The sequence below is a fragment of the Kineothrix sp. MB12-C1 genome (assembly GCF_030863805.1).
Classification (GTDB): domain Bacteria; phylum Bacillota; class Clostridia; order Lachnospirales; family Lachnospiraceae; genus Kineothrix.
Genome location: NZ_CP132957.1, coordinates 2,768,230 through 2,825,900 on the forward strand (window position 1 = coordinate 2,768,230; position 57,671 = coordinate 2,825,900).

Consider the following 57,671-nt stretch of genomic DNA (forward strand, 5'->3'; position numbering starts at 1 on the left):
TGACACCGGAACCGGTGGCACGGGCATATTTCGGCGCAGGGATATTCTTGATGGTCGGCTGTATTCAGGGGATTTCAGATGTATCGGATAAGGATTTGTACTTGAAGGCTCTAAAAATCAGTACGACTGCTATTTTCGCCCTTTCCTTTTTCTTCACTTACATGGAGAGCGGGGCGAATCTAATGAGAATTTATCGGGAAAGTAGTGAGAGATTTGCTTATATAGAAGAACAGAAAGCAGCAGGAATTATGGATATTACGGTTCCTCTCTTACGCCCGGCATTTGAGACGAAATACAGCGATGCCTATAATTCAGAGTTGAGTGAAGACAGCGCATATTGGGTGAATGTAGCATATGCTACTTATTATGAGGTGGATAGTATTACAGCAATACCTCGGACAGAATGGGAAGAAGAAATCTTAACTATCCCATAACTATCCAGTAGGTCTGTGCACTGGCTGTGCCCTCTCAGGGTGTGAACAGTGAGCGATAAAGTTGGTAGAGAGAAGTAAAGAATACCGGGGCATCGGGCAGAAGTGTAGCTTGAAACTTACTTAATGATGCAAGCCAGAGGCCGGTAATTAAGAAGAAATAGGGATGTTTGCGGAAACAGTCTTGCAGTTTGGCAAGTGCTGTTAATACCGCAACATCCTTTTTTGCTGCCAAAATAATGATTTGCAAAGCCTGAACCGTTAGAAAAGCCCCAAACCAGCGTCCCCAGTCAATGGTAAGCAAGAATGCAGGAAGAAAGCTGAGTTGACTAAGTAAAATCAATACATACTTTCCCTTCTGACTGCCGGATATCTTTATAATATTCCGCCAAAGACCGCCATAAATAAGGCTGAGGGGAGATAGAAGAAGCAGGGTGATAATACCGTATCGCAGCTTTTCTGAAAGCAGGGTGAGCATAAGATCACTAAAGGCAGTCTCTATATTAGAAAAATATTCGTAAGAAAGTGCTGTTTCATTCACTAATAAATCAGTGCGTCCCGATAAGAAGGCAACGAGCTCCTCTAAGGAACCTACCCTTAAGTGAGAGAAAAATTGGAAATATATAAATGCAGAGCATAAAAGAAGCATACCAAGAGTACCCAACAGGAAAGGAATCACTCTTTTGTTCTCTGTCATGGTATCTAAGAACATGACGAAGAGTAAGGGAAAGAAGATAAATATAAATACCTGATGAATAGCAATGGCTATTAACCCGATGAGGGTAAAGGAAATTAGTCGAATGTTGGGGGAGGATATGTGGAAATAAAATAAAGCAGCAAGAACAGTCAATAAAATAAGGTAAAGGTCGAAACGCCCCATATTCTCTGTAGCCCAAAGATAAGAAGGGGAGCCAGGGCTTATCAGATAGAAAACGACCAAAAGAAGCAACCCTGTTCCGGCAGGGTGAGACTCCGTTTGGCGCAAAGCGTATCCGAATACGAGTGATAAGAGCAGTAGAAATAAGAGGGTGGAAAAGAAAACAAAACGGTAAGCACTCTCAGCGGGTAAGTATTGTGGATAGAACAGACTGAGCAAGGAGCCGATGAATAATCTGGAATCGAAGCCGAGGGAATAGTTCATCGCATACCAGCTGCTGTTCCAATCGTGAAGGGATGCAGGCACCTGATGGAGAAAGGAGAAGAAAAGGAGGCAGAAAATGCCGGCTTCCCTTCGAAACTTATAGATAATATTTTCTTTTTTTATTAAATCGCTTCTCATATAACACCTCTGATATGTAAAATTTGAGACCCTACATCAAATTTACTGTAACATATATTCTTTTGTTTTACAATTTTAAATGCTTTGACTTTAAAGGCGGGATATATTAATATGTTACTGTTCACAGGCAAGCCTGGAAATAGTAACTTCGCCTGCCCATCTTAAGTCGCCTTCGCTGAGGGCAGGCTTTTGGCTGTTTCAGTGTACTGGCTCATGACCTATCAGCGAAGTGATAGGCCATGGTGTGAACAGTAACCTTAATATTACTAGACGGCGGTCAATTCGCCGTCTGCACCGAGCACGGCGGCTTTGTAATATAATACCACTTCGTGCGATAAGAAAATAGGCAAGGGGAAACGGAAATGAAAGAAAAAATAGATGGTATTAAAAAAAGTATTTTAACATATAAGACCATTTGGATTTGTGCCTTATCTGGAGCACTTATCTTCCTTTGGATCTATGGAGTACATATATTAAATCCGACCTATACGGATTGGCTTTTGACGAGCGAAGACGGGGATTTAACACAGCATTATCTGGGCTGGAAGTTTTTCAGGCATGCGCCGTGGCGTTTTCCCCTCGGTTTAATAGATACGATAGCTTATCCGAATGCGACTTCCATAATTTTTACGGATTCTATTCCATTATTTGCACTGTTTTTTAAGGTTCTTCGCTTTTTACTTCCAACTGAATTCCAATATTTCGGATGGTTCGGATTGCTGTGCTTTATGCTGCAAGGAGGGTTTGGAGCGCTTCTTGTGAAGAAATATGTAAAGAGTGATCTTTTGACATTTATTGGCGGAATCTTTTTCGTGTTAAGTCCTGTATTTATCGACAGGATGTATTGGATGACTTCTTTGGCCGCCCACTTTCTTTGCCTAATGGCGCTTTTGTTTCTCGTATATTATGAAGAAGTGTTTAGGAAGACGAAATATGCAGTGATTGGCTGGGGGATTCTCGGCGCTTTATGCGGCAGTATTCATATTTATTTTCTTCCCATGTGCGGTGTTGTTCTGCTCGGCTTCTTATTAGTGGACGCAGTTAAAGGGGAAAAAGGGATGAAGGTATTCCTACCCCTTCTTTCTTTTGTCGGTGCGGCGGCAACGGCTATTTTCCTCCTAGGTGGTTTTGGTTCCGGGATGAAGGCTGGAAACGATGGCGTTGGTTATTATAGTTTTAATCTAAATGGATTCTATAATCCCCATGGATGGTCGGACTATATTAAGGATATGCCGTATACAGATAGCCAATATGAAGGCTTTGGTTATTTGGGGCTGGGGGTTTTGCTGCTGCTTATAGTAGCGGTTCCAGCTTGGTTGGGAAATATTCGTTGGAGTAAGCTATCGCTGCCTGAGTGGGGAAGGAAACATATTAAGGAGATTTCCTATGTATTTATTATTGTCGTCACCCTTATTATATCAGCTTCCAATATCGTAATGTATAGCGATAAGGTCTTATGTGAGGTGCCGTTGCCGGGAATGATTTATAGGCTCTGGAGTGTGTTTCGTGCCACAGGGCGTCTCATTTGGCCGATGGTCTATCTTCTCGTGTTGGGTGCCATCTGTATGGATGCAGAAGTAATAGGCAGGCGCGTGAAAGGAATGCTGTTAGCTTTTTGTCTTTTGTTACAGTTTACCGATATTAAGGGAGCGCTTGTACAGAAGAATCAGATATATGATCGTAAGGAGAACTATCAGACACTGCTTCCATCAGAAGAATGGGGAAGAATTGCCAGGGAGACGCAGGTCCGTCATATTTGTTTCGTATCGGATATGGTAAGTAATAGAAAGTTATTATTTTCTTTCGGAGACTATGCCTCTGATTATGGGCTGACTTTGAGCAATTTTTACTTTGCACGTTCTTTGGGAGACAAGGAAATTGTAGCGAGAGATAGGGCGTTAGAGGCACTGTCGCCGGATACGGCTTTCGTCTTTTTTAAGAATGAGTCACAGAAATGTCTGGATTATTCGATGAACTATTATGAGATAGACGGATTGCTTGTAGGCTGCAGTGCACCTTTTAGTGATTTGAATCCACTCACGGAGGAGGAACTTACTACATATCGTTATGATCTTGCAGCCGGGCAGTTCATGAATAATGGAGAGATAGTGGATGGAAAGTGGCAAATCCATCCTTATGGAAATACATACGGCCCTTATCTGAGTGCGCAGCCGGGCCGGTATAAGGTGACAGTGACCGGAAGTGGTTTCAGTGCTGTAGATATTAAATGTTACTATCATGGAGGTGATGTTAATCTAGAGCCGCTAAACGCAGTCATAGAAGAAAGCCGGGTAGTGTATGAGGTGGAGCTTGCAGAATATGCTTCGGGTTTGGAATTTGCTCTATGGAATATCGGCGGCGGTGATATGATAATTTCCGACATTATTATTGAGAAGCAGTAACTGTGAGGTGCAGAACAAGTTACGTGAAGCAATAAAAGTTATGGGCAGCTAAAATGGCGGTTCCCAATTAGGATCTCCATTGTGAATAGGTGCATTGTTTTGAAGGAATTCCCGGTATTCGGGGATTTCTTCTTTTATTATATCCATAAATACAATGGAACCTTCTGTATTCAGATGGTCTGCATCGGAGAAATATTCCAAATTCTCGCAGAAGCGTTCATCCTTCGAATAATCGTAATAGGAGGTGCCTGTTTCTTCTGAAATCTTAGCGATGGTATCGTAAAACTGAGCCTTAAATTCTTCGGAAACCATGTCGCTATAAAGGGAAGTATATGGCGTAGTAATTAAGACAGGCGTGATATTGTTGTCCGCACAGAAGTCCAGAATCCCATAAAGATTCTCGATGCGCTCCGGCATAAAATACTCCTCTTTATTTTGTATATGTCTCTCATAACGCCTTTGCGCTTTTTCATAGAATTCTTCAGGAGAAGGGATGGTGCCTTCTGCTGCTAATACTTTTAATGAGAAAGACGGAATTATTTTCACAATGTCCTCTCCTGCCGATAGAATGGGAAGAATATGGGTTACCAAATCCACATAGGGATCGTATCCGGGGACATATTTCGGAGAAAGGAAGGTGTAATATTTCGCACTTAAGGATTGCCGTTCTGCCTCATTTACTACTTCATTGTTGAAGGAAAAATAAGAGATGGGAATAAATAGGAGGCTGTCATCGGCGAAATGGTCGCGATACATAGAGAGGATAGCCAGATCATAATTGTAAGTCTGGCTTGCCATAGCCAAATTAAAGCATTCATAACCATCTTGCTTCGTTAGTCCCTCATAATAAAAAGCATATTCTCCATGAGAACTTCCAACATTGGCAATTTGAATATTGTTATAGATGGAATCCATAAAGTCGAATTTATGGGTATCTGCGTAGGGGTCTTCCATCACCTTCTGATAGCGGGAATTCAGAAAAAATAAAAGAAGAAGAGAAATACTTCCTACAATAATAAATTTCATAATAAATTTTAGATAAGATTTCATATTTTGCTCCTATCAGAACTGAAAGTAATAAAATTCAGTCGATACCCCTTTCTCTGAAAATAATAGGATAAATAATAAAAATAAAATATAGACCGGATAGCGCACCCAGATTTTCTGTGAGGATAGATAAGCGATGACATCCACCTTCAAAGAAGCGTAGTCGTAAAGAGCGAGTAAAATTACAGGAATACAGAGATAAATCATATGCGTATAGCTCATATCCAGGCAGATGACGGCAGTCTTTAAATATTCGGTGGGGTTGCCTATTTGATGGAAGCTTAAACTGATCATCCGCCACGCATCCTCTAAGCTGTTCGCCCGGAAGAAAACCCAGGCAAAACATACGAGAAAGAAGGTGAAGATGATTGATAGAAAGCTAAAAAATCCCTTAGTTGCCTTAGTTCTCTTGGGGGTGAAAATCTGGTAAAATCCATGAAGTCCGCCCCAAATAAGGTAATTCAGTCCGGCACCATGCCAGAGACCGCTAATGAGGAAGGTAATCATTAGATTAAGCGCATGACGAAAACGACCGACTCTATTGCCGCCAAGAGGGATATATAAGTAGTCCCTGAACCAAGTGGAAAGAGAGATATGCCAACGGCTCCAGAATTCTTTTATGTTGCGCGAATAATAAGGACTTTTGAAATTCTGTGTAAGTTCAATACCAAATAACATGGCAGTCCCTATGGCGATATCCGTATAACCGGAAAAGTCGCAGTAAATCTGAATGGCGAACATCAAGGTCACGATAATATAAACCAGGCCTATATAACTGTTTACATTATCATAGACGGAATCCACGTTGGAAATGAGCAGGTTGGCAACGACCAACTTCTTAAAATAGCCCACCGCCATAAGCTTCAAGCCATAAGAGGCCTTATCCGGATGAAAGACTTTCTCTTCCTTGAACTGAGGAATTAGAGAATCCCCCCTACCGATAGGGCCGGATAGCAACTGAGGAAAAAAGGAAACGAACAGGCTGTAGTAACCGAAATGCTTTTCTGCCGGATATTTTCCTTTATAGACGTCAATAAGATAGCCGAGAGTCTGGAATGTATAGAATGAAATTCCCACGGGCAGCATAAACTTTAAGGTAGGAGCCTGTATCGAAATGGCAAAGTTCTGTGTGAGAAGATTAATGGTTTGGAAGAAAAAATCGAGATATTTAAATAGAAAAAGGACACCGATCAACAAAATAATACCTGAGCAAAGTCCGAATCGCTTAGCGGCCGGATTTTGAGCAAAGTGAAAGAATCTGGCCAGTCCATAAGAAAGTACAGTGGTAAATAATAAAAGGAAAATATATTTTACATCCAGGCTCATGTAGAAATAATAGCTGGCCGCCAGCAAAAAAAGATAGCGGTACTTGACCGGGCATATCCAATATAATAAAAAAACGATAGGTAAAAAAATAGCAAAGCTTATGGAATTAAATAACATAAATTACCTCGAGACTTTCGGTGAATGGTGATAGTAATGTATTATAGATTATTTTCCAAAATATATCAAATTCTATTAAAGCAAATAATTATTAAGTTTTCTTTAAGTCTGTGGAAATATTTCCTTAATTATGCAAAGAGTAAGTTTACAGAAGAAAAAACATGCTATAATTTTATTAATCTATAAAGGGATTAGGAAGGAGTATTTGAAAATGAGGAGAAATATGAAAAAGTATATTGCGATAGTTTGTTCGTTCTTGATATTCGCGCTGTTAGCGATGGGCTGCGCAGGTGCAGCGAATTCGTCTAAGGATGCAGTCGTGGCACAGGAGATACCGAGGGCTACGGAAGAAATGCAGAAAGAAAATGAAATGGCACAGGAGGAATTGCCTATCGAGGAAAATGAGGTGGTGGTTCCGCCGGAGGAATTGAGCGAGCCTGAAATAGAAGAACAGCCTATCACCGAGGAAGTACCAGAGAATACCGATGAGAATCGGCTGCAGATTGTATTTTTGGGTGACAGCATTTTAGATGGATATCGCAACGAATCGGGAATTGCTTACCTGACTGGGCAGATTTGCGACGCGGACGTATATAACTTAGCAATGGGCGGAACGACGGCAGCGTTATCGACTTATGAAAGTGCCATATATGAAGAGTGGACCTCCCGTTCATTGCAGGGGGTCGTGCATGCGATCAGCGGTAATATCGATGCAGGGATTTTGGATGGGTATCGGGCAGGAGAAGTGTTCGCCACCTGTGATTTCAGCAAGACAGATTACTTCGTGATCGGATATGGTATGAATGATTTTCTCAGCGCTATTCCTATGAACAATGATTCCAGTGTAAATCAGGAATATACGTATGTAGGTGCGCTAAGAATTGCGATCAGTACTCTTCGCAGTAATTTTCCTGAAGCGGAAATCGTATTGTGCTCCCCTAACTATGCGCAATTCTGGGGTAAGGACGGTTCTTATCTGGGCGATGGTAATATGGTAAATAATGGTGGAGGCACGTTGGTATCTTATTATCGCGTTTGCGGCAATGTTTCAGCCGACGAGAACACCTTATTTCTGGATACCTATAATGGAATTGGTTTAGATGCCTATACGGCGGATGAATATTTAGAAGACGGTATTCACTTGTCGGAAAAAGGAAGAAGGAAATATGCAGATAAGCTTTCCAAGATTATTCTTGAATTCGAGGCCACAAGAAATAATTAATAACGTAACAGTTCAGATACCTTCACTGTTACATGCAAAAATCCATGAGAATCGCCTACGGCGATGGGATTTTTGCCAGCAGCATTTACGTTTTCTTACGGTCAGCGCAGCAAATGCGCAGACCTGTCTGAACTGTTACTTAATAACATTACCCCCGGAATCCTGTGTCTATTTCCGGTTGGACAACTGATGGAAAATAATGTATAATATCTTAACAATATTGTACTGCGCCGAGCAAAGCGAGTGTGCAAAAAGCATACCGCGGCCGCTTGCGGCTAAGGTATAATTCTCCGGTAACTATTCAGCAGGTCTACGCATTTACTGCACTGACCGTAAGAATACGTGGAAAGATAAGTGAAGATTTAAAAGTTGTTATAAGATCGCTGTTGCTGTTCACGGCGAAGCTGTGAATAGTAATCAGGTGGGGGAAATTATGTCTGAGAAATACGACAAGATTATTATAGGAGCCGGATTGTATGGCCTGTATGCTGCCAGATACAGCAGCAACAAGGGGGAACGGGTTCTTGTGCTGGAATACGATAATGCGCCCTTTGCAAGAGCGACCTATATTAATCAGGCAAGGGTACATATGGGGTATCATTATCCGAGAAGTTTGACGACAGCGATTAAGTCAGCCGGATATTTCAGGCGTTTTGAAGAGGATTTTGGTTTTTGTATCCATGATAGATTTCAGCAAGTGTATGCCACTTCAGACCGTTTTTCCTGGACGAATGCAGCTCAGTTTATGGAATTTTGTAAGGCGGCGGATATTCGTTGTGATGAAGTAGCGGTTTCCCGGTATTTTAAGCCGGGTATGTGCGATGGCGCTTTTCTGACAGAGGAATATACTTATGATGCTCAGGTTCTGAAGCGATACTATGAGGAAAGGCTGGAAGGGAATCCTCTTGTTACGATACAATACGGAGTTAGAATAGAAAAGATAATAAAAAGGGAAAGCCTGTTTGAGATATTCCTGTCGGATGGAAGTCTTTTAGAGGCTCCCTTTGTTTTGAATTCTACCTATGCTTCCGTCAATCAGATAATTGATAAAGTGGAGGGGATAGAGAAGGAGTTCTTCAAGATTAAATATGAACTATGTGAGCTTATTTTGTGCAAGCCTTCTCAGGCGTTGGAAGAAATAGGGATTACAGTGATGGATGGTCCCTTCTTCTCCATTATGCCCTTTGGAAAAACAGGGCTTCATTCCCTTACTTCAGTAACCTTTACACCACATGTGACTTCCCATAATATCATGCCCGCTTTCCAATGTCAGGAAGGAATGGACTGCAGCGAAAGAAATCTTGGGAATTGCAATGACTGCCCTCATAAGCCGGAATCGGCCTGGACCTACATGTCACATCTGGCGGACAAGTATATGAAGGAAGAGTATGCTTATTCCTATGTGGAATCCCTATATTCTATGAAGCCAATATTGAAATCCTCTGAGGTAGACGATTCAAGGCCTACATCAATTCGGGTCTTAAGTGAGCATCCAACTTTCATCAGTGTACTGTCCGGTAAAATTAATACGGTTTATGATTTGGATGAATATTTGTAACTATTAATCCGGGAAAGGTATAATATTTTAGCAGTATTATACTGCGCCGAGCAAAGCGAGTGTGCAAAAAGCATACTGTGGCCGCTTGCGGGCAAAGTATAATATGTTAGCAATATTATACTGCGCCGAGCAAAGCGAGTGTGCAAAAAATATATTTTGGCCGCTTGCGGACAAGGTATTATTATGCATAACAGTGGGAAAGAAAAGAAGTTTATATCTTTGGTAGTTTATCTTCATAATGTGGAGGAATATGTGGTACGTTTTTTGGATACTGTCCTTCCTTTATGCGAAGAGCGGTTTGAGGCGTTTGAAATTGTTTGTGTGAATGATGGCTGTCAGGATGGCACGATAGAACGTCTAAAAGAATATTTGGAACAAAAGCAGATACGCTCTATGGTCAATATTATTCATATGAGCTTTTTCCAGGGATTGGAAAGTGCCATGAATGCGGGCAGAGATATTGCTATCGGGGATTTCGTTTATGAATTTGATGATATCTTTGTGGATTATAAGCCGGAAATGCTCTTTCAAGTTTATGAAAAGTTGTTAGAGGGTAATGATATTGTGGCAGCAAGCAGCAAAGGAAAAATGCATCTGACGTCCCGGTTATTTTATTCGTTGTATAATAAGACAAGCAGAAGTAAAGGAAAAATTGGCCCGGAAACCTTCCGGATTGTTTCCAGAAGGGCGATTAATAGAATTAAATCCATGGGGCAATATATACCATATCGTAAGGCTGTATATATGAACTGCGGACTGCAGACGGAGACAATCCATTATGAAAGTGCGGATGCGGATGCAAGAATCCGAAATAAGAAAGTAGCTTCGGAAAGGACATCTCTGGCGCTCGATTCCTTTATTTATTTTACCAATGTGTTAGAGCGAGTATCCGCTATTATCAGTGGCATCTTCCTGTTTCTTACTGTTGGTATGGGAATTTACATTATATTTGACATTTTGAATGCGCATCAGACAGCAGAGGGATGGTTATCCACGATGAGTTTTCTAGCCTTTGGCTTTTTTGGAGTATTCACATTGCTTACAATCATATTGAAGTATTTATCGGTTATTTTGAATCTGATTTTCAGACAGCAAAGATATCTTGTAACAGATATAGAAAAGGTGGTAAAACGGTGAGTAATGAGACAATAAGCATTCATATTTTGTTTCCCGTATTGAATGAGCGGCTGCGGCTGCGAGGTGGGATTGAGAAGACGATGGAATATTTGAAGGAAAATGTATCCATACCATACCGTTTGACGATTCTGGATAACGGTTCCCAGGACGAGACACCGCAGATTGGCAAGGAGCTTGCGAAAAAGTACCCGGAAGTATCTTACGTGCGCGTGGGAGAACGGGGAGTAGGCGTTGCCTTTCGAAAGGGAATTGAAATAAATCAAAGTGAAATTGTAGGATATATGGACATTGATCTGTCCACAGATATTAGATATCTCGGAGAAACAATCGCATTATTTCATAAGGATCCGACACTGCAATATGTAAATGGCACGAGATTCAGTAAGGAATCGGAGACAAGCGGCAGGAAGTGGTATCGTAAAATCACATCCAAAGGATTGGTCATTCTATTAAAAACTATTTTTCATATGAAAGCTACAGATGCAGTTTGTGGTTTTACCTTTTTGCGAAAGGAAGCGGCAGAAAAGCTGGTGGCCGAAAGCAGTAAGGAAAATGGTTGGTTCTATACGATAGAGCTTCTGCTTCGTGCGGAGAAGGCGGGTATGAACATCTGCGATATGCCGGTGGAGTGGCAAGAGGATTACAATACTACGGTCAAGATTTTTCCGACGATACGCAATTACCTCGTGCAGATATACAAGCTGCACAAGGCCTTTATGGAGGAGAGGAAGGGGAAGCAGAATGCTAAAGCGAATTGATTTGACACGAGACTATCAGAAGCATAAAAAGGAATATTTAGAGGCAATAGAAGCTGTTTGTGAGGAAACGGCTTTTTCGGGCGGTAAATATGCGGACCGGTTCGATGGAGAATTTGCGGCTTATTGTAACGTGCCTTATGCGGCAGGTGTTAATAACGGCACCTCAGCTTTACACTGTGCCATGGTAGCCCTTGGAATCGGAGCAGGAGATGAAGTGATCGTTCCGGCCAATACCTTCATCGCTACGGCATGGGGAGTGACCTATACAGGTGCGACGCCAATATTCGTAGACTGTACGTGCGATACGTGGGAAATTGATCCGGATAAAATAGAAGAGAAAATAACCGAGAGGACAAAGGCGATTCTCGGTGTACATTTATACGGGCAGCCCTTCGATTTTGACAAGGTAAAGGAAATTGCGGATAAATATCAGTTATTCGTCGTGGAAGATTGTGCGCAGGCTCACGGAGCTGAGTATAAGGGTAAGCTGGTCGGCAGCCTGGGAGAGATGGGGTGCTTTAGCTTTTATCCGGGTAAGAATTTATATGCCTTCGGAGAGGGTGGTAGTGTAACCTGCAGTAAAAAAGAATACTTCGATACCATTACCACGATGAAGAATCAAGGCAGTCAAGTGCGTTATTATCACAATATGGTGGGTTATAATTATAGGTTGGAAGGAATTCAGGGAGCCGTTCTCAGTGTCAGCTTAAAGTATTTGCCTTTTTGGACGGAGCAGCGAAGGGAAATAGGGGCCCGTTACCTTAGCGAAATTACGAATTCGCTTATTACGATGCAGGCGCACCCGGAAGATACCCATCCGGTCTTTCATTTATTTGTGATCACAGTGGATGAACCGGATGATTTTATCGCTTATATGGAGAAAAAAGAAATAGAATGCAATAAGCATTATCCGGTACCTTGCCACTTGCAGAAAGCATACGAAAATCTTGGTTATCAGGAAGGGGATTGCCCGAATGCGGAATATCTGGCATCTCATTGTGTTACCCTTCCGTTGTTTCCGGAAATGGCGGAAGAAGAGGTGGATATGGTAATCGGTGCATGTAATGATTATCCGGGATAAAGTATTGGGGAAAGGCATAAGGTGTTTACTAATTATGAGAAAGACATGGTTGTTACATATGAAAAAGCTGGAAGAGATTTTGCAGAAAGCAGTTACGCCTAAAACTGCCGCCGTTTTGCTGACGGTAGTGTATGTGGCCAGTTTAATTCCTCTTTTTCTAATAGCCAAGTATAATTATCCGAGTGCGGATGACTATGGAATCAGCTCAACCTGCAGGCAGGTGTGGGTGGACACCCATTCCCTGTTTTTAGTAATCGGGCAGGCTGCCTTGATGGCATGGCACGATTATATTAATTGGATGGGATATTTTACATCTATATTTTTAATGGCGCTTCATCCGGGAGTATTCGGAGAACAGTTCTATTTTCTAACGACATGGATTATGACAGGTATTGTAAGCTTCGCTACGATATATCTTTTTCGGGCAATTCTGGTGAAGGGATTTGGTGCGGATAAATATATAAGCCACTGTATATCTATCATCGTGCTATTCGTTTCGATTCAGTGTATGGTCGGAAGGGTTGAAGCTCTTTATTGGTATTGCGGGGCAGTCAATTATATCGTATTACACGGTATGTCCTTGTTTTTTTTCGGAACGCTTATTTCCTCTGTTTATGACAAGGGGAAGAAACGGGTGTGGGACCTGACGCTCGCTTCTGTGCTCGGCTTTCTGACAGGGGGAGGCAATCAGATGACGGCGCTGAATGTGGCGGTCGTATTGGCAGCAGCAATTATTCTAATCACTTATCGAAGGGGATGGAAGGCGAAGAAAGCGATTTCAATACCGATGGGCTTATTTTTCTTGGGCTTTCTTTTGAATATAGCGGCTCCCGGGAATTGGGTGCGGGCAGGAGGCATAGCGGGTATGAACCCGGTAAAAGCGGTGTTCGTTTCCTTTTATTACTGCCTTGATTATGCGATGGGGGAATGGACGGGATGGCCTGTTATTTTAATGATTCTTATGCTGATTCCTCTCTTCTGGCATATGGCAGGAAGGGTAGTGTTTACATTTCCTTATCCGGCGGCAGCGGTACTATTCGGGTTTTGCCTTGTGTCGGCGATCATAACGCCGCCCCTATTCGCTGTTGGCAATATAGAAGCCGGGAGGCTGCAGGCGCTGATGTATCTGATGTATGTTCTTGTCCTTTCCTTGTCGGTAGGGTATGTTACGGGATGGGCGAGGAAACATATAGGTAAGATGGGAGAGAAAGCGGAGGCAGAAGTTTCCGACAGCAGGTTTTCGTTAACCTCCATATGGTGTCTGTTAAGCTGTCTTTTCTTTTTTGCATTTGCATCGGTATTAACGGTTATACCGGAGCCTCACTATTTTACCTTTACTTCAGCAATAACAGACCTTTCCAATGGCAGTGCGAAAGCGTATGGGGAAGTGCTTAGGGAGAGGACAGAAATATACAACAACGGCAGCCGAGGTATTTTGGAAGTGGAGCCGTTACCGGCACAGCCCAAGCTATTGTATTTCGATGATATTACGGAAGATGCCCAGGATTGGAAGAACAGGGGACTTGCCAGATATTATGAAATAGAAGGAGTTATTGTGAAGACAAACGTAAATTAAACCGCATATTATTATGGGAAGAGGAAGATGGTGCATTATCATAGGTAATGGATGATACACTGGATTGCGGCAAATAATAAAGTGTGTTAAAATACAAGGCGGATACCGGTGTGTCCGCCTTGAAATAAATGTAGAAATGTCAGGAGAGTCGGAATTTGAGAGAGTTGGAATATCCCTTTGACAGTGATTATATTTTGAAAAAGTCAAAAAAACTGAAGCGTATGTTGTTAGAGAGCGATACGCCGCGCCTTAAGAAGAAGATAGCGGTGCTCGGCGGAAGCACGACTCATGATATCATCCGTGTATTAGAACTTTTTCTCTTGGATAGCGGAATCGAAGTGGAAGTGTATGAATCGGAGTATGGGCAGTATTTTCAAGAAGCAATGTTTGAAAATGAAGCTCTTTTAACTTTTGCTCCGGATATTATTTTCATTCATACGAGCAATCGAAATATTGCGGCATATCCGCAGCTGGGAGATAGTAAGGAGCAGGTAGAAGAACTGCTTTTTTCCCAGTATGAGCATTTCTCAGCTATGTGGGACAGACTTTCTACTGCTTATCACTGTCCTATAATACAGAATAATTTTGAATATCCCTTTTATCGCCTGCTCGGCAATAAGGATGCCAGCGATATACATGGCAGAATTCGATTTATTACCCGCTTAAACGAGCTTTTCTACGGTTATGCGGAAAGTCATGAGAATTTTTATATTAACGATATCAACTATATGGCAGCCGCTTATGGACTGGATGAGTGGGCAGACCCTTTCTATTGGCATATGTATAAATATTGCATGTGCATGAAGGCGATTCCTGAGTTTTCTTTTAATCTTTCACATATGATGAAAGCGATTTTCGGGAAGAATAAGAAGGCGCTTGTACTCGATCTGGACAATACGTTATGGGGCGGCATTGTTGGGGATGATGGTGCAGAAAACTTGGAAATTGGACAAGAAACATCCCTCGGACAAGTATACACAGAATTCCAAAGTTATATAAAGGCTCAGAAGGAAATTGGGGTTATGCTTAATGTCAGTTCCAAAAATGAGGAAGAAAACGCACTTGCAGGCCTCAATCACCCGGAGGGCATACTGAAGCCGGATGATTTCATTCTGATTAAGGCCAATTGGGAACCGAAGAGTATGAATATCGATCATATTGCTTCCCAGTTGAATATCCTGCCGGACAGCCTGGTATTCGTAGATGATAATCCGGCAGAGCGGGAGATTGTAAGGGCTCAGGTACCTGGCGTGGCGGTGCCGGAGATTGGAAGGCCGGAACAATATATACACATTTTAGATCGCTCCGGTTTCTTCGAGGTGACGGGACTTTCGGAGGATGATAGGAAGAGGAACGATATGTATAAGGCTAATCTGCTCCGCGAGAGTCAGCAGGCAGAATTTGCAGATTATGCGGAATACCTGCGTTCTCTTAGGATGAGCGGAACGATAAAGCCCTTTGAAAAGATGTATTTATCGAGGATCGCACAGCTTACAAATAAGAGTAATCAGTTCAATGTAACGACGAAACGGTATACCCAAAGCGAAATTGAACGAGTAGCCGGAACGCCGGAATATATTACCCTCTATGGAAAACTTGAGGATAAATTTGGGGATAACGGAATTGTTTCCGTTATCATCGGGCATAGAAAAGAGAAATCTTTGCATATCGATCTATGGCTTATGAGCTGTCGTGTATTAAAGAGAGATATGGAATATGCGATGATGGATTGTTTGGTGGAGGAATGCCGCAAGGAAGGAATTCCTGTGATTAAGGGCTATTATTATCCGACAGCGAAAAATAAGATGGTAAAGAACTTCTACGAATTGCAGGGGTTTATGAAGATAGAAGAGGATCAGGAAGGAAATACCGTGTGGGAATACATGATTCCCGAACAGTATGAAAATAAAAATAAAGTAATTGAGATAAGATAAGGTAATTAAGTAGGTAATTGCGAAACGATTAAGCAGTGAAAATTTCATACACAATAAGTGTAATTTATGAAGAAAGGAAAAAGTTATGACGAGAGAAGAAGTTTTTATTACATTAAATGAAGTATTTCGCGATGTGTTCGATGATGAGGAAATTACAGTAAACGAGGCGACAACTTCCGAGGATATCGAGGATTGGGATTCTTTGGAGCATATTAACCTTATCGCCGCTGTAGAGCAGGAGTTTGGAATGAAGTTCTCCATGGGACAGGTTGTCACCATGAAGAATGTAGGAGAGATGGCGGATATCATTCTAAGCCAAATATAATGATACCAGGGTCAAAAGGTCATATGTTTTAGGATTGCGAGAGCACAAAGTGCGTAGCAATCCGTAGGTATGGTCAAAATACCTTATGGATTTATTTCCAGCAGCTCAATCATGCCGAGACTGGCATTCATTAAGAAAGCGACTCGCTTGCCGGAAAGAGCAGGGGCTGGGGTAGGCATATCGATTGCGGTATAGCCATTTTGTGCAAGGGTAGACAGATCGTTCTCAAAATCGAAAGATTCGTAACAAAGATGGTAAGGACAGTTTTTATACTTTTTCAATAAGCCGGCAACGACGGAATCGGAATCGGTCGGTGAGACGAGTTCCACAAGGTAGCCGTCTTTTTCCATGAAACAAATGTTGATTTTGCGGTAGTCATCGTAGACGATGTCCTGTTGGATCGTATATCCCAGACGCTCGAATTCCGTTACTGCCGCATTTATTTTTTTGACTAAATATCCGATATGGTGTACTTTTAAATGAACCATTATAACTTTGAAGGCCTCCTTTTGAATATTACTGGCATTTAGCATGTACAAAACCGCTCGATAAGGAAACGCCGAGAAAGGATTTCGTTCTATGGGAGCAACATTTACATCCTTTTACTTTTTATGTTTTTATACAGCTATATTACTTATATATTATCTGATTCCGAAAAAAACGCAATGGATATTTTTACTTTTATCGAGTATTTTATATTATTTGCTTTCGGGAAACGGAATACTGATTCTATATCCGCTCCTCGCATGCCTGATCGCTTATGGAGGCATCCGGCTCATAAGTGGGACGGAAAGTGTAGGCCGTAAACGGATAGCGCTTTTCTCGGTCATTTTGTTTCTCGTGGGAGCTTTATTCATATTAAAATATGTGAATTTCGGTATTCATACGGTGAATGGAGTTGCAGGATTATTCGGAGCAGGGCGTGAAGTATTAACGGGATTTAAGTTCCTGGTGCCGTTGGGAATTTCTTTCTATACCTTTTCGATTCTGGGCTATGTGATCGATGTTTATAACGGAATTGCAATGCCGCAACGTAATCTCTTGAAGTTAACATTGTATGGAATGTATTTTCCTTCGATTTTATCGGGCCCTATTTTGAGGTACCGGGAAGATGGAGAACAGTTTTTCGCCCCGCATCCATTTTCTTATAAAGAAGTGACCTTCGGTCTGCAGAGGATGATATGGGGATTCTTTAAGACGATTGTCATTTCGGAGCGGATGCGGTTAATTGTGGATACGGTCTATGGAAATTACACAGACTATGCGGGTGCTTATATTTGGCTGGCAACGGTGTGCTATGCCTTCCAGCTCTATACGAACTTCTCCGGCTGTATGGATATCGTACTCGGTATGTCGCAGACCTTTGGATTGAAGCTTCCTGAGAATTTTGATACACCTTTCCTGTCCCAAAATATCTCGGAGTATTGGAGAAGATGGCATATTACCTTAGGTGTATGGATGAAAGAATATGTTTTTTATCCGCTTTTGCGAACAGAGACCTTTTCCAGGCTTTCCAAGCGTATGAGGGAGAAATTTGGCAAGAAAAGAGGGAAACAGCTCACGACCTTTATTGCGATGTTCGTGCTTTGGTTTACCGTAGGGATTTGGCATGGAGGTAACTGGAAGTATGTAATTGGTTCCGGTTTGCTTCATTGGCTTTACATTGTGTCAGGCGAGTTGTTATCTCCGTTTTTCGATAAATGCATGAAGAGACTTTCCATAGACCCGAAGAAGGGATGGGTGGATGCCTTTCGTGTACTTCGAACCTTTTTCCTCGTCAATATCGGCTTCGTCTTTTTTCGTGCGGATAGTACGAAGGATGCTTTTTATATGATAAAGGGTGCGGTCAGTGTATGGAACCCCGGCATATTCTTCGATGGTTCTATTTTCGGGCTTGGCTTGGATTTTATAGAGTTTACGATTGGAATTGTATCCTTACTTTTGCTTCTTATGGTATCCCTTTTGCAGCAAAAGGGAAGTGTCAGAGAGCGAATTGCAGGAAAGAGGCTTCCGGTAAGATGGGTAATCTGGTATGCGCTTTTATTCTATACGATATTGCTTGGATATTATGGACCGGGATATAGCGCGGCTGAGTTCATCTATCAGGGATTCTAGGTGCATGTTACTGTTCACACCTATGGTGTTCACAGCAACAATATCACACAAATTGCATAAAGAACATGCAATTTGGCGACCGAAGCACTCGCAAAATCGCATAGAAAGCGATTTTGACTTCGCGGAATAGTGGCTGTGAACAGTAACAGGTGCATTCTGCTGCTGTGAATAGTTACACTATTTTAATGGACGGTCAGGAGATATTCTGATAAAATGATACCAGGGTCAAAAGGTTATATGTTTCATGCTTGCATGAAAAAATATAACTTTGGGACCCGCAAAACATGAGAAAGTAGCCCAAGTAGGGCGGATTTCGAAGGTTTTAGGATTGTGAGAGCACAAAGTGCGTAGCAATCCGTAGGTATCATAGGGGGAAAATACCTTTTGACCCTAGAGACATAAAATGAGATGGAGAAATCAAGATGGATAAGATTGCAGTTTTGGTCCCATGTTATAATGAGGAGAAGACGATTGCCAAGGTAGTGGCCGATGCGAAAAAGGCGTTACCGGAGGCGGTGATTTATGTATATGATAACAATTCTACAGATCGTACGGTGGAACTTGCTGCGGAGGCAGGGGCCGTGGTGCGGCATGAATATATGCAAGGCAAGGGGAATGTAATTCGCAGAATGTTTCGTGAAATCCATGCACAGTGCTATGTGATGGTGGATGGAGATGACACTTATCCCATGGAATATGCCCCTGAAATGGTGGAAAAGGTGTTGGAACATCATGCGGATATGGTAGTGGGAGACCGCCTTTCTTCCACATATTTTACCGAGAACAAAAGACCTTTTCACAACATGGGAAATAGTCTGGTAAGAGGATCGATCAATCATTTGTTCGGATGCGAGATTAAAGATATTATGACAGGGTTCCGTGCATTTAGTTATGGGTTCGTGAAGACCTTTCCTGTGCTTTCCAAGGGCTTTGAGATAGAGACAGAAATGACGATCCATGCAGTTTCCAACAATATGCAGATTGAAAATGTGATTGTCGATTACCGTGACAGACCTGAGGGCAGCGAATCCAAGTTAAATACTTACTCGGACGGTATGCGTGTGCTTGGAACAATCGGGCGGCTATATAAAGATTATAAGCCTTTTGGCTTTTTCTCTTTATTATCATTTGGACTGGCTATTATCGCTATTGTTTTCTTTATTCCAATACTGATTGACTTTATCAGGACGGGGGTAGTGGAACGCTTTCCTACGTTATTTGTCTGTTGCTTTGTTATGCTGGCAGCAGTTCAGGCTTTTTTCGCAGGTATGATTCTGTCCAATATGGCATTGAAGAATAGAAGAGATTTTGAATTCCGATTGAATATGATTCAGGGGAAAATGAATGATGATGTGGATTGATAAGACAAAAAAATACAGGATAACCTTGGATAAATGGGAGATAGGCCTTGCGATCATATGCTTGGGCTTCTATCTCTTTTTTCCGTTTTATGACGGACCGGTATGGTGTGCGGATTCTCCCAGCTATGCGACGATGAATATTACAAGAGAGCCTCTGTATCCTACGTTCTTATGGATATTCCGAAGCCTGTTCGGCGAAGATAGATATCTTATGCCTGTAGTCTTGGCACAGAGTCTGTTGGCGGCATATGCAACGTGGAAGCTATCGGTTACTGTGAAAAGGTATAAGGATAACAGTAGGTCATTGGCCCTTTTGGCGGTGATTTTTCAGTTTGGGGTAACGATTCTTTGCCGGTTCGTGGCGATTCGCGGCTCCTCTTATATCGATAGCATTATGACGGAAGGATTAGGGCTATCTCTCTATGTGCTCTTTATCGTCCAGCTTTATCGGTATATGATGGAAGGAAAGAAGCGTAATCTGGCGGCGGTGGCATGCTATGCTCTTCTTCTGGTAAATCTGCGCAAACAGATGCTCATTACATTGGCTTTAATGGCGGCTGTCTTTTTCTTATACTATATTTTAAAAAAGAGGAGGATAAAAAAGATTCTGTTGTTGCTCGGGCTGACGGTATCTTTGTTTCTTGCCAGTAAGCTGACCGATCGTATTTATAATGCCTTTGTTCGTGGTGCATGGATTGAGCATTCCGGCAATTCCATGGGTATGCTATGCACTTTGATTTATACTTCGGGGAATAATGATATTTCTTTATTTGCAGAATCAACAGAGGAAGATGTGGTGCGTATATTATATGAAGAAATCTTATCTCAGGCGAAAGCTCAGGAACTTCATGTGACATATGCGCCGCGAGGTTGGGTGGACTTATCCACACATTATGCGGATAGTTACGATGCCATTGGTTATGGAATTATTAATCCCGTAATACAAGGATATATTGCGGAACATTTCGATTATTCAGAGATAGAAGCAGTAATGAAATATGATGAATATTGTAACCGAATGACAAAGGTTCTTCTTTTGCAGGATAAAGGAGATTTGACTTCTGTTCTTACCGCCAATATATGGAAGGGCTTTATCAATTCCATTGCAAGAGTGAATCCTTATCTGAATATTTATGTACTTTTGGCTTATGGATTTTATCTTTTTCTCTATATTATTTCGGCCTTCGGCCGCACAGGAAGGCAGCGGAAGCGGTGGGAAGATCCTGACAATACACTTACTTTTGCGGAGATTGTGTTAGGAGGAATTATTGTGAATAGCTTCGTGGTAGGAGTGATGATATTTACGCAGCCTCGTTATATGATTTATAACATGGGACTATTTTACTTGGCACTTTCTATGCTTATATATGATTTGATTTCTAGGAAAATAAGGAAATGGTGATGGGTTATGGCTGCGATAAAGAAAGTATTTAGCTATTGGTATCTTATACTTATTGCGATGTTTTTCTTATGTACATCGGCACTTTACCTATGGGTCGGCGAAGGAAGCTATATCGCGGTTCACGATAATCTGGATTTGTTCGTAGCTCAGTTCCAAATGATGAAAAATACAGGCAGTTTTTTCGCCCATGGGGTGGATGTGCCATTTCTTGGCGGAATCAGCAGAGATACCCTCCCTTCGGAATTCTCCCTTTATTCAGTACTGTATATGGTACTTCCTTCCTTCGCGGCATACATAATGGGGTATTTTTTGAAGATAGTAATTGCGATAGCATCCGTATGGCTGCTCGCAAGTGATTGGTACGGGGCGCAGATGAAGAAGTACCGGCCGCTGGTGATGTTGCTCGGATTCGCTTATGGAATCTTAAATGTTTTTCCAGCCTTTGGAATTCCTTTTGCATCCATTCCGCTGGTAGTTTATTTACTTCGCAAAATCTATAAAGAAGCATCTGTTCGCTGGTATCTTGCTCTTTTTTGTTATCCTTTTTTATCTTATTTTTCTTATTTCGGCTTCTTTATTCTGGCTTATCTTGTGGTGGGAATGATATGGCTGAGTATTCGGGATAAAAAAGTATCTCTTTCTTTACTGCTTGGTCTTATTGTGCTTTCTGCCGGTTACGTAGTATTTGAATATCGTTTATTTGGAATGATGTTGTTGGGCGGTGAGGAAACAATCCGATCAACAATAGTGGAGGCGGACTTGTCTGCGAAAGAAGTGGCGGAGCAGATTGTGGATGTGTGGAAAAAAGGTATGTTCCATGCGGAAAGTATGCATACAAAGCTGGTGCTGCCTATTTGTACCCTTTATTTCTTCTATTTGAACGGACGATATATAGTAAAAAGAAATATAAAAGGCGTCTTCCATGATATATATAATCTAGTGATGCTTATCCTTTTATTTAACAGCATTATATATGGGATTTATAATTGGGGTGATTTTCGGAGACTTGTGGAAACCCTTTTGCCGCCGCTTAAAGGATTTCAGTTTAACCGGACTATATTTTTCAGTCCGTTCTTGTGGTATGCCGCTTTCTTTCTTATTCTGCAAAGGGTCTATGATATCCCCGTTTCGCTTACAAAGAAAGTGGGATATCAAAGGGCTTTGTCCTGGTTAGCCAATGGGTTGGCTCTCGCGGCCGTTGCTGTGATTCTTTTCACCCCAAGTAAGTATAACGATTGGCGTGCTACGTGCAAAAATACGGCGCTGGAGCTTCTGAAAGGCAAAGTGAGCGATAGTATGTCCTATGGTGAATTCTACTCTGTGGAGTTATTTGAGGAAATAAAAAAAGACATTAACTATCAGGAGGAATGGTCGGTGGCATATGGTATTCATCCGGCTGTGCTTGAGTATAATGGCATTGCGACTTTGGATGGCTATCTTGGCTTTTATTCCAGTGAGTATAAGGCGGATTTCCGTAAGATGATTGCCCCCGCCTTGGAAAGGGTGGAGGCGAGTCGTATTTATTATGATGATTGGGGAGCCAGGGCATATCTGTATCCGGGAACAGATTTATCAGTGGTAAGCGCTACTTGGTCGATGGCGGTAACGGATTATGATTTGTATATGGATACGGAGGCTTTCCGGGCGTTGGGCGGCAAGTATATCTTTTCCCGTATTGAACTTGGAAATGCTCAGGAACTGGGGCTTACGTCAGTAGGAAGCTATGCGCGTCCCGGTTCACCCTATGTCATTTATTTATATGAATGATACCAGGGTCAAAAGGTCAGGTGTTTCATGCTAGCGAGAGCACAAAGTGTGTAGTGACCGCAGGTATCATGGGGCCAAAATACCCTTTGCCCTCAACAGCATCTGAATGTAACGCTCAGTAGGTCAGAGTATTTACTGTGCTGAACAGTTGCAAGAAAAGAGGTTTGGATGGAAGAAATAAAGAATACGATGGAGAGGAAGAGATGGGAGAAGACGGCGGAGGTTGTCTTTTATATCCTCGTGTTTGCTGCAATCAGTTGTTTTGCCATGCTTCAGGTATATGGAGATCCTCCCGATGAAATTAACCGATTTAAGATAGTCAGTTACATCTGGAATTATGGATATTTGCCAAAAGGAGGAGATCCGGAGGTGATTCTGGCAGGATATGGCGCCTCTTATGCGTTTCAGCCGATCCTGACCTATATCATACAGGGATACTTGCTTCGTTTTCTCGGAATGTTTACGAAAGATGGATATGTGCTGCTTCTGGCCGCACGCATGGTGAATGTTTGCTTCGGTGTTCTTATGGCATACTATGTACGGTGCATTGCAAAGGAAGCGTGGAAGAATCCCTATGTGCAATGGACATTTACGCTTTTGGTCGTATTCCTGCCTCAGAATATTTTCATTCATTCTTATGTGAATACGGATTCTATGGCGATGCTCTCTGTGGCGATTATTTTCTATGTGCTGCTTCGGGCAATGAGAACCGGCTATAGCAGAAAAGATTGCGTTTTGCTTTCGATAGGAATCATATTGTGTGCGATGTCTTATTATAATGCTTATGGCATTATAGTGGCAGCAATTCTTGTATTTATTATGAACTTCGTACATAGGCAGGAGGGGAAAACAAAGAAAGTAACGATAGAGTGGAGGGAAATGCTGAGAAAGGGCGGATTGATATCCGCAATTGTACTACTCGGCATCGGTTGGTGGTTTGTCCGCAATGCGGTGCTTTATGATGGTGATATCATAGCGATGAATGCCAGGCTGCAATGCGCCATAGAGACGGCTACACCGGACTATAATCCTTTGACGCGATTCACTTATCAGAAGGAAGGGATTCCTCTAAGGGAGATGTTATTTGATACGGGGTATGTGACCTTGCTTCGCGATAGCTTTATCGCAATGTTCGGACCGATGGCAATACCGACTCATGGGTTGATTTATATCTTTTATAAATACTTATGGATTATAACGTGTGCGGCGGCAGTTCTTCCGATGAAAACGTGGATAGATAAAGGTTGCTCTCAGGAAGCCTCTCCGTGGAAGTCAGAGGATGTGGGCGATTGGAAGAAAAAGGCGGTATTTTATGGCGGCATGTTATTGTTTTGCTTCATAACCATTGGGCTTAGTATTTATTATTCCTATACATGGGAATTCCAGCCTCAGGGAAGGTATATTCTACCGGTACTCGTCCCCTTTATGTATTTGGTAACGTTAGGAATTCAGAAGCTTTGCATTTTGGCAGAACATTTTCGTATAACAAGAGCTGTTAAATGTGCCAGGTTGCTTTGTATCGGTATTATGTCTTATGTTATGCTGGCATTTGCCTATAGTTTATTCGATCGCTTTATTCCGTATTATTTACAAGGAGAAAACATGTTCTCTATGTACGGGAAGATATTTATACCTTAGCCGCAAGCGGCCACGGTATGTTTTTTTGCACACTCGCTTTGCTCGGCGCAGTATAATATTGTTAAATATTATACTTTAGCCGCAAGCGGCCGCGGTATGTTTTTGCACACTCGCTTTGCTCGGCGCAGTACAATATTGTTAAATATTATACTTTAGCCGCAAGCGGCCGCGGTATGTTTTTGCACACTCGCTTTGCTCGGCGCAGTACAATATTGTTAAATATTATACCTTAGCCGCAAGCGGCCACGGTATGTTTTTGCACACTCGCTTTGCTCGGCGCAGTATAATATTGTTAAATATTATACCTTAGCCGCAAGCGGCCACGGTATGTTTTTGCACACTCGCTTTGCTCGGCGCAGTATAATATTGTTTAAATATTATACCTTGATGGCTTGTCTTGACCGTAGATGGAATAAAGTGGTATGATAAATAGCATTGCTTACAGAAGATATGGTGTAGTTATTCAGCAGGTCTGTGCACTAGCTGCGCTGACCGTAAGAATATGTGAAGGTGCTGAACAGTTACGATATAGGAAGTGTTTGCGATAAAGGAGATAAGGATATGGCAGTAAGGGTACATAATTTTCTGGGAAGATTGGGATGGAATGCGAGGAAATATTTTCCTATGCTTGCCAGTGAAAGTTATTTAAAGCTTCAATTTATTACGAGAAGGAAGTTGCAGAAGAATTATATCGAGCATTTTATGGGGAAGGAAGAAGTTCCTATGCCGCTCGTTGTCAATCTGGAGACGATTAACCGTTGCAATAGTACATGTGAGTTCTGTACTGCGAATAAAAATGCGGAAAAACGTCCTTATAAACGCATGGAGGACGAGTTGTTCTATAGTATTATCGATCAGCTGGCAGATTGGGGATATAAAGGCCATTTGACGATGTATGGCAATAATGAACCATGGCTGGATACCCGTATTGTAGAATTCCATAAATATGCGAGAGAGAAGTTACCGGAAGCATTTATTTTCATGTCCACCAATGGACTTTTGCTCGATGTGGATAAGGTGAAGTCGATTGTGCCATATGTGGATCAGCTTATTGTCAACAACTATGGACTTGATATGAAGCTGCACGATAATATTCAGGTAGTCTATGAATATATTAAGGCGCATCCCCAGGAATTCGAAGGTGTGGATATCCTTATTCAGATGCGTTACTTAAAAGAAGTGCTCACGAACCGTGCAGGAAGTGCGCCGAATAAAAAGGCTACGGAGAAGGTAATTACAGAGACTTGCCTCATGCCTTATACGGATATGTGGATTATGCCGAATGGAAGATTAGGCATATGCTGCTGCGATAATTTAGAGGTAACAAACCTGGCTGATTTACATGAGATGCCGTTAAAAGAAGCGTGGAACAGCAAGAAATATCAGGAGCTTCGTGAAGCGATTAAGACAGGCAGACAGAACTATGGCTTCTGCAAGCATTGTGACTTTATCGATGCAGGGCTGCGGATGGATGCGGTAGATGATGTGCTGAAAGATAATGAAACGATGCATGGAGCGAGACAGTCCATATTTAAGAATAAATAAATGAAGAGCCGCTGCAAAAGATGAGAAAGATATTTTGCAGCGGAACTTTATATATAATTTTGTGACTGAGGAGGGGACGACTTTATCCATATTAGTTTGGCCTCCGGCGCGCGCGGCTGTATTTTCTAAATGAAACGGGTGTGTATTGGAAGGGGACGGGGCGGCAAGAAGGTACATCCATGTACCGTTTTGCCTAAATACCGCATCCTTGCGGTATTTGCCCTGCGCTACAATCGGTTTCATTAAGAAAATTCGGGCCGTTTGCTTAATAGAGTCCAAACTAACATGGATAAAGTCTGTTTCCCGGCTAACTTACAAATTGTGTATAAAGTTACCGAAAATATCGGGGAGTGAATAGCTGAAGGGATTTAAAGAGGAGAGAGTATGAGATGAAAGGTGGAAGAGGTATGGGTGTTTATAAAAAGGTGATAGTTTTGTTTTTGATGTTGTTTGCGGCTGGCTATATTGTAGGGTGTGGACAAGGTGCTGATTCGGGGCAGGATATGGTGGACAAGGGTGTTATGGAAGGGGAAGTAGCGGAGGATAGCTCTGTGGCAGAAGATGATTCAATAGAGGGGGAACGTTCTGATGCGGATAAGGGAGCAGTGGAGAGTAAGGATGTAAAGGATGGCGGGGAAGGAAATGGTGTAGGTATCGAGGGAGGAGAGAATGCAGAAGGCGATGCGGGGAAAAGCGGAGCAGACGACGAGGTGAAGGCGGAAGGCAGTCAGCCGGTTTCTCCGTGGGCTGGAAAGAAGGTTTCTATATGTGGTGACAGCCTTTCCACTTTTACCGGCTATATTCCGGACTATTATAGCAAGTTTTATCCGGAAAATGGTGAGATAACGCAGGTGGATGATACATGGTGGATGAGGGTGCTTAATCGGACAGGGATGGAACTGTGTCGGAATGCTTCCTATTCGGGAAGTACGGTGAGTGGGCCGTCTTTGGATAATAGTGATGGGAGGTATTCTTGCGGTGACCGGCGAATAATGGATTTAGCGGGGGAAGCAGGAGAGCAGCCGGACATTATTATTGTGCTGATGGGGGCTAACGATCTGCTGAATAATATTCCTCTTGGAGATTATGACGGTGTTTCGACAGTGGAAGAAGGTGTGATAGGGACTTTCAGCGAAGCGTATGCCTTGATGCTGGATAAGATGAAACGTTCATATCCCGACGCGGAGATTTATTGCGCTACAATTGCAGAAGTATCCCGCTGGAATGATAAGGGAGAAAAGTTTCCATTTATGAATGCAGAAGGTCTGACTGCGGAGGACTATAATGAATGGATAAGGGCAATTGCTCAGGCTAAAGGGGTGCATCTTATCGATGTGTATCAATGTGGAATCACTTCTGAAAATGCGCAGGAATATACTAGTGATGGAACGCATCCAAATGCAGAAGGCGCCGGGCTTATAGCGGATAAAGTCTGCGAAGCCTTCGAACTTTGAACTTTGTAGGTGTGCGGTTTAACGTTTATTTGAATGAAGTGTGTAAATGTTATTGTGATGGGAAATTTAATGTGATATAGTTTATTTATTGGAAACTAGAGCCAGGCGGCTTACCCTCTTTTATCGGAGGGATTATCCTTCCAGACGAAAGAAAGGAGGGTGCTATGAATGGTTACATATGCGGATTTACTGCGCTGACCGTAATAATACATGGAAAAGCAAGGGGAAAAGAAAATAGCCGCCACTACTCACAATAGTGACGGCTGTTTGAAATAACAGCTATTATTATTTTGCCGATTATTATTCTATTTCGTTTGATTTCGCCTCTTCGTGGTATTCCTTTTCTGTATTAACGCTCCATACATTGTCTTTGCGGTTAATGCCGTATTTGATATTTTTAACGGCCTCAAAGGAGGTACACATGGAATGGTCGATATTGTTATACCGATGTTGTCCGTTACGTCCTACGCAATAGAGGTTGTCGATCGTATCCAGATAGGCGGTAAGCTTATCCATGTCCTTATATGTATCGAAATAAGCAGGATATGCCTTTTTCACCCGTTCTACATGGGTATCCAGAACCTGGGAAGCATCGTCGATCAGATCCATCTGTACCATTTCTCCGATGGCGAGAGAAGTGAATTCTTCCTCGTTCATATTCCAGAAAGAGTCACCTTCATTGCAGAAATATTCCAATCCTATCCACACAGTATGTTCCAAATCTTTAATCATATAAGGGGACCAGTTGTTGTATATTTGCAGGCGGCCCAATTTGACCGTTCTATCGTGAACATAAATCCAGCAGTCGGGAACAATATTGCCGACGGTTTTCATCTTGGTCAGATTCTTTAGATTCAACTTGGGTACGAGGACACCAAGAGTCATGTAATCGCGGTAAGGGAGACCGGAGGCAATGGCGGCCATATCGGCAGGCACATCATTCATACCGCCGACTAAATCTTTAATCGGCATAGAAGAGATGAAGATATCACCTTCGATAGTGGAGACTTCACCCTCGTGCTCATAAGTAAGTGCGGTAATATGATTATCTTTATTTTTAACAAAACCGGTTACTTTACTGTTTTTTAAAATTGTTCCGCCCAGCTTCGTAATTTCATCGGCTGTGACTTCCCATAACTGACCGGGGCCGAGTTTGGGATATTTGAACTGTTCGATCAAAGAGGTCTCTACTTTGCGATTTTCTTTGCCTGGCAGCATTTTTTCGAAGACATCTTTTAAAATAGCAATAATGGAAAGACCCTTTACACGTTGGGAGCCCCAATCCGGAGCAATTTCACTAGGGTTACGTCCCCAAAGATTTTCTGTGTAGTTCTCGAAGAACATGGAATAAAGCTTCCTGCCAAAGCGATTGATATAGAAATCTTCCAGAGAGTTTTCTTTTCTCTTAACGACCAAAGATTTCAAATAGCTGAAACCGACAACAATAGTCGTAGCAAGCCCCATATTCCGAAAGGTTTCAAACTTAAAAGAAATAGGATAGTCGAAAAAATTCCTGTTAAAATAAATGCGGGATACGCGGTTTCGGTTCAACATAACACGTTCTTCTTTTTCCGGATCAGGTCCACCCTTTGCGAGGGGCATAGAACGGTTTAACAGTATATCATCATAGGCAGGAGAACCCTGTTCCGGAAGCATATTAGCCCACCATTCGTTGACTTCAGGGACTTTGGAAAAGAAGCGATGACCGCCCATATCCATGCGGTTTCCGTTATGATTAACTGTTCGGGAGATACCGCCGAAAGCAGCGCTTTCTTCCAATACGATGACTTCGAAGTCATTATCTATATCCGGGTTACCGGGCTGCCTGTTTGTCAATAATTCGTAGGCTGCGGTCAGTCCGGCAGGACCGGCGCCTATGATAAGAGCTTTTCTCATGTAAAGATTCCTCTCACTTCACTCAATTTTTGTCTTGGTAAATTGACAATGGAAATAAATCACAATTACGATATATTTTAACATGTAATCGGGTAATTGCCAAGATAATTGTAATGGATGCCATGAAAATAGGGATATGGACAGATAGAATAAATTAAGTTAAACTGTAACTATTCATCAGGTCTGCGCATTTACTGCGCTGACCGTAAGAAAACGCAGAACAGTAAGTGAAATGGAGCAGATAGTAATGATAGTGGTTAAGATAATTGGCATAATATTTTGGATGTTCGTACTTCCCTTTTGTATCGGCCTAATCCCTATGCAGTGGATGCCGAAGGAGAAGAAGAATATAGGCGTTGCTTTTCTTGCGGGATATTTAATTATGCTTCCTTTATGTTGGATTGTGGCGGTACCGACCCTCCTGCTTGTAACATATAGCAGTTTCCTTGTTATGGTGCGTATTTTTACTGTACTTTTAGGGGTTGCGGGAATATTAGGAGTAGGTCTTAGTGCCCGCTCGATCAGAAGAGAGCAGTGGGACAGCCTTCGCCCAAGCTTCTCACTGAAAGATATGTCGATAGAAGAAAAGATAGAATGGGTACTGTTTCTGGCTCTTCTGGTCTTCCAGCTTTATAAAGCATTTACTCTTACTTCTTTTGATGGAGACGATGCGGAATATGTGGCGCAGTCGCTTGTGACTCAGCAAAGTAACACTATGTATCTGATCAAACCCTATACGGGAGGTACCACTTCTTTGGATATTCGTCATGCACTTGCGGTACTTCCTATATGGATTGCCTATATCGGAAGAATGACGGGAATCCACACGACGATATTAGCACATAGCGTGATCCCTTTTGTGTTCATCCCATTAACCTATTTCGTTTATTACGAAATAGGCAAACAGCTATTAAAACGAAAAAAAGAGTTCCTACCTGCTTTTATGATATTTATGTCTCTGTTACAAATATTTGGAAATGTATCTATTTATACGAGTGAGACCTTCTTTCTGACAAGAACATGGCAAGGGAAATCGTTGGCTGCTAACTTTGTACTTCTTTTCATACTGTGTCTGCTTTTGTGGATTTTCGACAGGGAAAAGGAGAGGAGAGAAAACGAACTTGTTTTATGGATATTACTGGCATTGACTAATATGACGGCGGGAGTATGTACGTCTATGGTGGTATTCCTGAGTGCAGTGATGATTGCAGCGATGGCATTTTGGATGATGATTGCGGAACGGAAATTCAGTGTGCTTGTGAAGGCAGGGCTCGTGTGTATACCTAACGCAGCCTATATGTTGTTGTATCTGTTTTTGCATGTTTGATAATGAAATGACGTAACAGTTAGGGAATTGAACCGAGGAGAGTCTTAGCTATGTATGGAATTTTTATGGAAAGTGTTGTTATTTTTAAAAATTACGCGGGGGGTCACTGGATAGTAGCTTTATTTTTGCTGTCGCTGTTCCTGCTGCTTTGGATGGAGAAAGATAAAAGGCGTCGTGCCCTCTTTGTATATACCCCATTATCCTTGTTACTTTTATTCTTTTTCCCTATATTCAGGAAAATATTTGTGAGGCTGATGGGCGGTGAGGGGGATACCTATTACCGTGTGCTCTGGTTAATACCCATGGGCGTAATCATCGCTTATGCAGGGGTGAAGCTCGCATCGTTGTTATATGATAAAAAAGGGGAATGGGCGAAGCGTGCAGTGTTAGCCGCTGTGGTTGTGGCGATTATTTTCAGCGGTAAGTATGTATATGCCAGTCAGTACATGTCGAAGGCGGAGAACCTATATCACCTTCCACAGACGGTAGTCGATATTTGTGACTTGATAGCTCCGGAAGAGGGAGAGGAAAGAATTTGGTCGGTCTTCCCGACCGATTTAGTGTATTTCGTAAGACAGTACGATACGAATATACAGATGCTTTATGGCCGCGAGATGGTGGAACCGAAATGGCAGTATGCGGAGCCGGTGCATACGATTATGAATCATCCGGCAGTCATCGATATAGAGGAGCTTCTATTGCTGACAAGGGAGCGATATTGCACCTATATCGTCCTTCCGAGTAATAAAGGAGTGACGGAGTCGCCGGAGAACTTTGGATTGGAGCTGCTGGATACGATAGATGGGTATCCGGTGTATTATGACCCGGTAGCAGCGGAGGCAATTTTGCAGTTATCAAACGGATAGAAGGTAATTTTCACAAGTAGCTGCGAGGGGACTGAACAGCTACGATAAAATGTGACGGACGGTGTAGCGATGTTATTTAATTCATATGAATTTGTATTTTTATTTCTGCCGATAAGTATTCTTGGTTATTATTTTCTTGTAAGGAAAGAAAAAAGCGAGGCAGCAAAAGTGTGGATGACAGCAATGTCATTTTGGTTTTACGGAAGTTTTCGGATGGAATACTTATGGGTGCTGTCAGGAAGCCTGATCTTCAACTATGGAGTGATTCTTATCCTTAAAAGAAAGCCTATCCCTCCATGGTCGATGAGCAGGAGAAAAAAGGGGATACTGGCGGTTGGAATTGCAGGAAATCTTGGACTTTTATTCTATGTGAAGTATATGAATTTTTTCATTGAGAATATAAATGAAATACGGGGTGGCTCATGGCCGCTTTTACAAGTTCTCTTGCCGGTAGGAATTAGTTTTTTTACTTTTCAGCAGATTTCCTTTTTGGTAGATTATGCTAAGGGTGAAGTACAGGAGTGCAGTTTCATCGACTATGTCCTTTATATTTCTTATTTTCCTAAATTGACAGAAGGTCCTATTGTGACTCATGAGGAACTTTTTTCCCAATTTAGACAGATTGGAAATAAGGAGTTAGATAGCGAAGAGATAAGAAAGGGAATGACTCTATTCGTCTTCGGTATGGCAAAAAAGGTTCTATTGGCAGATACCTTCGGCAATGCTGTTAATTATGGTTACGATAATCTACATCTCATACATAGCCCGGATGCGATACTTTTAGTTCTGTTTTATGCTCTGCAGCTTTACTTCGATTTCAGCGGTTATTGTGATATGGCGATGGGTATTAGCAGGATTTTTGGCATTAGACTCCCTCTTAATTTTAACTCTCCGTATCAGGCGAAGAATATTGTGGATTTCTGGAAGCGGTGGCATATAACGCTGAGCCGTTTCTTTACAAAATATGTATATATTCCTCTGGGAGGCAATCGCAAAGGGACGGCAGTTATGTGTAGGAACATGTTGATTGTGTTCTTCCTGAGCGGCCTATGGCATGGTGCAGGATGGAATTTTATCCTCTGGGGAATGCTGCATGGGGGATTGTATGTCTTCACCCGTATGTGGCAAAGGAGAAAGCAAGGGAAAGAAAGTAAGGGAAGTGTTCTGCTTACTTTTGTTTATGTGAGCATCGCTTGGGTTTATTTCAGGGCCAGGAGTGTGGCACAGGGAAATGAATTACTTCGTCTTGCGATAAGCGGTGGATGGGAACGGGTAAATAAAAATCTGGCCGGATATTTTAATCTGGATGAATTCTGGTATGTGTTAAAGGTGCTGCGTTTGGACCGTTGGGAATATGGGCATTATTTATTAATGTTTGTCATTACAGCTTTTTCTCTGGTGCTGGTATTTTTGGGGAAAAATGCAGTAAAGGTGACAGAAGAGATGAAGCCGAGAACTTGGTCTGCTGTTTTTACGGCAGGGTTATTTTTCTGGTGCATTTTGATGTTTTCCAATGTCAGTAGTTTTTTGTATTTCAATTTTTAGAATTTGTGTAACTGTGAGAGTACTGGACAGTTACGAATTTGCCGGGAATAAGAAGTGGGGGAAAGATGAAACAGGATAGAAGATGGATATGGATATTTGTCCTGACCTTGGCGGCAGCCATGGTGATGGTTATCTCGCTGGTAGTATATGTAGATCCTTTTTTTCAATATCATAAGCCGTTGGATGACTTCCCATATATTGTGGATCATCAAGTGAACCAGAATCCGGGGATGGCGAGACATATGGATTATGACAGCGTAATTCTTGGCTCGTCTATGACTGTGAACTTCAATACCCATTGGTTTGATGAACTGTTGGGACTTAAGACGCTGAAGCTCAGTTATAGCGGCGCATTTCCTAAGGATCAGGCTAATATCATGGATATTGTTTTTCAAAGCGGGCATAAGATCGATGCTGCTTTTCTTGGAATTGATGTAATTACTTATACCGGCGGAGTGGAAGAGACGAAATATCCGATTCCTGCTTATTTGTATGACACTTCGGTATGGAATGACATTTCCTACGTATTGAATAAGGATGTGCTGCTTCAGTACATACTGCGGCCGATGGCAGATCCGGATAAGACGGATCTGGCTACCGTATATGCCAGTTGGTGGACGGAGGAATATTATAATAAGCAGTGGGTAATGCATAATTATGAGCCGCCGGAGGCAGTAAAAGAGGAAGCGGCCCCGGAAAATTATATACGAAGCGTAGAGGAGAATTTGTCAGTCAATATTTGCCCCTATATCGAAAGTAATCCGGATACGGAGTTTTATATCTTTTATCCGCCCTATAGTATTTTATTTTGGAATGATGTATTGCTGGAAAATCATATGGAGGCGACCATAAGTGAGTATGAGTATATTACAAAACGTTTACTCGCCTATGATAATGTACGTGTATTTTTCTTCCCTAATCAGGAGTGGATTGTTTGTAATCTGGATAATTACGCAGACTATAGCCACTATCACCCGAATATTAATCGGTATATGACGGAGTGTTTTGCCTCGGGAGAGTGTGAAGTGACGAATGAGAATCTGGAAGCAGAATTACTTAAGATGAGGGAGATTGTTGCAGCCTATGATTATGAAGAGCTGTTTTCTGTAGAATATTAGTTACTGTTCAAACCGTGCCGTGCATATCACTGCACGGCATCGGAATTATTAAGGTAGAAAGTGTAAATAAACTTATTTGGAAGAGCTGTGTCCGGTATTGATAACCTCCGCTAATCTGTCGGCGAGAGCGTTCCTCCCGGCATCATTTAAGTGAAGATAATCGGTCATGTAATCTTTGTAGTTGTCCTCGTTTATTGTACCATAGTAATTATCGATAATAGATACTCCGCAGGAAATAGCCACATCCACTTCCTTTACGAGATAATGGGGAAGGGGACCGTGACCGAGATCTGTTGTGCCGCCATTTTGATAGTTGCCGTTCTCATCGATGCTTTGTGCATAAGTATGAGACATAACGAAGATACGAATATGAGGATAAGCTTGCTGGATCGCTTCAATACCGTTTCGCAGACCACCGGTATAGGTACTGAGTTCATAAGGGTCATTTGGATTATCGGAGGGTATCCGTTCCATATAATCGATAGCGTCGTACATAACTACCATAATATCCACCTTGTCATAATCGATAGATTCCAAGGTATTTGTTGTATCGGCATAAATTTCTTCCGTCTCGGAAGCCAGTGCCGATTTCATAGCAGAGAAATCCTTCGACGCAATACTTTTTGCCACATAGGGAAAGTTGAAGTTATCTCTCGGATAGCCTTCGTTATAAGAAGAGTATTTCGCTCCGATGCCGGAATTAGGGAAGCCTCCATTGTATACGGTAGCATCTGTCTTAGCAGCGAGCAGCGAAGTGAAGCTATTAGCCCCGGAACCGTCGGTTAAGGGATTGCCGCCCAGGCAAAGAATCGTAGTCACGCCATCGTCCACCCTGCCTTCTAAGTTAGCAGCGCTTAAAGGAATGATAGTATCCAGTGCTTCAATATCGTAACCTTCCGCCAGATTATCCGGGTCATAATCAGACTTCGTCCCGATGTTCCATAAGATGAGCTTAATGATGGCAACAAGTGCGATAATGACGATAGCTCCAATGAGCATTATATGCAAATTGAGGCGGGATATTATGCTATTTTTAGCATTCTCTTTATTTGTTTTTTTCATAAAATACCTCCTTGAGACGTGTCTATTGTACGTAACTTGTTCAATACCCTCACAGTTACGAAAGCAAAGATTGCTTTGTGAAAATCCATTAAAATCACCTTTGGTGATGGGATTTTAACTTATCTTTCCACGTATTCTTACGGTCAGCGCAGTAAATGCGCAGACCTGCTGAATAGTGTCTATTGTACTATTATTTATTACAAAAAGCTATAAAAAATATAAGCGGGATAAAATTTTAAGATTTTATCCCGCTTATATTTTTTCTCCACATTAAATGGCTCAGCAACGCTGGCTATTTAACTCTTTGTACCATTTGCTGTACTTATACATACGGTATGTAGTGCTAAGGTTCTTTAATTGATCCTTATCGGCACATTTTTCTTTGAACTCATTTCTTTCAGCGATATCCATACTAACATACTCCATGTATGGGATACGCAGCTCGGTAATAGATTCTCCGCATTTCGGACATGTCATCTTGTGACCATTTAGCATGTGAACCCGATGACAAAGTTTGCAATAGTGCATGTACATCATGAAAATTCCCCTTCTCAAATACATAAATTATTGATCTCGTTTTTTATTTTGTCAGCAATAGCGAAAAAAGTCAATAACTTAATGTAGTAATTCATCGACAAAAGTTAAAAAAATATCAATTTTTTCATACAATTAACCAAAAATATGTAAATCTTAGAAAAGTATAGCTCGAAATGAGGGAATAAAAGGCAATAAATGTTGAAAAAACAGCTTTTCCATGGTAAGATATTGCCAAATACTCATTTGGGAAGGGTTCGCAGAAATAATGAAGAAGAAATGCGGTAGAAGTGGTGATTCTGTCACGAATAGCAGACTTGTAATCGATGAATTGGATTTGATAGATTTTGATATACCTGATAAGGAAAATTTCAGAAATATCAAAGAGTTAGACGGAGCTATTAAGCCGTCCGTAACTTCAAATAAAAAACAATCCGGGAAAAAGACTTCGTCAAAGAAGAAATCTACAGCGGGAAAAAATACTTCTGCGAAGAATGATATTTCGCTAAAGAAAAGTGCTGTGATAAAGAAAAGTTCCGGTAAGGCCAGGAAGATATCTCGGGATAGAAGGCGTAACGAAAGAAAGAGCGGGCTTTGGTATAAAATAAAACATATGGAGACGATGGACAGAGTGATCACTGCAGGCGGTGCTTTGATTATGGTATTTGCAATTGTGACTTGTTCGATGTATGCAAATGCGAAGGTGCTTCATAGTCAAGTCACTTCTTTTCAAGAGGTGGGGACTGGCATGGAAGGAATTGCGATAATCGGTGAGAGTGGGCTTCTTGCAGTGGCAGACGCACATGCGGCGAGGACAGCGGTTCAGGAAGAAGTGGCGGCGGCCGTTATGGAGTATGAAGAGAAGGAGCTGGAAGAAGCCGGGGCCGTAGAAGTGAAGATGCAGCTGAGTTCTATGCAGAAAGATTTAAAGATAAAATTTATCAATGAGAAGACCGGGAAGCTGGTAGCGAGCGTTCCTTTCGAAGTGAAGATTACGGATGCGAAGAAGAAAACTTATACCCTCAAAGATGAGGATAAAGATGGTGTTATTTACCAGACGGATATGGCTCCCGGTAATTGTATGGTATCGATGGAAAACATCGAAGCTGCGACAGGCTATTCCTTTTCCACACAGGGAATAGAGGTAGCGATTAAGGATAAGATCGAATATAAAAAGGTGGACGTTTCCGATGAAGTGAAGAAAGAATCGGATGTGAACGTGGCCATTGAGGATACGAAGATACAGGAGACGGTGATAGAGTCTGCGCTTACGGATACTGTTGCATGGGTAGAATCCACCAAGACCGCAGCAGATGGCAGCAGCGACAATACCGGATATGAAGAAGTATCTAAGGATAAGATTACAGATCCTATGACTTTGGTAAAAGCTACTGGATTCATGCGTTTTGCAGCGGTAAATGGGGAACCCCAGACGGAAAACCAGGAGGCAGGAACCGATGCAGCTACGGATACAACAATAGATACAACTACGGATACAACGGCAGATACAACAACGGATTCCGGAACCAATCCCCCGGTTGAGATAAAGGTAAGCTTGGATAAAGCGAGCCTTGCATTGAAGACAGGTGAAACGGCAGTTGTAACAGCGACGACCGATCCTTCCGGAAATACAGTGGAATGGGGAAGCAGTAATGCTGATATAGTTTCCGTGTCCGGAGGGACCGTTACTGCATTAAAGGTTGGGACTGCAGATATTACGGCTAAGACCGCTACCGGTCATATGGCGACCTGTACGGTAACCGTGACGGAGAAGGAGAAGCCATCCATAACAATTAGCGCCGCTTCCGGTAAAGTACTGACCGGTAAAACGCTAACGCTCAGCGTGGAGGTGAAGAATGTAAGTGACACGTCTGTCACATGGTCGTCCGATCATGATGCGGTGGCTGTGGTAGCTTCTGATGGTACGGTAACAGGTATCAGTGAAGGAACGGCAACGGTGAAAGCAGTGAGCAATGCGGACAACTCGGTGATGGCTACTTGCAATATCACAGTGAGAAATAATCCGGAAAATGATAAATCGACTAAATTAAAAGACAATGATGGCAATCAACTATTTATCAAAGATTCCGAAGGAAACTATAAAGAGGCGGTTTATTCCGATTATTTCACAGCGGGGAAATTCTATAAACAGGTAAAAGCTACGGAGAATAAAGAGTATAAATATACCGGTTGGCAGACCATAGATGGAAAGACCTATTATTTCGATGCGAACGGTAATAAAGTGACCGGAGAGCAAGTAATTCAGGGGGCAAAATATAATTTTGGCAGTGATGGAGTGCTTGCGGCTTCTTCTGGAAATATGGGAATTGATGTATCGAAATGGAATGGAAATATCGATTGGAATGCAGTGAAGAACTCCGGTGTATCCTATGTGATTATCCGCTGTGGCTACCGCGGATCTACGACGGGTGCTTTGATCGAGGATCCGAAGTTCCGTTCCAATATCCAGGGGGCGACTGCGGCTGGCCTGAAGGTAGGGGTATATTTCTTCACACAGGCAGTCAATGAAGTGGAGGCAGTGGAAGAGGCTTCTATGGTATTGAATTTAATTAGCGGCTATAAGATAGCGTATCCGGTGTTTTTGGATGTGGAGCCCAGCGGAGGCCGTGCGGATGGAATTAACAGGGATATGAGAACTGCAGTTTGTAAAGCATTCGCTCAGACGATTCAGAACTCCGGATATACGGCAGGAATCTATGCCAATAAGACATGGTTCACATCGTATATCAATACGGCCAGCCTGACAAATTATAAAATATGGTTGGCTCAGTATGCAGCAGCTCCCAGCTATACAGCGACGAAGTATGATCTGTGGCAGTATTCTTCCACAGGGTCTGTAGCAGGCATTAGCGGCAAAGTGGATTTGAACATTAGTTACCTGGGATATTAAAAGTGTATAAACGTAACTATTCAGTAGGTCTGCGCATTTACTGCGCGGATCGTAAGAATACATGGGAGAATAGGTGAAAATCCCATCACTGAAGGTGATTTTAATGGATTTTCACATGTAGCGGTGAGGGCACTGAACAGTTACATATAAACAAAAGATGAGACGAATTCAGAGATTATTAAGAGATACCAAGTTGCAAAACTGAAGAAAATAGGTTATATTATTCATAAATAAAATCGCGAAAGGCATAAAATATTATGAGGACTTATCTGGTAACAGGAGGAGCAGGTTTCATCGGCTCCAATTATATTCATTATATGTTCAAAAAGTACGGGGATGGTATACGAATTATCAATGTGGATGTACTCACTTATGCGGGTAATCCGGAGAATTTGAAAGAAGTGGAACGAAGAGACAATTATGAGTTCGTGAAAGCTGATATTTGTGATAAGGATGCCATTGCTAAGATATTTGCAGAGAATGATATCGACCGAGTGGTGCATTTCGCAGCAGAAAGCCACGTAGATAGAAGCATTCGCAATCCGGAAGTGTTCGTACAGACGAATGTACTTGGAACGGCTGTTATGTTGAACTGTGCGAAAAATGCATGGGAGCTTGAGGATGGTACTTTCAAACAGGATAAGAAGTTCCTGCATGTATCCACGGATGAAGTATATGGTTCCTTAGAGGAGGAAGGTGAATATTTCTACGAGACCACACCATATGATCCTCATAGTCCTTATTCCGCCAGCAAAGCAGGTTCCGATATGTTAGTGAGAGCTTATATGGATACCTATCGTTTCCCTGCTAATATTACGAACTGCTCGAATAACTATGGGCCTTATCAGTTCCCGGAGAAGTTAATTCCTTTGATTATCAATAATGCGTTGCAAGGTAAGACGTTGCCGGTATATGGAGACGGTAAGAATGTCAGAGACTGGTTGTACGTGGAAGACCATGCGAAGGCAATCGATATGGTACAGGAAAAGGGAAGACTGTTCGAAACTTACAATGTGGGCGGTCACAACGAAAAGCAGAACATTGAAATTATCAATATTATTATAGAGACGCTGCAGGAAATGCTTCCGGAAGGCGACGAAAGAAAGAAGTTAGTGAGTAAAGATTTAATTACTTATGTGGAAGATAGAAAAGGCCATGACAGAAGATATGCCATTGCCCCGGATAAGATTAGAGAAGAAATAGGCTGGGAGCCGGAGACGATGTTCAAAGAAGGTATTAAACTGACGATTCAGTGGTACTTCGAGAATGAGGATTGGATGAAGAACGTCACAAGCGGCGATTACCAGAAATACTATGCGGATATGTACAGCGGGGAATAAGCTGGAAGGATAAGAAAAATGAGAAATGGGAACGATTTGGATCGCTCCCATTTTACATGTAAAGAGTTTTATTTTACATTTTTCATTCTGAGTATTTTATGATATACTAAGAAATAGTATACGTTGAAATATTATAGCATTACAAAAAGAGATTTATGGAGGTTATCATGAAAGGAATTATTCTTGCAGGGGGAAGCGGAACGCGCCTTTATCCTCTGACGAAAGCAATTTCCAAACAGATTATGCCGGTATATGACAAACCGATGATTTATTATCCGTTATCGACGCTTATGTTGGCGGGAATCAGAGAGATCCTTATTATATCTACGCCTAGGGATGTTCCCGTTTTCGAAGAATTGTTCGGTACGGGTGAACAACTTGGACTTTCGATTTCCTATGCGGTTCAGGAGCAGCCGAGAGGGCTTGCGGATGCCTTTATTATCGGGGCAGATTTCATAGGAAGTGATAGCGTGGCTCTCGTGCTGGGAGACAACATCTTCTATGGTCAGAGTTTTTCTAAGGTGCTTCGTGAAGTAGCGGAGAGAGGAAGAGGAGCTACCATATTCGGTTATTATGTCCGTGATCCGAGAGAGTATGGCGTTGTTGAATTCGATGATAATGGAAAGGCCCTTTCCATCGAGGAAAAACCGGAGAACCCAAAGAGCAATTACGCGGTACCGGGTCTTTATTTTTATGATAATGACGTGGTAGACATTGCCCAAAATGTAAAACCTTCCGCAAGGGGAGAGATAGAAATAACAAGTATTAACAATGAATATCTGCGTAGGGGAACATTAATGGTGGAGACCTTAGGCAGAGGTTTTGCTTGGTTGGATACAGGCAATCATGATTCTTTGCTGGATGCGGCAGATTTCGTGTCCGCGTTTCAGAAAAGACAGGGACTTTACATTTCCTGTATTGAAGAGATTGCTTATAAGAGAGGATTTATTACGAAGGAACAGCTTCTTAAGTTGGCAGAACCGTTGATGAAAACGGACTATGGAAAATATATGATAGAGGTTGCAAATGGACTCTAGTCTGAAGAGAATGACCATTTTTATGGTCGTGATAATGTTTGCGGTAGTAGCCGGTACGGTATTCTATGCGAACAAAGATTTATTTATGGGAAAAGAGAGCCAGGAGACATCGGCAGAAATTGTACAAGAAGAAGACCAGGCAGGGGAGGCTGCAGCCAGCCGGATTGGTTCGGACAGTCGCGCTTTTTTGGCAGATGAGACGTTCTTCAATCCGGATAAAAAGCCTTATTCAGCTATAGAAAAGGTAAATGAGAAGCATCTCTCCCTCCTTATGACTTCTGTGGAGAAGAATCTGCGCATTCAAGTGGTGGATAATGCGGGGAAGTTAGTGACGGGAGAGACATTCTGTGTGGTACTTAATAATGATAAAGAATATCTGGACGAGGATCAGGACGGCGTTATCTATATCGATCATCTGAGAGCGGGCAGATATGAAGTGATTCTGAAAGAAGTGGCAGGATATCGTGTACCGGAGGCACCATCCGTAATTGAAGTAAAACAGAGCGTGGAATATGTGGTAATTGATGATATTAGTCTGCTTATTTTTACGGAAGAGGATATTGATCCTACTTTGGAGGACCTGGAAGTGAACGGTGCTCTTGACGATGCGGATAACTCTGAAATTACGAAGATGCAGGCAAGTAATGCCAACGCTAAGGTGGGAATTGATGTTTCCAAATGGAATGGAGAAATCGATTGGGATAAGGTGAAGCAGGCAGGTGTGGAATATGCGATTATTCGTGTAGGCTACCGGGGGGCTACTACGGGAGCACTGATTGAGGATCCCTATTTTACGAAAAATATAAAGGGAGCTGCCAAGGCAGGAATTCCTGTCGGGGTTTATTTCTTCACCCAGGCATTGAATGCTGTGGAGGCCGTGGAAGAGGCCAGCATGGTCATTAATATGTGTAAAGAGTATAAGATTACCTATCCTGTGTTCATCGATACCGAAGGCGCCGGCGGTAACGGCCGGGCAGACGGATTGGATGTGGAGACAAGAACTCAGGTGTGTAAAGCTTTTGCGGCGACGGTGGAGAGTGCAGGGTATCGTGCGGGTGTGTACGGTGCTCGCAACTGGTTTAATGAGATGCTCGATATGAATGTGCTTAGAAACTATATTATCTGGCTGGCAGAATATCGTGATGTACCGGTTTATCAGGGGTATTATCATATGTGGCAATATACATCCAGTGGAAAAGTGGATGGTATTGAAGGGAAAGTAGATTTTAACTTGAGCTATTTGAAGATTGAACCGAATGCCTTAGACGAAGAAGAGATGAATAAAGCAGCCGCTTTAGCGGGCGATTCGGAGACTTCCGAAGATGCGTCGGCGGTGGATGGAGAAATCGTGGAGCCGAAGCCCATCGGCGCGGAAAATGCGGATTGGTAGACGATATAATTTAGAGAGCTAAAAGGAGTTTAAAATGGGAAAGATAACAGTAGAAACATGTGAAATAGAAGGTCTTAAAGTGATTACCCCTAAGGTATTCGGGGATGAAAGGGGATACTTCATGGAGACCTATCATTACGAGGAATTTAAGGAAGCAGGCATTGATCAGATATTCGTGCAGGATAATCAATCGGCATCGAAAAAGGGGGTGCTTCGCGGATTGCATTTTCAGAAGGAATTCCCTCAGGACAAGCTGGTAAGAGTGGTAAACGGTGAAGTCTTCGATGTGGCCGTGGACTTAAGAGAAGGAAGCGAGACCTTCGGAAAGTGGTTTGGCGTTGTACTATCTGCAGAGAATAAGAAACAATTTTTTATTCCTAAGAATTTTGCCCATGGTTTTCTTGTATTATCCGATTATGCGGAATTCGCTTACAAATGTACGGATTTCTACCATCCGAATGATGAGGGCGGGCTTCTTTATAACGATCCCGATATTGGGATAGAATGGCCTATTCCGGAAGGAATGGAGCTTATCATGTCCGAAAAAGATATGAACTGGGGCGGTATCGCAGAATTTAGGTAACAGTTCAGCCATCAGTACCGCGAAGCCCAAATTGCTTCTCTATGCAATTTTGTGTGTATTAATTGTTACTGTGAAGCTGAAGGCTGAACTGTAACGAATTTAGCGTAACTATTCAGTAGGTATGCGCATTTGCGGCGCTGATCGTAAGAATACATGGATAGGAATCTTCATATGAAAGCAGTAAAAAAAGAAAGCGATGTTAGAAGTGGTTTTAAAATGAATATAAAGCATATTCCCAAAAAGGCGGTGATGACCGCCTTCTATTTCCTTGCCTTCATTTTGGCAGGAATTATAGTGACACACCATAATCCATTGGCAGACCAGGGAACGGAGCTAATGAAAAAGGTAATGGCATGTATTCTTATCGTCTTTACCTGCGTGATATTCGGTATTTTTTACGATCGTCTCGTAGTATTGCCTAAGGAACTTTTGCAGAATAAGAAGCTGATCTGGAAGCTGGCAAAAAATGACTTTAAGAAGAGATATGCAGGCTCATATCTAGGTATGATATGGGCTTTTGTACAGCCAATCGTAACGGTTGTTATGTATTGGATCGTATTCGACCGCGTATTTAATACGAGAAGTCAGCTTGTGGCCGGAGGAATTGAAGTTCCATATGTGCTCTATCTTACGGCAGGTCTGGTACCGTGGTTTTACTTCTCGGAAGCGCTGACAAATGGAACGACGGCGCTGATGGAATACAATTATCTGGTAAAAAAGGTAGTATTTAAAATTAGTATTCTGCCTATTATCAAGGTGATAGCGGCTACCTTTATACATGCATTTTTTGTAGTGGTCTTATTACTTATTTCAATTGCTTACGGCTATTATCCGAGCATATATACATTACAAATTTTTTATTACAGCTTCTGCGAATTCGTGTTGGTGTTGGCTATTAGTTATACGACATGCGCGATTGTCGTTTTCTTCAGGGATTTACAACAAATTATCGGTATTGTTCTTCAAATTGGAATGTGGGCTACACCGATTTTATGGGATATTTCTATGTTGAGCGATAAGATGAAGCCTTTATTTAAGTTGAATCCGATGGTTTATATTGTGAACGGCTACCGAAGTGCAGTGTATGAGCAGGAATGGTTTTTTGAACATTTCTATTCTTCCACTTACTTCTGGATATTTACCATTACATTATTCTGTATCGGGTCCTTGATCTTCAAGAGATTGAAGGTCCATTTTGCGGATGTAATGTAATAACAGGATGATGGAGAAGCGGCGGAATGGAAGAAAGAAAAATAGCAATCCGGACAAAGGATTTGGAGAAAGTATATAAATTATATGAAAGGCCCTCAGATCGCATGAAAGAGGCCTTTGGCATCTCGAAAGCGAAGAAGTACAAAGAGCATCATGCGCTTGATAAAGTGGATATGACGGTGTACCAAGGGGAAACGGTAGGTATTATCGGAACCAATGGATCCGGCAAATCTACCATTCTTAAAATTATTACCGGTGTGCTGAATCCTTCTGCAGGAGAGGTGACGGTAAATGGGCGTATTTCCGCTCTTCTGGAGTTGGGTGCCGGATTTAATATGGAGTATAATGGCATTGAGAATATTTATTTGAATGGTACGATGATCGGCTTCTCGGAGAAGGAAATCGAAGCGAAGATGGACTCTATTTTATCGTTTGCGGATATTGGAGACTATGTATATCAGCCTGTGAAGACTTATTCCAGCGGTATGTTCGTGCGTCTTGCCTTTGCGGTAGCCATCAATATCGAACCGGAAATACTGATTGTAGATGAAGCACTATCGGTGGGAGATGTCTTTTTCCAGGCGAAATGCTATCATAAATTCGAAGAATTCAAGAAACTGGGAAAGACAATCTTGTTCGTCAGTCATGACTTGAGCAGTATCAGCAAATATTGCGACAGGGTAGTGTTGTTAAATCAGGGGAAGAAGCTGGGAGAAGGCCCGCCGAAGGAGATTATCGATGTCTACAAGCGCGTGCTGGTAGGACAATACTCGATAGAGGAAGAAGACTCTTCGAACCTGTTAAATGATAATGAAATAAGAAAGGCGGCCGGAGCGAAGGCTTTCGCCAATCCGGATTTGCTGGAATACGGAACGAAAGCGGCACAAATAACAGAATATTACATTACAGATAGTGAAGGAATCCGAACGACGGCTATCATGAAAGGACAGGAATTCACCATTCATATGAAGGTGGAATTCACCCAGAGAGTTCCTGCCCCGATCTTTGCCTTTACGGTAAAAAATGTGAAAGGGACAGAGATTACAGGAACGAATACAATGCTTGAGAAGACGTTCTTAGAGTCAGTAGAAGCGGGGAGTGTGAAAATGGTGACATTTTGCCAGAAGATGAACCTGCAAGGAGGAGAATATCTTCTGTCTTTCGGTGTAACAGGGTATGAAAACAATGATTTTGCCGTATACCATAGATTGTATGATGTGATGAACCTGACGGTAATATCCGACAAGGATACGGTAGGATATTATGATATGGATACAAGGGCATCGGTTGTAGAATATAGATAACAGTGAAGGAACTGAACTGTTATGGGAGGAGAAGCAGTATGACGGAGCAAATCGGAAAAGTAGTTCTTGATTATAAATATTATCCCGGCGAGGATTTTTACTGTGATGGAGAGGTGGAGGATGAACTTCTCGATATTGTAAGAAACCGCTCTGCAGTCGAATACAGAAGTATTATTGAAGAACGTGCGAAATGGCCGATTCTTTATCATCTATCATCCCTAAGAGAGAATATTGTGGATTGGATTCCTATGGGGAAAGATGCCAAGGTGCTGGAAGTGGGCGCCGGATGCGGAGCGATTACCGGAGGACTTGCACGCAATGCAGGAAGTGTGACCTGTATCGATTTATCCAAGAAAAGAAGCTTGATCAATGCGCATCGCCATCATGACTGCGATAATGTGAAGATACATGTTGGGAATTTTAAGGATATTGAGCCGGAGCTTCCGTGTGATTTCGATTATATCTTTTTTATCGGAGTATTTGAATACGGACAGAGCTATACGGGAACGGAGCATCCTTATGAAGATTTGCTGAAAATGATGATGCGCCATCTGAAGAAGGATGGACGTATTGTGATTGCGATTGAGAATAGGCTGGGGCTTAAATATTTTGCCGGATGCAGAGAAGATCATTTGGGGACTTATTTTTCAGGGATTGAAGATTATGCACAAGGCGGAGGCGTCAGGACTTTTACAAGACAAGGTCTGGAAGCTATTTTTAAAGCCTGCGATGTGAATGAATATTCCTTTTACTATCCCTATCCGGATTATAAATTTATGACAGCCCTTTATTCGGATGAGAGACTACCGCAGTTCGGAGAACTATCAGAAAACATGAGAAACTTCGATAGAGACAGGATGTACCTGTTCGATGAGAAGCAAGCTTTTGATGGAATCATAAAGGATGGTGTGTTCCCTTTGTTTTCCAATTCATATGTAGCGGTAATCGGAAAAGGCTTCGATGTGAAGTATGCCAAGTACTCCAACGATCGTTCGCCGGAATATGCAATCAGAACAGAAATCGTTATGGATGAAGAGGGAAAGAAAAAGGTAAAAAAACACGCGTTATTTAATGAAGCAAAGGAACATGTCCGCAATATGGAAACGGCCTATATCGATTTGAAGAAGCGATTTGAAGGCGGGAAGCTTGCGGTGAATCAATGTACTCTGGGGAAAGACGGTGCTTGTGCAGAGTTCGAATATGTAGAAGGAAGAACGCTGGAAGAAGTGTTGGATAGCTGTTTAGAGATTGGGGAAACAGATAAATTTCACTTGTTATTTAATGAATACCTGGAAAGAATATCCTATGGTGAAGAGATGCCGGTGGCAGATTATGATCTTATTTTCTCCAATATATTGATAACGTTAAAAGAAGCAACATCGTGGGAAGATTTTCTTAAAGAAATTAACGTGGAAGCGGTCAAAGAAGCCGATTGGACTATTATTGATTATGAGTGGACATTTGGAAAACCGGTGATAGCTAAGGAGATTGCCTTCCGGGCTATCTATTGTTATGTACTGGAAAATGAAAAGCGAAATAAGTTAAATTTGGATGTTATCATCGATACGCTCGGCATTACGGAAAAAGAGGCGGAGGAGTTCAGGGAACAGGAAATGGAATTCCAGCAATTTGTTACCGGAAAGCATAAGTCCATGGCGCAGATGAGAGATGCGATAGGCTGTCGGATTGTAGAGCCTTTAAAGTGGGCACATAAATTCGATGATTCCTCTGTGAAAGAGAGAGTTCAGATTTATGAAGATAGAGGAAGTGGCTATAGCGAAGAGACTTCTTATTTCGTAAGAGATGCCTATGAGGGGGAGAATCTGATTTCCCTTAAGTTGGAGGTCGATGGAAATGTTTCCATGCTCCGTATCGATCCGGTCATGGATTATTGTGTCGTAAGGATTATAGACCTTCTCCTAAACGGCATTGAGATAGAGATGACGAGAAAAAATATTGTAACGAATGGAAGGCGGCTTAAGGACGGAAGCTATGTCTTTGCCACCGCGGACCCCAATATCAATATAGCAGTTGGAAATCTCAGCCAAAAGGAACAGAACGTGTTGACGGCGCACATGGAAATTGTACGTATTCCGGAAGAAATTGCGAAAGATTTGGCAGGAGCAGTCAAAAAGGTGTGGTAGTTCGTGAGGATGGAATGAAATGAAGCGGTGGATTAAGGAGAAGATAATAGGAATAGAGAATCGGAGATATCATCGGCTTCTTGAGAGAAAGAGCATTTCTTATGATGCCTGGATTCGAAAAAGGGAAGTTATGCTCGAACAGGAATTAAAGGAGATGGGAGAAGTGTCGAAACTGACATTTCGATGGATTCCCTATGAAGCGGCACAGAGTTATGTGACGATGTATGAGATGGAAGAGGAAAAATCTGCAGACATCACGGTGTTTCTGGCACAGGATGGGAAAGCTTCTGTCTTATCCGAGGCGGCGATGAGCCGTTTCTTTCTTGCGAATCCCCATATGTCCCTCGCTTATGGGGATGAAGATGTGATAAGCCCGGATGGTCTTCGTTATACACCGTGGTTAAAGCCGGACTGGTCGCCGGACACCTTTTTATCTTATTTTTACTTTGGTTCCGTATTTGCTGTTCGTACTTCTATATGGAAGGAATTATTGAAGGAAGAAATTGCTTCTTTTGGAGGGAATTCTGTAGATAATCCTACTGTATGGATTTATCGTATGTGCTGTCTCCTTGCGAAGAAAGCGGGAGGATTTGAAAGAAGAACACAGGGTGAGTTGAATGGAAATTCCCCTATCGGACATATCGATGAGATTTTATTTCATTCTTACTCCAATCGAGAGATGAATTTATTATATAATGATGATATTCTTGAAGTGGAAGACTTCACAGACAGTAGCAATGTTTTCGACCGGAATATTACTTCTGAACGAGAGACACCTCTTGTTTCTGTGATTATTCCTTCCAAAGATAATGAAGAAGTGCTTCGGCGATGTATCGAATCGATACGAGAAGTGACGGAGCTTCCTTATGAAATTATTGTGGTGGATAACGGCAGTAGGGAAGATACGAAGAATCGTTTGGAGGCCTACTTGAAAGGGCTTGCAGTTTCGGGCACGTATATTTATGAGCCGATGGAGTTTCATTTTTCCCGTATGTGCAATCGGGGAGCGCTGGAAGCATCCGGGGAGGTGCTGCTCTTTCTGAATGATGATGTGGAAGTGCCGCAGCGCGAAGAGGGACTCGGATGGATGGAAGGGCTTTATAATCAGGCTGTGCGGCCTTACGCAGGAGCGGTGGGAGTGAAGTTATTATATCCGAATACGAAGCGGATACAGCATGGAGGCATTGTGAATCAGCGTCTCGGCCCTGTTCATAAGCTGCAATTCAAAGATAATGATGCTTGCTATTATTATGGGTGGAACTGTGCGAAAAGAAATGTGATTGCTGTAACGGGTGCTTGTCTTGCGGTGCAACTGGAAAAGTGGAAAGAAGCAGGCGGATTCCCGGAAGAGCTGCCTGTAGCTTTTAACGATGTGGATTTATGCTTTTCCTTATATGAAAAGGGATATTATAATGTGGTACTGCAAGAGACCGTGCTGTATCATTGGGAGTCGCTGAGCAGAGGGCAGGATGAGGAAGAGGGCAAGCTGAACCGGCTTCTTACGGAGAAGAGAAAGCTCTATGAACGGCATCCGGAACTTTATGGAAAAGACCCTTTTTACCATAAGTATTTGGCAGGAGATATGCTAAGTACGGGATTCGAATTAAAGGCAGATTATGAATGGAAGGAAGACCTCTCTTTCGGAAAGCCCATATCAGTCAGTGGGATTGCGGACCGGGCGAGAGAAGAGCCCTGCGTTATAATCAGCCTGGAATATGCAGGAACGGTAGAGGAATGGCGTTCCGGACAGGTTCCGAAATGCGAGGATGAATATTATATTCAAGGCTACTCTTTTGTATCGGGATCGAACAATGCTTGTTATGACAAGAAGATTTTACTTCAGAGCGGCAAGAAGCAGTTTTGTATCATTCCTGAACTGTTACCTCGAAGGGATGTGGAACAGAACCTTCCCGATCAGGAGAATGTGGGCTTGACGGGATTTGCTGTGCGGCTTCGAAAGGGAGACTTGGAAGATGGAAGATATCGGATCGGGGTGTTAGCACAAGACCGATGTACCGGCCATAAGTTATTCTGTTGGACGGAAAGATACCTGGAGGTGAAAGGATGCAGGAGGAAAAGTTAAAAGGCATAGATGAGGCTTCTTATTACAAGGAAGCTTATGAGAGGGAGCATATCAAATGTGCTGATCTGGCGGGCAGGATTGCGGAACTGGAAGAGAAGAACGACGAGCTCTCCTTTAAAATAAACAGAATTAAGAGCAATCCGATTTGGAAGGCAAGTGCTCCTGTTCGCAGGGGAGTCCATTTCCTATTGCGTCTGCGCAGTCGGTTGAAAAACTGTGGAAATCTTAGGGGAATTATAGCCAAGATTAAATATAAGCAAAGAGAGCGGGAGGCGATGGAAAGCTTCGGAACGGCCAGCTTTCCAGATGAGGCCAGAAGAAAACAAGAGAGGGAAAGTGTCTTTCCCCGTATGGTGAAGTTCAGTATTTTGGTGCCTCTTTACAATACACCGGTAGAATTTCTGAAGGCGATGCTCGATTCTGTAATAAATCAGACGTATGAGAATTGGGAACTCTGCCTTGCGGATGGCTCCGATAGTGAACATGCTTATGTAGGTGAAGTGTGCAAAGAATATATTGAAAGAGACAGAGCCTATGGGAAAGGGGAATCCCGTATTCTTTATCAGAAGCTGGAGAAGAATGAAAAGATATCGGGGAATACCAACCGCTGCTATGGGATGGCTACGGGAGAGTATATCGGCCTGTTCGATCATGATGATATATTGCATCCATCAGTGCTTTATGAATATAATAAAGCGGTCAATGAGCAAGATGCTGATTATATTTATTGTGATGAAACGACCTTTAAAAATAACGATATCAATAAAATGCTCACTATGCATTTTAAGCCGGATTACGCTATCGATAATCTTCGTGCCAATAATTATATCTGTCATTTCAGCGTATTTGACAGGAAGCTTTTGGAAGGTACCGAGCTCTTTCGTTCGAAATATGACGGCAGTCAGGATCACGATATGATTCTCAGACTGACCGACCGTGCGAAAAAAGTGGTACATGTACCTAAATTGATGTATTACTGGCGCTCTCATGCAGGCAGTGTGGCATCCGGTATTGAAGCGAAGCCTTATGCCATCGATGCGGCGAAAGGGGCAGTGGCAGAACATTTGCGCAAGCACGGATATAAGCATTTCAAGATTACGAGTACGAGGGCTTTTGAGACGATTTTCAAGATTAGTTATCAGATTATAGGCAATCCGAAGATTTCTATTATTATTTCTAATAAGGATCATAAGGATGACCTCGATAGATGTATTACTTCCATCCTGGAGAAATCCACTTATGATAATTATGAGGTCATTATCGTAGAGAATAACAGCGAAACTGCAGAAATATGGGAATACTATGAAAAGCTCAAAGAAGATGAGAGAATAAAGATAGTGGATGCCAATGAAAGTAAGGCCACAAAAGGAAGTTTCAATTATTCGGCAGTCAACAATCTGGGAGTGGAGGAGGCATCGGGAGACTATATTCTGCTTTTGAATAATGATACGCAGGTCATCACGGTCAATTGGATGGAAGAGCTTCTGATGTATGCGCAAAGAGAAGACGTTGGGGCAGTAGGAGCCAAGCTTTACTATGAGAATAAGACGATACAGCATGCAGGTGTTGTTCTGGCTCTTGGCGCTCATCGTACGGCAGGACATAGTCATTATGGGCAGCATAGAGAAAATCTGGGGTATATGGGAAGGCTTTGCTATGCTCAGGATGTGTCGGCAGTAACAGGGGCTTGCCTTATGGTTTCCAGAGAATTATACGATAAAGTAGGAGGGCTGGATGAGTCTTTCGCTATTTCTTTAAACGATGTGGATTTCTGCCTCAAACTTCGACAACTGGGATATTTGAATGTATTCACCCCTTTTGCGGAGTTATATCATTTTGAGTCCATATCCAGAGGTTTGGATGATAAGGGGGAAAAAGCGAAGAGGTATGAGGAAGAATCGGCAAGGTTCAGGGGGAAGTGGAAAGAGGTGCTCCAAAAGGGCGACCCTTATTACAATCCTAATTTTTCTTTAGACAGGAGTGACTTTTCTTTAAAAATTGAAAAAAATATGATATAATTGTAATAAGAAAAATGGGTACAGGAGGAGCATGGATATGAGTTACAAGAATGAATTTGACTTTTGGTTGAATGATTCCTATTTTGATGAGGCGACGAAGAAAGAACTTGTGGCAATTAAGGATGATGAAAAAGAGATAGAAGACCGTTTCTATAAAGAGTTGGAATTTGGTACCGGCGGTTTGCGCGGAGTAATCGGTGCGGGAACGAATCGTATGAATATCTATACCGTAAGAAAGGCAACACAAGGTCTTGCTAATTATATTATAAAGCAGGGCGGAAAAGACAAAGGAGTAGCAATTGCCTATGACTCCAGAAGAATGTCCCCTGAATTCGCAGATGAAGCAGCTCTTTGTCTGGCAGCAAATGGCATCAAGGCTTATGTATTCGAATCCTTGCGTCCGACGCCGGAATTATCCTTTGCGCTTAGAACCCTGGGTTGTATTTCAGGTATTGTTATTACTGCAAGCCATAACCCGCCGGAATATAATGGATATAAAGCTTATTGGGAGGATGGCGCACAGGTAACAGCTCCGAAAGATGAAGAGATTATTGCAGAAGTAAAGAATGTTACGAACTACCATGATGTGAAGACCATGGATAAGGAAAAAGCGATAGAGGCTGGTCTATATCAAGTAATCGGCAAAGAAATTGATGATGCCTATATGGAAGAATTGAAAAAGCAGATCATCCATCCGGAAATCATCAAAGAAGTATCCGATGAAATTAAGATTGTGTATTCCCCCTTTAACGGTACGGGAAATCTTCCGGTAAGGCGTATTTTATCGGAGCTAGGATTCAAACATGTCTATGTGGTTCCTGAGCAGGAAATGCCGGATCCTGATTTTACTACTTTGGATTATCCGAATCCGGAAGATCCAAAGGCATTTGAACTTGCTCTTAAGTTGGCGAAGGAAAAGGACGCAGATATCGTATTGGCAACGGATCCGGATGCGGACAGGCTCGGTATTTATGCACTCGATACGAAGAGCGGCGAATATGTTCCTTTTACCGGAAATATGTCGGGAATGCTCATTGCAGAATATATTTTGAGAGAAAGAAGTGCGACAGGAACGATGCCGGAGGATCCTGCGCTCGTTACGACCATCGTTACTACTAATATGGCGATGGCAATTGCTGATGCTTATCAGGTAAAATGTATCGAGGTATTGACAGGATTTAAATACATTGGCGAACAGATTAAATGGTTCGAAGAAAGCGGTTCCAATCACTACGTATTCGGCTTGGAAGAAAGCTACGGCTGTCTGGCAGGTACTCATGCCAGAGATAAGGATGCCATAGTTGCTGTTATGTGCCTGTGTGAAATGGCTGCATGGTGTAAGAAGCAGGGCAAGACAGTATGGGATCAGATGCTCGATCTCTATGAGAAGTATGGATACTTCAAAGAAACTCAGTATGCGATTACCTTAAAAGGAATTGAAGGTTCTAAGCAGATTGCCCAGATTATGGATAAGTTAAGAAATAATCCTCCGAAGAACTTTGGTGACCTTCAAGTAGTGGAGGTAAGGGACTATGCTTCCGGTAAGGTTGTAAATATGCAGACGAAGGCTGAGAAAGAGACAGGACTTCCTAAGTCTAATGTGCTCTATTTCGAGTTGACGAATGATTCTTGGTGCTGTGCCCGCCCGTCGGGAACGGAGCCGAAACTTAAGTTCTACATGGGAGTTAAGGGAACTAGCTTAGAGGATGCACAGGCTAAGGTGGATAGGCTGACAGAAGATTTAAAAGCTTTGATTTAGTAAAATCAATATGAATATGAGACGTAACTGAGAGGATACTGACCAGTTACTACGATATAGGACTGCCACAGGAAAGGTTGCGGGAAGGTGAGCGCGCGTCTGTGACAGTCCTGTGCGTTACGTACCAGTTGTAAAGAGAATGGGAACCGTGATGGAAGCTTTATTGTAAACCCAGGGTAACTATTCAGCAGGTCTGCGCATTCACTGCGCGGACCGTAAGAAAACATGGAATAACAAGTGAAAATCCCATCACCGAAGGTGATTTTAATGGATTTTCACCCGTAGCGGTGAGGGTAGTGAACAGTTACAACCCAGGAATATGGAAAAGTGTGAGAAAATGAGAAGTGCCATAATAAAAGTAAGCAATTTAAAGAAGACCTTTTATTATCTGAAGAAAAATGGAATAAAGAATGCATATTATGCGGTGCTGGAACGGATTGGAAGAGAAAAGGCGGCAGCCTATTCCTATCAGGAACCGGAAGCACATGTGCTTCGCACCCAGCGCCGGGAGTCTGAGGAGCTGCCTTATACTTTTAGCATCCTTGTGCCCGCTTATGAGACGAACGCTTCTTATCTGAGGGAAATGGTGGATTCAGTGCTGGCTCAGACCTATTCTCAGTTCGAGTTGATCATAGCGGATGCCAGTCGGTCCCCGGAGGTGCAGAAGGTGATAGAAGCCTACAAGGATGAGAGAATTCGCTATACTAGGCTTAAGGAGAATAAAGGGATTTCCGAGAATACCAATGCTGCCCTCGAAATAGCCCGGGGAGAATACATTGGTCTGCTCGATCATGATGATGTTCTCACGCCGGATGCTCTTTATGAAATGGCGGCAGCCATTGAAGAAGCAAAAAGGGAAGGCAAGGAAGCATGGATGCTGTATTCTGACGAGGATAAGGGAAATGGAGATTGTACAGTATTCTATGACCCACATGTGAAACCGTCCCTAAATGTTGATTTGTTGTTATCCAACAACTATATTTGTCACTTTCTTGTGATGAAGAAGGAACTGATGCAAGACTTGAAGTTTCGTGCGAAGTACGATGGAGCTCAAGATTTCGACCTTGTGCTGCGCGCCGTAGGAAAGCTTCTTTATGAGAATGGTGAGAACGGTAAGAAGAGGGAATCCATCCGCCATATTCCTAAAGTGCTATACCATTGGCGCTGCCATACCGGTTCTACCGCAGAGAATCCGGAAAGTAAACGCTATGCCTATGATGCCGGAAAAAGAGCGGTGGAAGATTTCATTGCGAAGCGGGGCTGGAAAGGGAAGGTAGAACATACCCTCCATCTTGGATTCTATCGAATCAATTACGAAGGCGGTATCTTTGCACAGCGTTCGGATGTAGGAATAATCGGCGGTAAGGTATTGGACTCCCGTAAAAGAATAGTAGGGGCTATTTACGATAAGAAAGGAAACAATAGTTACGAAGGTCTTCATAAGGAGTATAGCGGTTATATGCATAGAGCTTCTCTTTCGCAAGAAGCCTATGCCGTGGATATACGCGGTATAAAAGTGCGAAGAGAGCTTCAAGGCCTGTTTGAAGAAATTATGGGTGTCCCATATCTTGAAGATCCTGTTACTGGACTTTTTGCATACCAATCATGTGGAAAAGTGTTAGAGCCCAGACAACAAAGTATGAATCTTTGTCAAAAGATGCGGCAAGTTGGTTATACTATTGTTTTTACCCCGGAAATAACAACAGTATTAAAGGGAAAGGTATGATTATTAGAATGAATGCAACGATTGTGATCCCTAATTATAATGGAAAAGCTTATCTCGCCTCTTGTTTGCAATCGATATATGAAGGCACGACGGTTCCGAAAGTCATTGTTGCAGATAACGGTTCCTCCGATGGAAGCCTTGCTCTTATCGAGGAAAACTATCCTCAGGTACAGATAATAAGATTTCCTGATAACCAGGGATTTTGTACGGCGGTGAATGCGGGAATACGCGCAACAGATACAAAGTATGTTATTTTATTGAACAATGATACAAGAGCGGAGGCACATTTCGTGGAAGAGTTGGTGAAATCCATTGAGAAGAAGCCGAATGCTTTTTCCGTCAGTGCGAAAATGCTCTCCATGAAGGAACCGGATATCATTGATGATGCAGGTGATTTGTACTGTGCTCTCGGTTGGGCGTTCGCCCTGGGAAAAGGAAAAGTAAAGGAGTACTGTGATAAGGAGAGGGAAATCTTCGCAGCTTGTGGCGGTGCGTCTATTTACCGGAGGTACCTTTTTGAAAGAATCGGTTATTTCGATGAAAATCATTTCGCTTATCTGGAAGATATGGATATCGGATATCGGGCGAAGATTTTCGGATACCGGAATTATTTTACGCCAAAGGCAATCGTTTATCATGCAGGCAGCGCGGTAAGCGGTTCCCGATATAATGAATTTAAGGTGAAACTTTCCTCCAGAAACAGCATATATTTAGTTTTTAAAAATATGCCCTTGCTGCAGCTGCTTGTGAATCTTCCGTTTTTACTTCCCGGATTTCTCATAAAATTCTTATTTTTTGTTAAAAAGGGACTTGGAAAAACTTATTTTCTCGGCTTGTTGCGAGGTATCGGTTTATCCTTTTCACGAGAAGGAAAACAAAATAAAGTGAAGTTTCAAATGGAAAATATAAATAACTATATGAGAATACAGCTTGAACTATGGATAAATATGGCTTTTTTATCTTTATAGAAAATTAAGTTGTACTTTTGGGGATAATATTGTAAAATATGTAGCAGTATAGGAAACTTGATAGTAATTGCTCAGTAGGTCTGCGCATTTACACTTGGTGAAAGCATGATAAAAGATAACCAAAGGTATTTCAATAGATTACACCTGCTGGTGGATGCGGTTGTCGTAGCACTTTCCTATTCACTCGCATGGTTAATAAAGTTTAAGACGCCCTTCGCAGATACAGAGCCTGGTATTTCTGCGCTCTCTGTGGAGATATATTTTAGTGCGCTTTATTTTATTGTGCCCGGATATGTTTTGCTTTATTATTTCTTTAATATGTATACTCCGAAGCGGGCTACCAGACGGAAATATGAGATATCGAGTATTATTAAAGCGAATACGGTAGCAATATTTCTGTTTATGGTGGTGTTATTTGCTATTAAGCAAGAACACTTTTCCCGCTCTTTAATTGTTATATTTTATGTAATTAATATTATTTTAGCTACGTTGTTCCGGTCATTGATTCGTAATGGCCTGCAATATTTCCGCAAAAAAGGGTATAATCTAAAGTATATTCTGTTAGTGGGATATTCCAGAGCAGCAGAGGAGTACATTACGCGAATCAACGCCAATCCTCAATGGGGATATGTGGTGCGGGGAATCTTAGACGACAAAGTACCGAGCGGTACCTTATATAAGGGTGTGAAGGTGTTAGGAAGAATTGACAACCTGCTTTATATTTTGCCGGAGAACAAGCTGGATGAAATAGCCGTTACTTTGGCACTTGAAGATTACAATAGGTTGGAGAGAATCGTAGATTTGTGCGAGAAGTCCGGTGTGCATACGAAATTTATTCCGGATTATAACAGTCTTGTACCGAGCAGGCCGTATACGGAGGACTTGATGGGACTTCCGGTAATTAATATTCGTTATGTGCCTTTGACCAATACGTTGAATTGGATAGCAAAACGGGCAGTCGATGTGATGGGTTCCCTTTGTGGAATTATTATATCTTCGCCGCTCATGCTTATTGCAGCTATTTTAGTGAAGTGTACAAGCCGTGGACCGGTGATTTTCAAGCAGGAACGCGTGGGCCTTCATAATAAACCATTCAAAATGTATAAATTCCGTACGATGGAGCTGCAAAAACCTTCTCAGGAACAAAAGGCATGGACAGTGAAAGATGATCCCCGTGTGACGCGAATCGGAAAGATTATGAGAAAGACGAGTTTGGACGAGCTTCCCCAGTTGTTCAATATATTGGCAGGGGAGATGAGCCTTGTAGGTCCAAGGCCGGAGCGTCCGTTGTTTGTTGAAAAGTTCAAAGAAGAAATTCCCCGATATATGATTAAACATCAAGTGCGGCCCGGACTTACCGGTTGGGCACAGAT

At 42.3% G+C, this 57,671-nt stretch carries 42 protein-coding genes (2 of these 42 only partly in view); 35 read left to right on the forward strand and 7 right to left on the reverse strand.

What is annotated here, in order from left to right; all coding sequences use genetic code 11:
* Window positions 1-434 carry the final stretch of a DUF3329 domain-containing protein gene (locus RBB56_RS12760; protein ID WP_306719348.1) on the forward strand. 946 nt of this gene lie to the left of the window's left edge, so only the last 434 of its 1,380 coding nucleotides appear in the window; the start codon falls outside the window, past its left edge; the stop codon is at window positions 432-434.
* 34 nt (window positions 435-468) lie between these two features.
* Here the strand turns inward: RBB56_RS12760 and RBB56_RS12765 are convergent, their stop codons facing one another.
* A complete protein-coding gene (locus tag RBB56_RS12765; protein WP_306719349.1) occupies window positions 469-1,710 on the reverse strand; it encodes a hypothetical protein in 1,242 nt (413 codons plus the stop codon).
* Between the two features lie 362 nt (window positions 1,711-2,072).
* Between RBB56_RS12765 and RBB56_RS12770 the strand changes: the two genes are divergently transcribed.
* The gene (locus RBB56_RS12770; protein WP_306719351.1) at window positions 2,073-4,112 is read left to right on the forward strand and encodes a DUF6311 domain-containing protein; all 2,040 of its coding nucleotides are present in this window, start codon (window positions 2,073-2,075) and stop codon (window positions 4,110-4,112) included.
* 48 nt (window positions 4,113-4,160) lie between these two features.
* Here RBB56_RS12770 and RBB56_RS12775 read toward each other — a convergent pair whose 3' ends face one another.
* Window positions 4,161-5,138, reverse strand: coding sequence for a D-alanyl-lipoteichoic acid biosynthesis protein DltD (locus RBB56_RS12775; protein ID WP_306719353.1), 978 nt, complete (start codon window positions 5,136-5,138; stop codon window positions 4,161-4,163).
* 36 nt (window positions 5,139-5,174) lie between these two features.
* On the reverse strand, window positions 5,175-6,602 hold the full coding sequence (locus tag RBB56_RS12780; protein ID WP_306719354.1) for an MBOAT family O-acyltransferase: 1,428 nt from the start codon (window positions 6,600-6,602) through the stop codon (window positions 5,175-5,177).
* A 223-nt stretch (window positions 6,603-6,825) separates the two neighbouring features.
* Here RBB56_RS12780 and RBB56_RS12785 point away from each other — a divergent pair, with 223 nt between their 5' ends.
* The 8 genes from RBB56_RS12785 (at window position 6,826) to RBB56_RS12820 (ending at window position 16,193) form a co-directional block, all read left to right on the forward strand.
* The gene (locus tag RBB56_RS12785) at window positions 6,826-7,824 is read left to right on the forward strand and encodes an SGNH/GDSL hydrolase family protein (RefSeq protein ID WP_306719356.1); all 999 of its coding nucleotides are present in this window, start codon (window positions 6,826-6,828) and stop codon (window positions 7,822-7,824) included.
* 433 nt (window positions 7,825-8,257) lie between these two features.
* The gene (locus RBB56_RS12790; RefSeq protein WP_306719357.1) at window positions 8,258-9,382 is read left to right on the forward strand and encodes an FAD-dependent oxidoreductase; all 1,125 of its coding nucleotides are present in this window, start codon (window positions 8,258-8,260) and stop codon (window positions 9,380-9,382) included.
* Window positions 9,383-9,565: 183 nt separating this feature from the next.
* Window positions 9,566-10,519 (forward strand): glycosyltransferase, encoded by a 954-nt coding sequence (locus RBB56_RS12795; protein ID WP_306719358.1) that lies wholly within the window; start codon window positions 9,566-9,568, stop codon window positions 10,517-10,519.
* Window positions 10,516-11,277 (forward strand): glycosyltransferase, encoded by a 762-nt coding sequence (locus RBB56_RS12800; protein ID WP_306719359.1) that lies wholly within the window; start codon window positions 10,516-10,518, stop codon window positions 11,275-11,277. Before RBB56_RS12795 ends, RBB56_RS12800 begins: the two co-directional genes overlap by 4 nt.
* Window positions 11,261-12,358 carry a DegT/DnrJ/EryC1/StrS family aminotransferase gene (locus RBB56_RS12805; protein ID WP_306719360.1) on the forward strand — a complete coding sequence of 366 codons (1,098 nt, stop codon included), beginning with the start codon at window positions 11,261-11,263 and terminating at the stop codon, window positions 12,356-12,358. Before RBB56_RS12800 ends, RBB56_RS12805 begins: the two co-directional genes overlap by 17 nt.
* Before the next feature lie 34 nt (window positions 12,359-12,392).
* The gene (locus RBB56_RS12810; RefSeq protein ID WP_306719361.1) at window positions 12,393-13,934 is read left to right on the forward strand and encodes a DUF6056 family protein; all 1,542 of its coding nucleotides are present in this window, start codon (window positions 12,393-12,395) and stop codon (window positions 13,932-13,934) included.
* A 155-nt stretch (window positions 13,935-14,089) separates the two neighbouring features.
* Window positions 14,090-15,868, forward strand: a complete 1,779-nt coding sequence (locus RBB56_RS12815) for an HAD-IIIC family phosphatase (RefSeq protein ID WP_306719362.1) — start codon at window positions 14,090-14,092, stop codon at window positions 15,866-15,868.
* Window positions 15,869-15,953: 85 nt separating this feature from the next.
* Complete coding sequence (locus RBB56_RS12820; protein WP_306719363.1) at window positions 15,954-16,193, forward strand: acyl carrier protein; 240 nt, start codon at window positions 15,954-15,956, stop codon at window positions 16,191-16,193.
* Window positions 16,194-16,276: 83 nt separating this feature from the next.
* Here the strand turns inward: RBB56_RS12820 and RBB56_RS12825 are convergent, their stop codons facing one another.
* Entirely contained in the window at window positions 16,277-16,726 is a 450-nt protein-coding gene (locus RBB56_RS12825; protein ID WP_306719365.1) for a VOC family protein, read from the reverse strand.
* A 46-nt stretch (window positions 16,727-16,772) separates the two neighbouring features.
* Here RBB56_RS12825 and RBB56_RS12830 point away from each other — a divergent pair, with 46 nt between their 5' ends.
* The 7 genes from RBB56_RS12830 to RBB56_RS12860 all read left to right on the forward strand — a co-directional run bounded on the left by RBB56_RS12830 (window position 16,773) and on the right by RBB56_RS12860 (window position 27,475).
* The gene (locus RBB56_RS12830; RefSeq protein WP_306719366.1) at window positions 16,773-18,308 is read left to right on the forward strand and encodes an MBOAT family O-acyltransferase; all 1,536 of its coding nucleotides are present in this window, start codon (window positions 16,773-16,775) and stop codon (window positions 18,306-18,308) included.
* Between the two features lie 422 nt (window positions 18,309-18,730).
* Window positions 18,731-19,669, forward strand: coding sequence for a glycosyltransferase family 2 protein (locus RBB56_RS12835; RefSeq protein ID WP_306719367.1), 939 nt, complete (start codon window positions 18,731-18,733; stop codon window positions 19,667-19,669).
* Entirely contained in the window at window positions 19,653-21,071 is a 1,419-nt protein-coding gene (locus RBB56_RS12840) for a hypothetical protein (protein ID WP_306719368.1), read from the forward strand. The genes RBB56_RS12835 and RBB56_RS12840 overlap by 17 nt, the downstream gene beginning before the upstream one ends.
* Window positions 21,072-21,077: 6 nt before the next feature.
* The gene (locus RBB56_RS12845; RefSeq protein ID WP_306719369.1) at window positions 21,078-22,838 is read left to right on the forward strand and encodes a DUF6044 family protein; all 1,761 of its coding nucleotides are present in this window, start codon (window positions 21,078-21,080) and stop codon (window positions 22,836-22,838) included.
* Window positions 22,839-23,006: 168 nt separating this feature from the next.
* Window positions 23,007-24,476, forward strand: a complete 1,470-nt coding sequence (locus tag RBB56_RS12850) for a DUF2142 domain-containing protein (protein ID WP_306719370.1) — start codon at window positions 23,007-23,009, stop codon at window positions 24,474-24,476.
* Between the two features lie 561 nt (window positions 24,477-25,037).
* On the forward strand, window positions 25,038-26,021 hold the full coding sequence (locus tag RBB56_RS12855; protein ID WP_306719371.1) for a radical SAM/SPASM domain-containing protein: 984 nt from the start codon (window positions 25,038-25,040) through the stop codon (window positions 26,019-26,021).
* Between the two features lie 389 nt (window positions 26,022-26,410).
* On the forward strand, window positions 26,411-27,475 hold the full coding sequence (locus RBB56_RS12860) for an SGNH/GDSL hydrolase family protein (RefSeq protein WP_306719372.1): 1,065 nt from the start codon (window positions 26,411-26,413) through the stop codon (window positions 27,473-27,475).
* Between the two features lie 300 nt (window positions 27,476-27,775).
* On the opposite strand, the gene RBB56_RS12865 is transcribed toward RBB56_RS12860, so the two are convergent.
* The gene (locus RBB56_RS12865; RefSeq protein WP_306719373.1) at window positions 27,776-29,371 is read right to left on the reverse strand and encodes an NAD(P)/FAD-dependent oxidoreductase; all 1,596 of its coding nucleotides are present in this window, start codon (window positions 29,369-29,371) and stop codon (window positions 27,776-27,778) included.
* A 232-nt stretch (window positions 29,372-29,603) separates the two neighbouring features.
* Here RBB56_RS12865 and RBB56_RS12870 point away from each other — a divergent pair, with 232 nt between their 5' ends.
* The 4 genes from RBB56_RS12870 to RBB56_RS12885 all read left to right on the forward strand — a co-directional run bounded on the left by RBB56_RS12870 (window position 29,604) and on the right by RBB56_RS12885 (window position 34,227).
* On the forward strand, window positions 29,604-30,698 hold the full coding sequence (locus RBB56_RS12870; RefSeq protein WP_306719374.1) for a DUF6077 domain-containing protein: 1,095 nt from the start codon (window positions 29,604-29,606) through the stop codon (window positions 30,696-30,698).
* A gap of 50 nt (window positions 30,699-30,748) precedes the next feature.
* Complete coding sequence (locus RBB56_RS12875; RefSeq protein ID WP_306719375.1) at window positions 30,749-31,564, forward strand: hypothetical protein; 816 nt, start codon at window positions 30,749-30,751, stop codon at window positions 31,562-31,564.
* A 51-nt stretch (window positions 31,565-31,615) separates the two neighbouring features.
* Entirely contained in the window at window positions 31,616-33,109 is a 1,494-nt protein-coding gene (locus RBB56_RS12880; RefSeq protein WP_306719376.1) for an MBOAT family O-acyltransferase, read from the forward strand.
* Window positions 33,110-33,174: 65 nt separating this feature from the next.
* Window positions 33,175-34,227 (forward strand): hypothetical protein, encoded by a 1,053-nt coding sequence (locus tag RBB56_RS12885; RefSeq protein WP_306719377.1) that lies wholly within the window; start codon window positions 33,175-33,177, stop codon window positions 34,225-34,227.
* Window positions 34,228-34,299: 72 nt separating this feature from the next.
* Here the strand turns inward: RBB56_RS12885 and RBB56_RS12890 are convergent, their stop codons facing one another.
* Window positions 34,300-35,289 (reverse strand): hypothetical protein, encoded by a 990-nt coding sequence (locus RBB56_RS12890; protein WP_306719378.1) that lies wholly within the window; start codon window positions 35,287-35,289, stop codon window positions 34,300-34,302.
* Window positions 35,290-35,568: 279 nt separating this feature from the next.
* Complete coding sequence (locus RBB56_RS12895) at window positions 35,569-35,784, reverse strand: hypothetical protein (protein WP_306719379.1); 216 nt, start codon at window positions 35,782-35,784, stop codon at window positions 35,569-35,571.
* 307 nt (window positions 35,785-36,091) lie between these two features.
* Between RBB56_RS12895 and RBB56_RS12900 the strand changes: the two genes are divergently transcribed.
* The 14 genes from RBB56_RS12900 to RBB56_RS12965 form a co-directional block, all read left to right on the forward strand.
* The gene (locus RBB56_RS12900; RefSeq protein ID WP_306719380.1) at window positions 36,092-38,734 is read left to right on the forward strand and encodes a GH25 family lysozyme; all 2,643 of its coding nucleotides are present in this window, start codon (window positions 36,092-36,094) and stop codon (window positions 38,732-38,734) included.
* 257 nt (window positions 38,735-38,991) lie between these two features.
* Entirely contained in the window at window positions 38,992-40,074 is a 1,083-nt protein-coding gene (rfbB, locus tag RBB56_RS12905) for a dTDP-glucose 4,6-dehydratase (RefSeq protein ID WP_306719381.1), read from the forward strand.
* A 167-nt stretch (window positions 40,075-40,241) separates the two neighbouring features.
* Window positions 40,242-41,111 (forward strand): glucose-1-phosphate thymidylyltransferase RfbA, encoded by an 870-nt coding sequence (gene rfbA / locus RBB56_RS12910; RefSeq protein WP_306719382.1) that lies wholly within the window; start codon window positions 40,242-40,244, stop codon window positions 41,109-41,111.
* Window positions 41,101-42,501: a glycoside hydrolase family 25 protein gene (locus RBB56_RS12915; RefSeq protein WP_306719383.1), complete on the forward strand. Its 1,401-nt coding sequence runs from the start codon at window positions 41,101-41,103 to the stop codon at window positions 42,499-42,501. Before rfbA ends, RBB56_RS12915 begins: the two co-directional genes overlap by 11 nt.
* 34 nt (window positions 42,502-42,535) lie before the next feature.
* A complete protein-coding gene (rfbC, locus tag RBB56_RS12920) occupies window positions 42,536-43,084 on the forward strand; it encodes a dTDP-4-dehydrorhamnose 3,5-epimerase (RefSeq protein ID WP_306719384.1) in 549 nt (182 codons plus the stop codon).
* Between the two features lie 171 nt (window positions 43,085-43,255).
* The gene (locus tag RBB56_RS12925; RefSeq protein WP_306719385.1) at window positions 43,256-44,296 is read left to right on the forward strand and encodes an ABC transporter permease; all 1,041 of its coding nucleotides are present in this window, start codon (window positions 43,256-43,258) and stop codon (window positions 44,294-44,296) included.
* Window positions 44,297-44,322: 26 nt separating this feature from the next.
* Window positions 44,323-45,600, forward strand: a complete 1,278-nt coding sequence (locus tag RBB56_RS12930; RefSeq protein WP_306719386.1) for an ABC transporter ATP-binding protein — start codon at window positions 44,323-44,325, stop codon at window positions 45,598-45,600.
* Between the two features lie 38 nt (window positions 45,601-45,638).
* Complete coding sequence (locus RBB56_RS12935) at window positions 45,639-47,744, forward strand: class I SAM-dependent methyltransferase (RefSeq protein ID WP_306719387.1); 2,106 nt, start codon at window positions 45,639-45,641, stop codon at window positions 47,742-47,744.
* A gap of 19 nt (window positions 47,745-47,763) precedes the next feature.
* Window positions 47,764-49,827, forward strand: coding sequence for a glycosyltransferase family 2 protein (locus RBB56_RS12940; protein ID WP_306719388.1), 2,064 nt, complete (start codon window positions 47,764-47,766; stop codon window positions 49,825-49,827).
* Window positions 49,809-51,845: a glycosyltransferase family 2 protein gene (locus RBB56_RS12945; protein WP_306719389.1), complete on the forward strand. Its 2,037-nt coding sequence runs from the start codon at window positions 49,809-49,811 to the stop codon at window positions 51,843-51,845. Before RBB56_RS12940 ends, RBB56_RS12945 begins: the two co-directional genes overlap by 19 nt.
* A gap of 37 nt (window positions 51,846-51,882) precedes the next feature.
* Window positions 51,883-53,604, forward strand: coding sequence for a phospho-sugar mutase (locus RBB56_RS12950; protein ID WP_306719390.1), 1,722 nt, complete (start codon window positions 51,883-51,885; stop codon window positions 53,602-53,604).
* Window positions 53,605-53,923: 319 nt separating this feature from the next.
* Window positions 53,924-55,330 (forward strand): glycosyltransferase family 2 protein, encoded by a 1,407-nt coding sequence (locus RBB56_RS12955; protein ID WP_306719391.1) that lies wholly within the window; start codon window positions 53,924-53,926, stop codon window positions 55,328-55,330.
* Entirely contained in the window at window positions 55,327-56,298 is a 972-nt protein-coding gene (locus RBB56_RS12960; protein ID WP_306719392.1) for a glycosyltransferase family 2 protein, read from the forward strand. The genes RBB56_RS12955 and RBB56_RS12960 overlap by 4 nt, the downstream gene beginning before the upstream one ends.
* Window positions 56,299-56,403: 105 nt before the next feature.
* Window positions 56,404-57,671, forward strand: the 5' portion of a protein-coding gene (locus RBB56_RS12965) for an undecaprenyl-phosphate glucose phosphotransferase (RefSeq protein ID WP_306719393.1). The gene runs 142 nt beyond the window's last position; 1,268 of the gene's 1,410 nt are visible here — the first part of the coding sequence; it begins with the start codon at window positions 56,404-56,406; its stop codon lies off the right edge, out of view.

Bases quoted from the DNA above. Each gene is read 5' to 3' on its own strand.
- RBB56_RS12935 (WP_306719387.1), top strand. From the start codon at position 45,639: ATGACGGAGCAAATCGGAAAAGTAGTTCTTGATTATAAATATTATCCC.
- RBB56_RS12950 (WP_306719390.1), top strand. From the start codon at position 51,883: ATGAGTTACAAGAATGAATTTGACTTTTGGTTGAATGATTCCTATTTT.
- RBB56_RS12785 (WP_306719356.1), top strand. From the start codon at position 6,826: ATGAAAAAGTATATTGCGATAGTTTGTTCGTTCTTGATATTCGCGCTG.
- rfbB (WP_306719381.1), top strand. From the start codon at position 38,992: ATGAGGACTTATCTGGTAACAGGAGGAGCAGGTTTCATCGGCTCCAAT.
- RBB56_RS12940 (WP_306719388.1), top strand. From the start codon at position 47,764: ATGAAGCGGTGGATTAAGGAGAAGATAATAGGAATAGAGAATCGGAGA.
- RBB56_RS12795 (WP_306719358.1), top strand. From the start codon at position 9,566: ATGCATAACAGTGGGAAAGAAAAGAAGTTTATATCTTTGGTAGTTTAT.
- RBB56_RS12900 (WP_306719380.1), top strand. From the start codon at position 36,092: ATGAAGAAGAAATGCGGTAGAAGTGGTGATTCTGTCACGAATAGCAGA.
- RBB56_RS12945 (WP_306719389.1), top strand. From the start codon at position 49,809: ATGCAGGAGGAAAAGTTAAAAGGCATAGATGAGGCTTCTTATTACAAG.
- RBB56_RS12855 (WP_306719371.1), top strand. From the start codon at position 25,038: ATGGCAGTAAGGGTACATAATTTTCTGGGAAGATTGGGATGGAATGCG.
- RBB56_RS12960 (WP_306719392.1), top strand. From the start codon at position 55,327: ATGATTATTAGAATGAATGCAACGATTGTGATCCCTAATTATAATGGA.
- RBB56_RS12845 (WP_306719369.1), top strand. From the start codon at position 21,078: ATGGCTGCGATAAAGAAAGTATTTAGCTATTGGTATCTTATACTTATT.
- RBB56_RS12765 (WP_306719349.1), bottom strand. From the start codon at position 1,710: ATGAGAAGCGATTTAATAAAAAAAGAAAATATTATCTATAAGTTTCGA.
- RBB56_RS12825 (WP_306719365.1), bottom strand. From the start codon at position 16,726: ATGCTAAATGCCAGTAATATTCAAAAGGAGGCCTTCAAAGTTATAATG.
- RBB56_RS12870 (WP_306719374.1), top strand. From the start codon at position 29,604: ATGGAGCAGATAGTAATGATAGTGGTTAAGATAATTGGCATAATATTT.
- RBB56_RS12810 (WP_306719361.1), top strand. From the start codon at position 12,393: ATGAGAAAGACATGGTTGTTACATATGAAAAAGCTGGAAGAGATTTTG.
- RBB56_RS12790 (WP_306719357.1), top strand. From the start codon at position 8,258: ATGTCTGAGAAATACGACAAGATTATTATAGGAGCCGGATTGTATGGC.
- RBB56_RS12780 (WP_306719354.1), bottom strand. From the start codon at position 6,602: ATGTTATTTAATTCCATAAGCTTTGCTATTTTTTTACCTATCGTTTTT.
- RBB56_RS12830 (WP_306719366.1), top strand. From the start codon at position 16,773: ATGGGAGCAACATTTACATCCTTTTACTTTTTATGTTTTTATACAGCT.
- RBB56_RS12925 (WP_306719385.1), top strand. From the start codon at position 43,256: ATGAAAGCAGTAAAAAAAGAAAGCGATGTTAGAAGTGGTTTTAAAATG.
- RBB56_RS12840 (WP_306719368.1), top strand. From the start codon at position 19,653: ATGATGATGTGGATTGATAAGACAAAAAAATACAGGATAACCTTGGAT.
- RBB56_RS12875 (WP_306719375.1), top strand. From the start codon at position 30,749: ATGTATGGAATTTTTATGGAAAGTGTTGTTATTTTTAAAAATTACGCG.
- RBB56_RS12885 (WP_306719377.1), top strand. From the start codon at position 33,175: ATGAAACAGGATAGAAGATGGATATGGATATTTGTCCTGACCTTGGCG.
- RBB56_RS12770 (WP_306719351.1), top strand. From the start codon at position 2,073: ATGAAAGAAAAAATAGATGGTATTAAAAAAAGTATTTTAACATATAAG.
- RBB56_RS12955 (WP_306719391.1), top strand. From the start codon at position 53,924: ATGGAAAAGTGTGAGAAAATGAGAAGTGCCATAATAAAAGTAAGCAAT.
- RBB56_RS12835 (WP_306719367.1), top strand. From the start codon at position 18,731: ATGGATAAGATTGCAGTTTTGGTCCCATGTTATAATGAGGAGAAGACG.
- RBB56_RS12930 (WP_306719386.1), top strand. From the start codon at position 44,323: ATGGAAGAAAGAAAAATAGCAATCCGGACAAAGGATTTGGAGAAAGTA.
- RBB56_RS12805 (WP_306719360.1), top strand. From the start codon at position 11,261: ATGCTAAAGCGAATTGATTTGACACGAGACTATCAGAAGCATAAAAAG.
- RBB56_RS12865 (WP_306719373.1), bottom strand. From the start codon at position 29,371: ATGAGAAAAGCTCTTATCATAGGCGCCGGTCCTGCCGGACTGACCGCA.
- rfbC (WP_306719384.1), top strand. From the start codon at position 42,536: ATGGGAAAGATAACAGTAGAAACATGTGAAATAGAAGGTCTTAAAGTG.
- RBB56_RS12860 (WP_306719372.1), top strand. From the start codon at position 26,411: ATGAAAGGTGGAAGAGGTATGGGTGTTTATAAAAAGGTGATAGTTTTG.
- RBB56_RS12850 (WP_306719370.1), top strand. From the start codon at position 23,007: ATGGAAGAAATAAAGAATACGATGGAGAGGAAGAGATGGGAGAAGACG.
- rfbA (WP_306719382.1), top strand. From the start codon at position 40,242: ATGAAAGGAATTATTCTTGCAGGGGGAAGCGGAACGCGCCTTTATCCT.
- RBB56_RS12890 (WP_306719378.1), bottom strand. From the start codon at position 35,289: ATGAAAAAAACAAATAAAGAGAATGCTAAAAATAGCATAATATCCCGC.
- RBB56_RS12775 (WP_306719353.1), bottom strand. From the start codon at position 5,138: ATGAAATTTATTATTGTAGGAAGTATTTCTCTTCTTCTTTTATTTTTT.
- RBB56_RS12820 (WP_306719363.1), top strand. From the start codon at position 15,954: ATGACGAGAGAAGAAGTTTTTATTACATTAAATGAAGTATTTCGCGAT.
- RBB56_RS12895 (WP_306719379.1), bottom strand. From the start codon at position 35,784: ATGCTAAATGGTCACAAGATGACATGTCCGAAATGCGGAGAATCTATT.
- RBB56_RS12915 (WP_306719383.1), top strand. From the start codon at position 41,101: ATGGACTCTAGTCTGAAGAGAATGACCATTTTTATGGTCGTGATAATG.